General features: G+C 33.6%; 38 protein-coding genes. 35 read left to right on the top strand and 3 right to left on the bottom strand.

The window, feature by feature from the left end; translation table 11 throughout:
• From RYL55_RS03500 to RYL55_RS03455, 10 genes are all read left to right on the top strand, one after another.
• On the top strand, positions 1-739 hold a 739-nt coding region (locus RYL55_RS03500; protein WP_315007329.1), incomplete at its 5' end, for a class I SAM-dependent rRNA methyltransferase.
• Positions 740-1207: 468 nt separating this feature from the next.
• Positions 1208-1729 carry an HXXEE domain-containing protein gene (locus RYL55_RS03495; protein ID WP_314403477.1) on the top strand — a complete coding sequence of 174 codons (522 nt, stop codon included), beginning with the start codon at positions 1208-1210 and terminating at the stop codon, positions 1727-1729.
• A gap of 246 nt (positions 1730-1975) precedes the next feature.
• Positions 1976-3139, top strand: coding sequence for an ABC transporter substrate-binding protein (locus RYL55_RS03490; RefSeq protein ID WP_314403475.1), 1164 nt, complete (start codon positions 1976-1978; stop codon positions 3137-3139).
• Positions 3140-3241: 102 nt separating this feature from the next.
• Entirely contained in the window at positions 3242-4114 is an 873-nt protein-coding gene (locus tag RYL55_RS03485; RefSeq protein ID WP_315007333.1) for a branched-chain amino acid ABC transporter permease, read from the top strand.
• A 9-nt stretch (positions 4115-4123) separates the two neighbouring features.
• Positions 4124-5089, top strand: coding sequence for a branched-chain amino acid ABC transporter permease (locus RYL55_RS03480; RefSeq protein ID WP_315007327.1), 966 nt, complete (start codon positions 4124-4126; stop codon positions 5087-5089).
• Positions 5086-5859: an ABC transporter ATP-binding protein gene (locus tag RYL55_RS03475; protein WP_315007325.1), complete on the top strand. Its 774-nt coding sequence runs from the start codon at positions 5086-5088 to the stop codon at positions 5857-5859. Before RYL55_RS03480 ends, RYL55_RS03475 begins: the two co-directional genes overlap by 4 nt.
• 2 nt (positions 5860-5861) lie before the next feature.
• A complete protein-coding gene (locus RYL55_RS03470; protein WP_315007321.1) occupies positions 5862-6566 on the top strand; it encodes an ABC transporter ATP-binding protein in 705 nt (234 codons plus the stop codon).
• Between the two features lie 2 nt (positions 6567-6568).
• Entirely contained in the window at positions 6569-7210 is a 642-nt protein-coding gene (locus tag RYL55_RS03465) for a CBS and ACT domain-containing protein (RefSeq protein WP_315007319.1), read from the top strand.
• 154 nt (positions 7211-7364) lie between these two features.
• Entirely contained in the window at positions 7365-8576 is a 1212-nt protein-coding gene (locus tag RYL55_RS03460; protein WP_315007317.1) for an aminotransferase class I/II-fold pyridoxal phosphate-dependent enzyme, read from the top strand.
• 11 nt (positions 8577-8587) lie between these two features.
• On the top strand, positions 8588-8968 hold the full coding sequence (locus RYL55_RS03455) for a RidA family protein (RefSeq protein ID WP_315007315.1): 381 nt from the start codon (positions 8588-8590) through the stop codon (positions 8966-8968).
• A gap of 43 nt (positions 8969-9011) precedes the next feature.
• Here the strand turns inward: RYL55_RS03455 and RYL55_RS03450 are convergent, their stop codons facing one another.
• Positions 9012-9830 (bottom strand): undecaprenyl-diphosphate phosphatase, encoded by an 819-nt coding sequence (locus RYL55_RS03450; RefSeq protein ID WP_315007331.1) that lies wholly within the window; start codon positions 9828-9830, stop codon positions 9012-9014.
• Between the two features lie 153 nt (positions 9831-9983).
• On the opposite strand from RYL55_RS03450, the gene RYL55_RS03445 reads away from it, so the two are divergent.
• Positions 9984-10484, top strand: coding sequence for a PTS glucose transporter subunit IIA (locus RYL55_RS03445; RefSeq protein ID WP_315007313.1), 501 nt, complete (start codon positions 9984-9986; stop codon positions 10482-10484).
• Positions 10485-10524: 40 nt separating this feature from the next.
• Here RYL55_RS03445 and RYL55_RS03440 read toward each other — a convergent pair whose 3' ends face one another.
• Positions 10525-11529 (bottom strand): lactonase family protein, encoded by a 1005-nt coding sequence (locus tag RYL55_RS03440; RefSeq protein WP_315007311.1) that lies wholly within the window; start codon positions 11527-11529, stop codon positions 10525-10527.
• 139 nt (positions 11530-11668) lie between these two features.
• On the opposite strand from RYL55_RS03440, the gene RYL55_RS03435 reads away from it, so the two are divergent.
• The 22 genes from RYL55_RS03435 to RYL55_RS03330 all read left to right on the top strand — a co-directional run bounded on the left by RYL55_RS03435 (position 11669) and on the right by RYL55_RS03330 (position 38767).
• On the top strand, positions 11669-12841 hold the full coding sequence (locus RYL55_RS03435; protein ID WP_315007310.1) for an AI-2E family transporter: 1173 nt from the start codon (positions 11669-11671) through the stop codon (positions 12839-12841).
• Positions 12842-12927: 86 nt separating this feature from the next.
• Complete coding sequence (locus tag RYL55_RS03430; protein ID WP_315007308.1) at positions 12928-13665, top strand: prepilin peptidase; 738 nt, start codon at positions 12928-12930, stop codon at positions 13663-13665.
• A gap of 341 nt (positions 13666-14006) precedes the next feature.
• A complete protein-coding gene (locus RYL55_RS03425; RefSeq protein WP_315007306.1) occupies positions 14007-14318 on the top strand; it encodes a hypothetical protein in 312 nt (103 codons plus the stop codon).
• Between the two features lie 546 nt (positions 14319-14864).
• Entirely contained in the window at positions 14865-16082 is a 1218-nt protein-coding gene (gene arcA / locus RYL55_RS03420) for an arginine deiminase (RefSeq protein ID WP_314112757.1), read from the top strand.
• A gap of 51 nt (positions 16083-16133) precedes the next feature.
• On the top strand, positions 16134-17147 hold the full coding sequence (gene argF / locus RYL55_RS03415) for an ornithine carbamoyltransferase (RefSeq protein ID WP_315007303.1): 1014 nt from the start codon (positions 16134-16136) through the stop codon (positions 17145-17147).
• A gap of 89 nt (positions 17148-17236) precedes the next feature.
• Positions 17237-18778, top strand: coding sequence for a YfcC family protein (locus tag RYL55_RS03410; RefSeq protein ID WP_315007300.1), 1542 nt, complete (start codon positions 17237-17239; stop codon positions 18776-18778).
• A gap of 66 nt (positions 18779-18844) precedes the next feature.
• Positions 18845-20185: a dipeptidase gene (locus RYL55_RS03405; RefSeq protein ID WP_315007298.1), complete on the top strand. Its 1341-nt coding sequence runs from the start codon at positions 18845-18847 to the stop codon at positions 20183-20185.
• A gap of 38 nt (positions 20186-20223) precedes the next feature.
• Positions 20224-21171, top strand: a complete 948-nt coding sequence (arcC, locus tag RYL55_RS03400; RefSeq protein WP_315007296.1) for a carbamate kinase — start codon at positions 20224-20226, stop codon at positions 21169-21171.
• A 142-nt stretch (positions 21172-21313) separates the two neighbouring features.
• Positions 21314-22384, top strand: a complete 1071-nt coding sequence (locus tag RYL55_RS03395; RefSeq protein ID WP_315007294.1) for a hypothetical protein — start codon at positions 21314-21316, stop codon at positions 22382-22384.
• A gap of 330 nt (positions 22385-22714) precedes the next feature.
• Positions 22715-24466, top strand: a complete 1752-nt coding sequence (locus RYL55_RS03390) for an ABC transporter ATP-binding protein (protein WP_315007292.1) — start codon at positions 22715-22717, stop codon at positions 24464-24466.
• Positions 24460-26208 carry an ABC transporter ATP-binding protein gene (locus RYL55_RS03385; RefSeq protein ID WP_315007291.1) on the top strand — a complete coding sequence of 583 codons (1749 nt, stop codon included), beginning with the start codon at positions 24460-24462 and terminating at the stop codon, positions 26206-26208. Before RYL55_RS03390 ends, RYL55_RS03385 begins: the two co-directional genes overlap by 7 nt.
• 161 nt (positions 26209-26369) lie before the next feature.
• Entirely contained in the window at positions 26370-27506 is a 1137-nt protein-coding gene (locus RYL55_RS03380) for an amidohydrolase (RefSeq protein ID WP_315007289.1), read from the top strand.
• Positions 27507-27511: 5 nt separating this feature from the next.
• Entirely contained in the window at positions 27512-28192 is a 681-nt protein-coding gene (locus RYL55_RS03375) for an NAD(P)H-dependent oxidoreductase (protein ID WP_315007287.1), read from the top strand.
• Entirely contained in the window at positions 28182-28355 is a 174-nt protein-coding gene (locus RYL55_RS03370) for a hypothetical protein (RefSeq protein WP_315007285.1), read from the top strand. The genes RYL55_RS03375 and RYL55_RS03370 overlap by 11 nt, the downstream gene beginning before the upstream one ends.
• A 294-nt stretch (positions 28356-28649) precedes the next feature.
• Positions 28650-29990: a carbohydrate ABC transporter substrate-binding protein gene (locus RYL55_RS03365; RefSeq protein ID WP_315007283.1), complete on the top strand. Its 1341-nt coding sequence runs from the start codon at positions 28650-28652 to the stop codon at positions 29988-29990.
• Between the two features lie 161 nt (positions 29991-30151).
• Positions 30152-31036, top strand: a complete 885-nt coding sequence (locus RYL55_RS03360) for a sugar ABC transporter permease (protein WP_315007281.1) — start codon at positions 30152-30154, stop codon at positions 31034-31036.
• Positions 31037-31046: 10 nt separating this feature from the next.
• Positions 31047-31928, top strand: a complete 882-nt coding sequence (locus RYL55_RS03355; protein ID WP_315007279.1) for a carbohydrate ABC transporter permease — start codon at positions 31047-31049, stop codon at positions 31926-31928.
• Between the two features lie 14 nt (positions 31929-31942).
• Complete coding sequence (gnpA, locus tag RYL55_RS03350) at positions 31943-34174, top strand: 1,3-beta-galactosyl-N-acetylhexosamine phosphorylase (RefSeq protein WP_315007277.1); 2232 nt, start codon at positions 31943-31945, stop codon at positions 34172-34174.
• On the top strand, positions 34174-34347 hold the full coding sequence (locus RYL55_RS03345; protein ID WP_315007275.1) for a DUF6903 family protein: 174 nt from the start codon (positions 34174-34176) through the stop codon (positions 34345-34347). Before gnpA ends, RYL55_RS03345 begins: the two co-directional genes overlap by 1 nt.
• Before the next feature lie 472 nt (positions 34348-34819).
• Positions 34820-35296, top strand: coding sequence for a winged helix DNA-binding protein (locus RYL55_RS03340; protein ID WP_315007273.1), 477 nt, complete (start codon positions 34820-34822; stop codon positions 35294-35296).
• A complete protein-coding gene (locus RYL55_RS03335) occupies positions 35293-37029 on the top strand; it encodes an ABC transporter ATP-binding protein (protein WP_315007272.1) in 1737 nt (578 codons plus the stop codon). The genes RYL55_RS03340 and RYL55_RS03335 overlap by 4 nt, the downstream gene beginning before the upstream one ends.
• Positions 37022-38767 carry an ABC transporter ATP-binding protein gene (locus RYL55_RS03330; RefSeq protein ID WP_315007270.1) on the top strand — a complete coding sequence of 582 codons (1746 nt, stop codon included), beginning with the start codon at positions 37022-37024 and terminating at the stop codon, positions 38765-38767. The genes RYL55_RS03335 and RYL55_RS03330 overlap by 8 nt, the downstream gene beginning before the upstream one ends.
• A gap of 305 nt (positions 38768-39072) precedes the next feature.
• Here RYL55_RS03330 and RYL55_RS03325 read toward each other — a convergent pair whose 3' ends face one another.
• A complete protein-coding gene (locus RYL55_RS03325; RefSeq protein ID WP_315007268.1) occupies positions 39073-39717 on the bottom strand; it encodes a YigZ family protein in 645 nt (214 codons plus the stop codon).
• Positions 39718-39864: 147 nt separating this feature from the next.
• On the opposite strand from RYL55_RS03325, the gene RYL55_RS03320 reads away from it, so the two are divergent.
• Together RYL55_RS03320 and RYL55_RS03315 are read left to right on the top strand one after the other, a co-directional pair.
• On the top strand, positions 39865-40497 hold the full coding sequence (locus RYL55_RS03320; RefSeq protein WP_315007266.1) for a PepSY domain-containing protein: 633 nt from the start codon (positions 39865-39867) through the stop codon (positions 40495-40497).
• Positions 40498-40575: 78 nt separating this feature from the next.
• The coding region (locus RYL55_RS03315) for a G5 domain-containing protein (RefSeq protein WP_315007265.1) at positions 40576-41914 on the top strand (1339 nt) is incomplete at its 3' end.

Here is a 41914-nt window from a genome sequence, read left to right as displayed (position 1 = left end):
AGGTATTTATGAAAAAATTCGTTATGCTTCAAAAGAAAAATTACCGGAAAGTCAATTCGTAAGAGGAGTTAAAGCGAGTGAACCATTAATTGTTCAAGAAGAAGGAGTTCGTTATGCAACGTATCTTGATGAAGGATTGATGACGGGAATATTTTTAGATCAACGTGAAGTTCGTACGTTATTAAGAGATGACTATAGTGCAGGAAAAACAATTTTGAATTTATTTAGTTATACAGGAGCGTTTTCTGTAGCTGCAGCAATGGGTGGTGCAGTTCAGACAACGAGTGTGGATGTTGCTAATCGAAGTTTAGAGAAGACTCGGGAACAATTCGAGGTAAATGGAATTGATATATCTGAGCAAAAGATTTATGTAATGGATGTGTTTGATTATATTAAATATGCTGCTAAGAAAGCTTTAACGTTTGCTACGATTGTGTTAGATCCTCCTAGTTTTGCTCGTACGAAGAAGAGAACTTTTTCGGTTGCGAAGGATTATGCTGGTTTAGTGGAGCAATTAGTTTCGTTAACGGCTAAAAAAGGGACTTTAATTTTGTCGACAAATGCGGCAAATGTTTCTGAAAAGCAATTTTTAGAGATGATTCATAAGGGACTTCACTCCTCTGGAAGAAGGTATCGTATAGCGCATCAGAAGAAATTGCCAATGGATTTTCCAGTGGCGCCATGTACGCCGTTGAGTGATTATTTGAAGGTGATTTTTATAGAAATGGACTTTTCTTAAGTAGTAAGGGTCGGCAGCAGCCACCGAAGGTGTCTCATGCCTAAAATTCGAGCCTAGGTCTCGAATTTCCCCGAGTAATGGTAGCCACACTGGCTACCATTACTCTTACTACAGCGAAAAGTCCTTTTTATATGGTGTGAGTTTATGATTTGGCGGAGAAAAAGGGGTAGGAATGGACTTCCTAATGTAGTAGTTATGGATGCCAGCAGCTTCGCTATCGCGAATCTCATGGTTAAAAATCGAGCCTAGGTCTCGATTTTCCCAGTAATAGAATCCACAATGCTTGTGGTTTCTATTACTGATACTACTACGTGGAAGTCTATTCCTACTTTTTGGTATGAGGGAGAGTACGTAAAGAAAAGGAACTAACACAGATCAAGAGTAAAGATTTAGGACTGTGAGAAAAGATAAAAATGATATAATATTAATTAAAGTAGACAAACAAATCCGTGTTTTAGGGGGATAAAAATGGAAAGAATATTTTGGTTATTCCCTATTATTTTCATGATTCATGAAATGGAAGAAATAATAGGTTTTAGGCTATGGTTTGAAAAGAATTTTGATGTAGTAGAAAAATATAGTATGCTTCAAAGAATATACAGTAATTTTAGCAGCGAAGGTTTTGCAATAGCTGTACTTGAAGAATATATAATATGTATCATAGTAACAGGTATGAGCCTATTTTGGGAAATTTATATACTTTGGATAGGGATATTTATTGCTTTTGTAATACATTTAGTAATTCATATAATACAAAGTCTTGTGATAAGAAGATATATACCGGCATTGATTTCAAGTATTGCACTTTTACCAATTAGTATTTTTTTGATATCTAAATCTATTCATTATTTTGGGTATCATTTTATAGATATAGTTATGATTTCTATTTTGTCTGTAATTTTAATGGTGCTAAATTTAATTTTAGTTCATTGGATAATGAGAATAGTAACCCAAAGAATCAACAAATCAAACAAGGGCTTGAGAAAATGATCTTTGTAGTAGTAAATGGCACGTCGTCAGTTTCGCTAAAGCGAATCTCATAGTGCAATACTACTTTAAGAAGGTCTATTTTTCATCAAAATTACGAATTTCACAAAATGTAAGCGCTAAGTTGTCATGGATTAAAAAACAATTAAAAAAACTTTAAAAAAATTCAAAAAAACAATTGCATGAATTGTCAGAATATTATATAATCTTCTCATCACTAAAAAACAGATTATGAAATGAGGGATTATGATGAATTTAAAAAAATTTGGATTAGGATTGGTATCAGCAGCAATTTTAGCAGGATGTAGCGCAGGTGGCGCTTCAAATGGTAACACAGTAAAACTTGGAGGTAACTTTGAGTTAACAGGTAACGTTGCCGCTTATGGTTCAGCTATGGATAACGCTGTTAAATTAGCCGTTGAACAAAAAGGAAAGCTATTAGATAAAGAATTAAAATATGTTTCTTATGATAATAAATCAGAAAAAACAGAAGTAGCTTCTGTAGCTAAAAAATTAGCTTCTGAAAAAGTTGTTGGAGTTGTAGGACCTGCAACAACTGGGGATGCTCAAGTTTCAATTCCAATCATGGAACAAGCAAAAATTCCAGCTGTATTCCCAGCAACAACAGGGGACGGCATTACATTAAAAGATGCAAAAAATCCAGAATCAGTATACGACTATATCTTCCGTGTATGTTTCTCTGATAATTATCAAGGGGTTGTAGGTGCAGGATTTGTAAGCCAAAAATTCCCAAATGCTAAAGTGGCAATTTTACAAGACTCAGCTAGTGATTACTCAAAAGGTTTATCAGAAGCATTCGAAAAAACTTATACAGATGCTAAAATCGGTGGACAAATTGTTGCGAAAGAAACTTATCAATCAAAAGATACAGATTTCCAAGCAGTATTAACTTCATTAAAATCAAAAACATTTGATGTATTATACATCCCAGGATATTATGAAGAAGTTGGTTTAATCATCAAACAAGCTCGTGAATTAGGAATCACTCAACCAATCGTTGGTGGAGATGGATTATCAAGTGAAAAATTAGCAGAATTAGCTGGTAACAAAGCAAACTTAACAAATGTCTTCTATACAGCTCACTTCTCAGCTAAAAGTACAGATGCAGATGTTCAAGCATTCATCAAAGCGTATAAAGAAAAATATGGTACAACACCAGATTCATTTGCAGCTCTAGCATATGATGCAGCTGAATTGTTAATGAAAGCTATTGAAACAGCAGGTTCAACTGATGCGCAAGCAATCAAAAAAGCTTTAGCAGAATCTAAAGACTTCGATGGTGTAACTGGTACATTCACAATGGGTAAAGATCATACTCCTGTTAAATCAGCAGTTGTTATCGAATTCCAAAATGGTGAAGAAGTAAGTGCCAAAGAATATGCAGCACAATAATCAATAAAATTTTAGAAAAGAGAGGCAGTCAGCCTCTTTTTTCACATGATAGGCAAATATTAAAAACGTTTTTTTATAAGAAAGGAGCTTAAAATGGAGCTATTGATTCAACAATTAGTCAATGGGATTGCGCTAGGAAGTATTTATGCTTTAGTGGCACTTGGCTATACAATGGTTTATGGAACAATTAAATTAATCAACTTTGCTCATGGTGATGTTTATATGATGGGTGCGTTTGTTGGTTTTTATGCAATGAATGGATTGGGGTTAAATATTTTCTTATCTCTTCTATTAGCAATGGTTACCTGTGCAGTTTTAGGAGTAGTGATTGAAAGAGTAGCGTATAAACCTTTAAGACGTTCGACTCGTGTTGCTGCTTTGATTACAGCAATCGGGGTTTCATTTTTACTTGAAAATGTGATGAGTTATCTTTTCGGAGCAGAAATTCGTCCATTCCCATCTGATTTTGGAACTACAAACTATACTTTATTCGGTAATATTACGATTAATGGGAAGCAAATTTTAATTTTTGCTACAACAGTCATCTTAATGGCACTATTACAATTTATCGTTCATTATACAAAAATGGGGAAAGCGATGCGTGCCGTTGCGGTGGATGAAGATGCAGCTCAATTAATGGGGATTGATGTGGATCAAGTGATTTCATTTACATTCGCATTAGGTTCAAGTCTTGCCGGGATTGCCGGAGTATTAGTTGCTTTATACTATAATACGTATTCTGCAACAATGGGGATTGTACCAGGATTGAAAGCATTCGTAGCTGCGGTATTAGGTGGAATTGGTAGTATTCCAGGTGCCATGGTTGGTGGCTATGTGATTGGTTTATTAGAAACACTCGTTAGCTATTTAGGATTCTCTCCATATAAAGATGGAGTAGTTTACTTCCTATTATTTGTTATTTTATTAGTATTACCAGCAGGCTTGTTTGGTAAAAATGTTAAAGAGAAAGTGTAGGTGAGAAACATGCAACGATTTCATCAGAAAAATCTTATTTGGTTAGCTTCTGCAGTATTAGTCTATTTATTACTTCAAGTGTTAGTTCAAGTAGGAGTGATTAATTTCTATTATGAAAGTACTTTTATTAATATCATGATTAATATTATTTTCGCAGTTGGATTAAATTTAATTTTGGGGGTTGCAGGTCAATTCTCACTTGGTCATGCTGGATTTATTGCGATTGGTGCTTATAGTGCTGCTATTATCGGGAAAGCGGTTAGTGGTTTAGCGGGTTTATTTGCTGGAATGGCAGTGGGTGTGGTCATTTCAATCGTGATTGCTTATTTAGTTGGTTTACCAACGCTACGTTTAAAAGGAGACTACTTAGCTATTGCAACATTAGGGGTTGCTGAAATTATTCGTGTAGCCTTAAATAATATGAAAATTACAAATGGTGCTGCAGGGATTAGTGGTGTTCCATTAACAACAACATGGACCATTGTTTATATTGCTTTAGTTTTAACAACAATTTTAGTATTAAACTATGCCAATAGTAGTGCAGGTCGTGCGACTTATGCAGTATTACAAGATGAAATTGCAGCAGAATCAATGGGGGTAAATGTTACTCGCTATAAAATGTTAGCCTTCATTATTGGAGCAGCTACAGCAAGTATTGGTGGAACATTAACAGCAACGTATCTAGGAACTGTAACACCAAGTGACTTTACATTTATGAAATCAATTGATGTATTAATTATTGTTGTATTTGGAGGAATCGGTAGTTTTACTGGTTCATTTGTAGCAGCGATTTTACTTGGAATTATTAATACATTCTTACAACCATTTGGACAATTACGTATGATTATTTACGCAGTAGCGTTAATCTTAATTATGATCTTCCGTCCAGGTGGATTATTAGGAACTTGGGAATTCCGTTTTGGCACATTCTTAAGTAACAAATTTAAGAAAAAAGAGAAAGGAGAAACAGAATGAGTTTATTAGAAGTAAAAGGTTTAACAAAAAATTTCGGTGGATTATCAGCTGTTTCAAACGTTTCTCTTAAAGCTGAAAAAGGAGAATTAATTGGATTAATTGGACCAAATGGTGCCGGTAAAACAACATTCTTCAACCTTTTAACAGGAGTATATGTTCCAACAGAAGGAACGATTGAATTAGAAACTGAAAATGGTAAAACATTATTAAATGGAATAGCACCGAATAAAATTACAGAATTAGGATTAGCACGTACCTTCCAAAATATTCGTTTATTTAAAGATTTAACAGTATTAGAAAATGTAATGGTAGCGATGCATGCGCATAAAGGGAATTCATTGTTTTCAAGTTTATTCAGAACAAAAGCATATTATGAAATAGAAAAAGTGATGAAAGAAGAAGCGTTAGAATTATTAAAAATCTTCAACTTAGAATCATTTGCTCAAGATAAAGCGAAAAACTTAGCTTATGGGCAACAACGTGAATTAGAAATCGTTCGTGCCCTAGCTACGAAACCAAAAATTTTATTTTTAGATGAACCTGCTGCTGGGATGAACCCACAAGAAACAGCTAATCTAACTAAATTAATTGCGCAAATCCAAGAACAATTTGGATTAACTGTTGTACTAATTGAACATGATATGTCATTAGTAATGGAAATTTGCCAACGTTTATATGTATTAGAATATGGAAGATTATTAGCACATGGAACACCAGAAGAAATTAAGAAAAACCCTGATGTTATTCGTGCTTACTTAGGAGGAGAGTAATCATGTTAGAAGTAAAAGATTTAAGTGTACATTATGGCATGATTCAAGCCGTTAAAGATGTAAGCTTCACAGTTAACGAAGGAGAAATTGTTTCTCTAATTGGTGCCAATGGTGCTGGGAAATCAACCATTTTAAAAACATTATCTGGATTAGTACGTCCAAGTGCTGGAACGATTGAATATTTAGAGCAAGATATTACAAAATTAGCTGCTAAAAAAATTGTTTCATTAGGTTTAGCACAAGTTCCAGAAGGTCGTCACGTATTTAGAGGACTTTCTGTAAAAGAAAATCTTGATTTAGGAGCATTTTTACGAAATGATAAAGAGGAAATTCAAAAAGACATGAAAGCAATCTTTGAGAGATTCCCAATTTTAGAAGAACGTAAAAATCAAGATGCTGCAACATTATCAGGTGGGGAACAACAAATGTTAGCAATGGGACGTGCATTAATGACTCGTCCAAAACTATTACTATTAGATGAACCATCAATGGGATTAGCACCAATTTTCATTAAAGAAATCTTCAATATCATTCAAGAAATTCAAAAACAAGGAACTACTGTATTACTAATTGAGCAAAATGCGAAAATGGCATTATCGATTGCTTCAAGAGGGTATGTATTAGAAACAGGATCTGTGGTATTATCTGGTACAGGTAAGGAATTACTTGAAAGTGAAGATGTTCAAAAAGCATATTTAGGGGGATAATCATGGAAGTAAAAGATTATATGTCAACAAACTTAATAACTGTTGAACCAACAACAACTGTTATGAAAGCATTAGATTTAATGAAAGAACATGATGTGCATCGTCTTCCAGTTGTTGAAGGAGATAAATTAGTAGGGTTATTAACTGCTGAATTAGTCGCTCAAAACTCGCCTTCAATGGCAACAAGTTTAAGTGTGCATGAATTAAACTACTTATTAAATAAAACTACTGCTAAAGATATTATGTTGAAACAAGTCATTACTGTAAAACCAACTGCTGTCTTAGAAGAAGCTGCTTCTATTATGAGACAACAAGGAATTGGCGTTTTACCAGTTCTTGAATCAAGAGGAAACTTAGTAGGAATTATTACAGATAAAGATATTATGGATGCGTTTATTGATATTTCAGGATATAATACTCCTGGTTCTCGTTTATTTATCGAAATTAATGAGGATAAACCTGGTCCATTAGAAGATATTTCAAATGTATTACGTGATCATAATGTCAATGTAGATACCATTTCTGTATATCACCGTGAAGGAAAAGTACAAGTTGTTCTTCACGTGGATTCAGAAAATCCAGATGAAGTAGCAGACTTTATCGCACAAAGAGGATATCGTATTATTTCGTCAATGAAAAAATAGATTATAAATCAGAGACTTTTCTCAAAGTAGCAACAAACAGCTTTGTTACTGGAAAAGTCTTTTTCTTTGTTTGTTAGAAGATGGTAGCTTTTCTTTGTTCGTTGGAAGATTTCTGCTATACTAGTACTACTACATAAGAGAGGAAAGAAGAAAAATGATGAAATATGATTTTACAACAGAAATAAACCGTCATGGAAAAGATGCGATGGCAGTGGATGGCTTAGGTTTAATTCCAGGGAAAGCCCCTAACCGACCTAAGGAAGGATTCGATGTGATTCCGATGTGGATAGCAGATATGAATTTTGCAACAGTTCCAACTGCGATTCAAGCAATGAAAGAACGGTTAGAACATCCAGTTTTTGGTTATTTTATGCAACCAAAAGAATATTATAATGCCATCATTCGTTGGCACCAATTTCACCATCAAGTCGAAGGATTAATTGCAAAACATATTGGGTATCATAATAGTGTGCTAGGAGGAGTGGTTTCAGCATTAACTTCTTTTGCGTCTCCAGGAGACTCTATCTTAGTTCATAGTCCAACTTATGGAGGATTTACAGAAGTTTTAAAAAATAACGGATTTAATATTGTACTAAGTCCACTAGTAAAAGATGAAGAAGGAGTTTACCGTATCGACTATAAAGATATGGAAGCTAAAATTCGTAAACATCATATCCATGTATCCATTTTCTGTTCGCCACATAATCCAACAGGACGTGTTTGGAATCAGAAAGAATTAGAAAAAGTAATGGTGATTTATCAAAAATATGATGTAACGGTTATTTCTGATGAGATTTGGTCGGATTTAGTGATGCCAGGAGTGAAACATATTCCAACACAAAGTGTTTCGGAAGATGCTAAGAATCGTACAATTGCATTTTATGCACCAAGTAAGACATTTAATTTGGCTGGTTTAGTAGCTGCCTATCATATTATTTATAGTGATTTATTAAGAGATAGGGTGAATGCAAAAGGAAGTAAATCTCATTATAATGTGATGAATGTACTATCGATGCATGCTTTAATGGGGGCGTATCAACCAGAAGGGTATGAGTGGTTGGAAGAATTAAGACAAGTATTGTATCAAAATATGACGTATGTTTGTGACTATATTCGTGATCATTTTGAAGGAGTATCTGTGACAAATACAGAAGGTACCTATGTTATTTTTATCGATTGTAAAGAATATCTAGAAAAGAATGTTATTACGATTGATGAATTACAAAAACGAGGAACAGATGTAGGTGTCGCTTGGCTAGATGGAAGAGTCTTTCATGGACCAACTCATATTCGATTAAATGTAGCACTACCATTTACAAGAATTCAAGAAGCTTGTGAGAGAATGAAAAAATATGTATTTATTTAAAGGAGAGAAATATGAAAAAAATTATTCATACAGATAAAGCACCAGCAGCAATTGGACCTTATTCGCAAGGCGTATTATGTTCAGGAAATTTCTTGTACGTTTCAGGACAATTACCAATCGTACCAGAAATAGGAGAATTTGCAGGGGAAGATATTGTTAGCCAAACACATCAATCATTGAAAAATATTCAAGCGATTTTAGATCAAGCTGGAATGACGTTAGAGAATGTAGTAAGTATAACCATTTATTTAAGTGATATTGCTCATTTCCAACAAATGAATGAAGTTTATGCGACTTATTTCAAAGAAAACTGCCCAGCACGTGCCGCTTTCCAAGTAGCAGCATTACCAAAAAATGCACTAGTAGAAATCCAAGCAGTCGCTTGTCAGTAATGGAAAAAACAGCAGATAATTCTGCTGTTTTTTTATATGAATATTATTTCAAAAAGAACGAACTAGCTAATACGATAATCCCTAATACAATACGATACCAACCAAATGCTTGGAAATCGTTTCGTTTTAAATAGCTCAATAAGAATTTGATAACAATTAGTGAAACGAAGAAAGAAACTACTGATCCTACTAATAAAATCATTAATTCTGCGCTTGTGTAGTGGAATCCAAATTTTAATAATTTTAATCCACTAGCTCCAAACATAATTGGAATACTCATAAAGAAAGAAAATTCAGTTGCAACAAAACGATTCGTTCCAACTAATAGTCCCCCTAAAATAGTAGAACCTGAGCGAGATGTTCCTGGAATTAAAGCAAGAGTTTGGAACAAACCAATTTTAATGGCTGTTACATAATCCAATTCTTCAAATGAATGAATACGAGGTTCAACTGTTTTATGACGACGCTCAATCACAATAAATGCAATCCCGTAAATAATTAAAGTTGTTGCAATGACAATTGCTTTATTAAAGTATTCATCCATAAAGTCGTTTAATAATAATCCCCCAGCGATAGCAGGAATACAACCGATAATAACTTTTTTCCATAATTCAATGGTCGCTAAAAACTCTTTGCGATTTTTTTTACCTTCGAATGGATTTAATTTATTAAAGTATAAAATTACAACTGCAAAAATGGCGCCAAGTTGGATGACTACATTAAACATATCTTGAAACTTTGGACTAACGTCTAATTGTAAAATTTCATTCGCTAAAATTAAATGTCCTGTACTACTAATCGGTAACCACTCTGTTACTCCTTCAATAATTCCTAAAATTATTGTTTTAATGATTTCAATCATTGTAATCAAAATATCACTCCTTTATTATGTCTGAATGTAAGTATAAAGCTTTATACGTAAAATTTCTATAAAAATCTTAAAAAATATAAAAGGAATAAAGTTTTTATTAAAAAATATGCTATACTATGGTTAAAGAATTGAAAGGATGATTAGATGTTTGGATTTTTTAAAAAGAAAGTAACAAAAGAAGTTACTCCTGAATTAGAATTATTTGCAGTAGCAGAAGGAGAAGTAGTGGCTATTACAGAAATTAATGACCCAGTATTTTCTCAAAAATTCATGGGAGACGGTTATGCTGTATTACCAACGAATGGTGTGATTACTTCACCAGTAGCAGGGGAAGTGATTAATGTTTTCCCAACAAAACATGCTGTAGGAATTAAAACAGATAATGGAGTAGAAGTGTTATTACATATGGGAATTGATACAGTTGAATTACAAGGGGCTCCTTTTGATACAGTTGTAACTGTGGGACAACGTGTAGATCAAAATACAGTGATTTCTACTGTAGATTTAGAAGCGGTAAAAGCAGCAGGTAAAGATACTCCTATGATTGTAGCTTTAACAAATATGGATAAAATTGCAAACTTATCCATTACAACAGGAAATGCATCAGCATCTTCTAAAATTGGTGAAGCAACAGTTAACTTATAATAAGTAACAAAACCACCCGTCTAACGGGTGGTTTTGTTATTTAAAACGGAATGACGCAAACAACTTCTGGTGCGAAGAAGTCTTTTTGACAAAGGGTTAATGTTCCTGTTTCGATATTACGTTCATAAAGCGTTAAATTGTCGGATCCTTGATGCCCAATTACGATAAAGCGTTCATCCTTACTTAAATGGAAATCACGTGGGACACTTCCGAAAGTATCGTAATCAGCAACAAATGTTAATAATCCTGTGTTTTCTTGAATTTGGAAAACATAAATACGATCATAACCACGATTACTAGCGTATAGGAATTTCCCATTTTTTGTTAAATGAATAGCACCACCCCATGCTTGTTGCTCTTCTGTTGTTAATAAGTGCTGTTCAATAAATGTAAAACTACCTGTTTCAGCGTCGTAGGTTAACACTTCAATACTAGCATTTAATTCGCAAATTAAATACGCAATTGGAAGCGTTGGATGGAATGCTAAATGACGAGGACCTGCTCCTTTTTTACTGTAATAGGTAGAAACTCTTTGAAGTTTTTCACCATCTTGTTGATAAGTAGCTACAATGTCACTTCCTAAATCACAGACTACAATCCATTTTTCATCAGGTGTATAGTCGGTATAATGAACATGAGGTTGTTTATCTTCAAGAGAAGGATGGATGACGCGATCTGTTAATGTCACTGCTGTATCAAATTGGTAAGAAGAAACATGTCCTTCGTGATAATTAGCAGCTAATAAATGATTGGATTCTTTATTAAAGGCAATATAACAAGGGACAGCTGTTGTATCATGGTAGTGAGAAACTTTTGTTAAAGTCTCTGCTTGTTGAGTATTAAATACAGTAATACCACCACTTTCTTCTTTTGAAACTGCTGCGAGTAGTGAACGGTCAGTATTCAATGCTAGATAAGTGGGGTTTTCGATTTCTACTTCTAAAGTCAGATTTGAGAATTGTTTTTTCTCAGTATCTAATTGAACAGAATAAATTCCTTTACTAACACGTTTGGTATAAGTGCCTAAATAGAACTTTTCAGTCATATCAATCAACTCCTTAATGTATCATTGAGAATATAGTAGCACGGTTCTTAAAAAAAATAAAAAATTCCTTCTCAAAAATGTTTATTTAGAGAAAAATATGATACACTAGAATTAAATTTTAGAAAACGAGGTGCCTTTAATGGAAGAAACAGAACAAACAACTTCAACAAAATCATGGTTTTGGAAATGGTTTTTAAATAATAAATTAGTGAGTACATTGTTGGTTATTTTACTTCTTTTAATTAATATTTTTGTTTTTACTAAAATCTCTTACATTTTTTCTCCATTAAAAGGATTTTTCTCCATCATTGGTTTTCCAATGGTAGGTGCCGGAATTTTATTTTATATGGTTAAACCGATTCAAGATTTTCTAGTGAAAAAGGGAGTTCACAAATCGATTGCTATTTTACTGAACTTTATTTTACTGATTATCTTGTTATTGGCAGCAATTTTTAGTTTTATTCCGATTGTAGAAAAACAATTAAGAGAATTGGTAACGCAATTACCAACTTATTACCGAATAATTAGCGAACAAGTGGAACGTGTGGTACAAAGTAATACATTTTCAGCAGTGCAAGAACAGTTGAATGGAATTAATATGGATTTTATACAGTCATTAGGAACAAGAGTGAATGGTTTGTTGAATGTAACGTTTAGCGGAATTGGGAATGTCGTTGGAGCAGTGGGAGAATTTATGATTGGAATTATTACAATGCCAATTCTTCTATTCTATTTATTACAAGATGGGGAGAAAATTTTACCTGCAGTACTACAAGTTTTTCCAATGCGTTCACGTAGACGTATGAGTATCGTGTTAATTGAAATGAATCAACAAATTAGTTCTTATATTCGAGGTCAATTAACGGTAGCGATTGCGGTAGCCATTATGTTCTCGATTGGATATGCGATTATCGGTTTACCGTATGGGGTAACGATTGCGATTTTAGCAGGTGCATTAAATGTGATTCCATATGTGGGTTCATTCTTTGGAATTTTACCCGCACTAATCGTTGGTTTTGTTATCTCACCTTGGATGTTTGTTCAAGTATTTATTGTTTTTGTAATCGAACAAACCTTAGAAGGAAGAATCGTTTCACCATTAATTTTAGGAAATTCATTACAAATTCATCCAGTAACCATTTTAGTAGTATTACTATCAACAGGTAAAATTTTTGGATTAGTGGGACTTTTATTAGGTGTTCCTGGTTATGCAGTCTTGAAAGTCATTATTACTCATATATTTGATTGGTATAAGGAATATTCAGGCTTATATAAAGAAGACATTGTAGAAGAAATTAAAATAGAAAATTAAAAATAAAAAGCATTTTTTTCGAAAAAAAGCATAGTTATAGATAGAAGGAAAATAACGAAAGCTGACATCGAAAGGAGTGCTTTTTTATGTGGATATGGAGTTTTGTAGTTGGGTGTTGTATCGGAAGTTTTTTGAATGTAGTCGCTCTAAGATTACAAAAGGAAGAGAATTTTATTCGAGGGCATTCTCATTGTGTCGAGTGCCTACATGAATTAAGTTGGAAAGATTTGATTCCAGTTCTTTCATGGATGTGGTTAAGAGGAAAATGTCGTTATTGTGGAAGAAAGATTTCATCTCGTTATTGGGTTGTAGAAGTTGTCTCAGGTTGTATGTTTATGCTCATGACAGGAATCTGGAATGGAAGAGAATGGATGGGTTTAGTGGATCTATGGTTATTAGTTAGTTTAGCTATTTTTTGTAGTTTAACGGATTTACAAGAGCAAGTGATTTATCCGAAAGGGTTAGTGATAGTTGGATTGTTTCATATAGTATTTAATTTGAGTAGTTCATTGGAGAATGTATACTTTCTATCAATGTTAGTAGCAGTTGTATTCTATGGAGGAATTTATGCTGTAGGTTATTTACTATGGAAGGAAGAAGTATTTGGACTGGGTGATTGTTATTACTTAGCGACAGTTGGCTTGTGGTATCCTGTAAAAGAAATTGTTCTCATTGCTTTACTATCCTTTGTTGTTGGTGGAGGGATATTAGGGGTGATGTTGATTTTGAAAAAAGAGGGAATAGAAAGAGTAGCATTTGTTCCATTTATTGTGATGGCGCAGTTATTAGTGATGTGTTTAGGTGTAGAATGGTTTGATTGGTGAAGGCGAAAGATATTTTAATAGGGGTGAGATTTATGAAATAGATTAGATTGAAAAATGTTTTTGTGATTATAAGAAAATGCTTGGAAAATAGGAATTTCTAGATGAATTATTACCTTGAATTAAGTAGTATAAATACAATATTTTAAAATCTTAGGAATGTGAGGAGAGTTATGCAAAATAAAAAGAAATGAATCGAATTGAAAAACCATACTAGAATTCAGTTGCTATCTCTTAAATCATTAAAGGATACAAAGCTTAAGAATTTAGAAAATTTATTTACAGATTGTCATAAAATAGATATCTTAACATAAGAAAATAATAAACAACTAGGAGTGAATTACATGAAGAAAATACAAAATTTAGTCCCTTACTTATTTATCATCGGGTTAGCTTTTTATGGATTACCCTTTATGGACCGAGATAGTGGTGTGTTAACATTATTAATATTGATTCCTCTTGTGTGTTTTTTGAGTGCTATTGTATATGGTGTAAAACATTCGTTTTCTTTAGTGTATTCCATTTTAGTAATGGTACTTTTTATACCTACTATTTTTATATTTTACAATGAAACGGCTAGTATATATGTGGGAGTATATGGCATTATTTCAATTGTTGGTAATTTGATAGGACGTTTAGTCAAAAAAATTTTTTAGAATGATGAGAGTAAAGGCGATAGAACATTGGACTATCGTCTTTTTTGCAAATAAATTAGCTAGAGGATCATTACTTTAAAATAGAAAGAAGTAATAAAAATGATAGTTAAGAATAATTAAAAACTTTAAATTGCAAAAAGGTTAGAAAAGTTAAAAATGAATTAAATAAAATAAGAATTTTCAAAAATAAATAAGATGAAAAATAAAATGAAAGAAATATTCACAAAATGAAAGTATTTTCTTGTGAAACTATATCCCTGAAAATTTATAGATTAAAAGAATTGTTAGCTTCATAATAAGGAGCTAGAGAAATCTAAAATGAAAAAAATAAGAAAAAGAAAGTGAAAAATTTCATATAAAATACAAAGTGAAAAATAAAATAGAATCAGAGATTTTAACTAAAAACTAACTTGAAAACGAATTCATTTAGAGGTAAGATAGTCGCGTAAGGAAATTACATCAAAAATAAGTCTGATCAACTTATTGGTTGTTTCCTAAGCTATGAATTCATAACTGTTCAAATTTTTAATTAGGATGGTGGCTATTATGTCAAACCCAATTCACGTATTTTCTGAAATTGGACGCTTAAAGAAAGTTTGTTTGCATCGCCCAGGTAAAGAGTTAGAAAATTTGATGCCAGACTATCTAGAACGTTTATTATTCGATGATATTCCATATTTAGAAGATGCTCAAAAAGAACATGATGCATTTGCAGAAACTCTTCGTAACGCTGGAGTAGAAGTTTTATACTTAGAACAATTAGCAGCTGAAGCAATTGATGCTGCAGGCGTTCGTGAAGAATTCGTAGATGAATGGTTAGCAGAAGCTGGTGTAGCAAGTGTTGCTTCTCAAAAAGCAATTAAAGATCACTTACTATCATTACCAACATTTGACTTGGTATTAAAAACAATGGAAGGTTTCCGTAAAACTGAAGTTCAGGCAGAAGCTACAACTTTAGCAGGTATGTATGAAACAGATTATCCATTTGTAGTAGACCCAATGCCAAACTTATACTTCACTCGTGATCCATTCGCTACAATGGCAAACGGAGTTTCATTAAACCACATGTATGCAGATACACGTAACCGTGAAACAATTTATGGTAAATATATTTTCACATATCACCCAGTATACGGAAATGGAAAAGTTCCATTCTTCTATGATCGTACTGAAGATACTCGTATCGAAGGTGGAGATGAGTTAGTTCTTTCTAAAGAAGTATTAGCTGTAGGTATTTCTCAACGTACAGATGCTCGTTCAATTGAAAAAATTGCTCAAAAATTATTTGCTGAAACTGATTTCAAACAAGTATTAGCATTCGTAATTGGTGAAAACCGTAAATTCATGCATTTAGATACTGTATTTACACATATCGATTATGATAAATTTACTATCCATCCAGAAATTCAAGGCGGATTAAAAGTATTCTCTATTACAAAAGGAGAAAATGGTGCGCTTAATATTGAATTAACTGAAGATAAATTAGAAAACGTATTAGCGAAAGCATTAGGATTACCTTCTGTAACATTAATCCCATGTGGTGGCGGAGACCCAGTAGAAGCTGCTCGTGAGCAATGGAACGATGGTTCTAATACATTAACAATTGCACCAGGGGAAGTAGTTGTATACGACCGTAACGTTGTAACAAATGCAATCCTTGAACAATATGGTATTAAATTACACAAAATTCGTGGAAGTGAATTAGTTCGTGGTCGTGGTGGCCCACGTTGTATGTCAATGCCATTTGAACGTGAAAATTTATAATCTTCAATAAGAAAAAATAGAATTACAATTTTGAAAGGAGTCATTCCACATATGACACAAGTATTCCAAGGCCGTAGCTTTTTAAAAGAAAAAGATTTCACTCGTGGAGAAATCGAATATTTAATCGACTTCTCAGCACACGTTAAAGATTTGAAAAAACGTGGTGTACCACATAAATTCTTAGAAGGCAAAAACATTGCTTTATTATTCGAAAAAACATCTACTCGTACTCGTGCAGCTTTCACTACTGCAGCAATCGACTTAGGTGCTCACCCAGAATATTTAGGTAAAAATGATATTCAATTAGGTAAAAAAGAATCAGTAGAAGATACAGCAAAAGTTTTAGGTCGTATGTTTGACGGTATTGAATTCCGTGGATTCAGCCAAGAAGTGTGTGAAGATTTAGCAAAATATGCTGGTGTTCCTGTATGGAATGGTTTAACAGATGCATGGCATCCAACACAAATGATTGCTGACTACTTAACTGTTAAAGAAAACTTTGGTAAATTAGAAGGATTAACATTAGTTTACTGTGGTGACGGACGTAACAACGTTGCAAACAGTTTATTAGTAACAGGTGCAATCTTAGGTGTAAATGTTCATATCTTCTCACCAAAAGAATTATTCCCTGAACCAGAAATCGTTGCTTTAGCTGAAGGATATGCTAAAGAAAGCGGAGCTCGTGTATTAATTACTGACGAAGCTGAAAAAGCTGTTAAAGGTGCAGACGTATTATACACAGACGTATGGGTATCAATGGGTGAAGAAGACAAATTCACTGAGCGTGTAAACTTATTACAACCTTACCAAATCAACATGGATTTAGTTCGTAAAGCTGAAAACGAAGATTTAATCGTATTACACTGCTTACCAGCATTCCATGATACTGAAACAGAATACGGTAAGAAAATTGCTGAAGAATTCGGTATTAAAGAAATGGAAATTACTGATGAAGTATTCCGTAGCAAATATGCTCGTCAATTCGATCAAGCAGAAAACCGTATGCACTCAATTAAAGCAATTATGGCTTTAACTGCAGGTAACTTATTTGTAAACAAAGTTTAATAACAACTAGTAACATAGAAAGCCATTCTGGTTCTGATGTTGAATCAGAATTGGAATGGCTTTTATTAATTTAAATGGAGGATATAATTATGGCAGAGCAAGTAGCTGAAAAAAAAGGTTTTAAAATGCCTTCTTCATATACAGTTTTATTCATTATTATTGCAATTATGGCTTTATTTACTTGGATTATTCCAGCTGGACAATATGATAAAACAGAAGATGGTAACTTAATTGCTGGTACTTACCAACAAGTTGATTCAAACCCTCAAGGGTTTTATGATGTAGTAATGTCTCCAGTTTATGGTATGTTAGGTCGTGATCATAAAATTAATGAAGGAAAACCTAATGAAATTGCATTAAAAACAGAAGGCGCAATTCAAGTTTCATTCTTTATTTTAATGGTTGGTGGATTTTTAGGAGTTGTTACTGAAACAGGAGCTCTTGACGTGGGAATTGCTTCAATCGTTCGTAAATATAAAGGACGTGAAAAAGCATTGATTCCAGTTCTAATGTTCTTATTTGCATTAGGTGGAACAACTTATGGAATGGGTGAAGAAACAATGGCATTCTACCCATTAATCGTACCAGTTATGTTAGCAGTAGGATTCGATACAATTACTGGGGTAGCCATTGTATTAGTTGGTTCTCAAATTGGATGTTTAGCTTCAACAGTTAACCCATTTGCTACAGGAGTTGCTTCAGATGCAGCTGGTATTAGTGTTGCTGAAGGTATCGGATTACGTTTAATTTTCTTCGTAGTAATGTGGGCAATTTCAGCATTCTATGTATATAACTATGCTAGCAAAATTGAGAAAGATGCTTCTAAATCATATACATTTGCTACACGTGAAGCTGACTTAACATACTTCAATGTTGAACAAACAGAAGCAGAATTAAGTGGTAAACAAAAAGCTGTATTAACAGTATTCGTGTTAACATTTATTATTATGATTTTAAGTTTAATCCCATGGGCTAAATTCAATATTCATGTATTTGAAAAAATTAATGAATTTATTGTAGGTCTTCCATTAGTTGGTCAAGTATTTGGACAATCATTACCTTTAGGTGAGTGGTACTTCCCAGAAATTACAATGTTATTCTTAATGATGGCTGTATTAGTTGGTATCACTTATAGAATGAAAGAAGAAAAATTCATTCAAGTATTTATGACTGGTGCTGCAGATTTATTAGGCGTTGCTTTAATCTGTGCATTAGCTCGTGGTATTCAAGTAATTATGAACGATGGTATGATTACAGCTACAATCTTGAACTTTGGTGAAAATGCATTGTCAGGTTTATCAGCTCAAGTATTTATTGTATTAACATACATCTTCTACTTACCATTATCATTCTTAATTCCATCTTCTTCAGGTTTAGCAGGTGCTACAATTGGTATCTTAGCTCCTTTAGGAGAATTCGTAAATGTATCTCAATCATTAGTTATTACTGCTTTCCAATCAGCAAATGGGGTACTAAACTTACTATCACCAACTTCAGGTATCGTAATGGGTGCATTAGCATTAGGACGTATCGAAATCACAACTTGGTGGAAATTTGTTGCTAAATTAGTTGGTATTGTAATGGGAGTTTCAATCCTATTATTAATCTTAGGAACATTTATTAATATTTAATCAATATAAAACAGGGAACCCCCCTCTTGAATAAAGGGGGGGATTTCTTTTTTCTAGGAGGATACGATGAGCACATTTATTACAGAAAAACATCAAGAAGAATGTATTGAATCAATTAAGCGATTGGTCCGTATCCCTTCTGTCCTAAATGAAGGTGAAGGAGACACTCCTTTTGGAAAAGATATTCAATTCGCATTAGAAGATGCATTGACTCTATGTCGTGAACTTGGCTTTAGTACTTACATTGATCCGAAAGGATATTATGGATATGCTGAAGTAGGAAGTGGAGAAGAATCATTAGCAATTCTATGTCACTTGGATGTTGTTCCGGCAGGAGATTTGAATAATTGGGATACTCCTCCATTTGAAGCTGTTTTAAAAGATGGTTTCTTATATGGAAGAGGCACGCAAGACGATAAAGGCCCTTCTATGGCAGCTTTATATGCAGTAAAAGCATTGATGGATGCAGGAGTTGAATTTAACAAACGAATCCGATTCATTTTTGGGACTGACGAAGAAACATTATGGCGTTGTTTAGCTCGTTATGGTGAGTTAGAAGAAGTGGCAACAATGGGATTTGCTCCTGATGCAGAATTCCCATTAACGTATGCTGAAAAAGGGTTATTGCAAGTAAAATTGCATGGACCAGGAAGCGAAGCTTTAGAGTTTCATTCAGGAGATGCATTTAATGTAGTTCCAGGAAAAGCATCTTATAAAGGAGAGTATTTCTCTCAAGTAGTTGAGAAATTATCTTCATTAAAATTTGAGTATGAAACGCAAGATGATGAAGTAACTGTTCTAGGAGTTTCTAAACATGCAAAAGATGCACCACTTGGAGTGAATGCATTAGTTCGATTAGTAAAAGGACTTCATTCAGTTGTTGATCATTCAGTATTAGCATTTATTTCAGAAGTAGTTGGAGAAGATGCTACAGGTAGTAGCATTTTAGGGAAAATTGAAGATGAGCCATCAGGTGGTTTGACGTTTAATGTCGCAGGTGTGACGATTACACCAGAACAATCAGAAATTCGTATTGATATCCGAATTCCAGTACTAGCGAATAAAGAAGAAATTGTAAGAACTTTATCTGAAAAAGCAAAAGAATATGGATTAGAATACGAAGAGTATGATTATTTAGGACCATTATACGTACCATTAGATAGCGTTCTAGTAGATACGTTAATGACTGTATACCAAGAAAAAACTGGTGATACAACTCATTTACCACAATCTTCAGGTGGAGCAACTTTTGCTCGTACGATGAAAAATTGTGTTGCTTATGGTGCAGTATTCCCAGATTCACCAATTACATTCCATATGGAAAATGAAAAAATGTCGTTAAGAGATATATTTGATTCGATGGATATTTATGCAGAAGCAGTATATCGACTAGCAGGAAAAAAATAGTATAAGATTAAGTTTTAATCATAAAGGAGTTTATAAATATGTCACGTAAAATCGTAGTAGCGTTAGGCGGTAACGCAATTTTATCATCAGATGCTTCAGCAAAAGCACAACAAGAAGCATTAGTTCAAACAGCAAAATATTTAGTACAATTCATTGAAAATGGCGATGAATTAGTTGTTACTCACGGTAATGGACCACAAGTTGGTAACTTATTACTACAACAAGCAGCAGCTGACTCAGAAAAAAATCCAGCAATGCCATTAGATACATGTGTTGCGATGACTGAAGGATCAATTGGATTCTGGTTACAAAATGCATTAGTAAATGAATTACAAGCACGTGGCATTAAAAAAGATGTAGCTGCAGTAGTAACACAAGTAATCGTTTCTAAAGACGACCCAGCATTCTCAAATCCAACTAAACCAATTGGACCATTCTTAACTGAAGAAGAAGCTAAAGAACAAGCAGCAGCTACTGGTGCAACATTTAAAGAAGATGCAGGCCGTGGTTACCGTAAAGTAGTTCCTTCACCAAAACCAGTTGGCATTAAAGAAGTAAATACAGTTAAAAACTTAATTGCTACTGGTACTGTTGTAATTACAGCAGGTGGGGGAGGTATCCCAGTTGTTGAAGACCCAGAAACTAAATTCTTAACAGGTGTTGAAGCAGTTATTGATAAAGACTTTGCAAGTCAAACATTATCTGAATTAGTTGGAGCAGACTTATTCATCGTGTTAACAGGTGTTGATAATGTATATGTAAACTTCAATAAACCAGATCAACAAAAATTAGAAACTGTAACAACAAGCGAATTGAAAAAATACATTGGAGAAAATCAATTTGCACCTGGTTCAATGTTACCAAAAGTTGAAGCAGCAATTGCATTCGTTGAAAACTACCCACAAGGTAAAGCTATCATTACTTCATTAGAAAATATCGCTGAAGTATTAAAAGGTGATGGCGGTACTCAAGTGATTGCTGGTTAATAATATTAGAATTTAAAAATCAAAGGATTGACGGAAATATCTGTTAATCCTTTTTTTATGCAATTAATTTCATAAATACAATGATATTTCAGTTGAATTATGGTAATATGAGTAGGAAATTTATTAAAGAGAGAAGGATTAGATGGCTTCATCAATGTATGAATTGGCCTTGCAATTAGAGCAAGAATTAAATAAGATTTCATCCAAAAAAGGGCATGTTGTTTTTAGAACATTAAAAGGTGAAACAAAGTTCGTATTTCAATTTGAAAAGAATCATGCTAAAGGTTTAGTAATTCAACTATTAAAAAATGAAGAAGAATTAGCGTTTGTAACAACTATTGAAAAGAAATGTCGATTAGAAAGAGCGACTCGTCAATCAGAATTGGATTTACAATGGTTATCAAAAGGCATTCAAATTCGTTTTGATGATCAATCAATTATATATGATACTGAGATTCAAAGAATGGAAAGATTAGGAATTGATGTTGAGAAATTTGAAGTATTACCGAATGTTTTGAATTTTACAGAAGAAAATATTGGAAAAAGTGCAGCCGTAACGAATCAAAATAGAAAGTTTGTAGAGCAAGTACTATCTTTAGTATTACAAGAAGGAAATCTTGAAAAATTAGAATCTGTTTGGAATAAACAACAAAAAAATTATTATCAAACTTATCCAGTATTTACATTTAATCAGAGAACAAAAGAATCAAATTATATTCAGCAAGAAAAAATGTTAGCGTTAAAAGATATTCCAAAATATCATCATTACGTTCCAAATACAGTAGCTGAATTACAAATTTCTGAGTTTGAATTTGCAGAATTTATGAAGAAAATTGAAGTTACAGTGAATGTTTCTATGCAAGTTAGAATTGGAGTTCAAGAATTAGTAAGTTCGGAATTGTCGAAACAAAATATTCCATTTATGATAGAAATGGCGGATAAAGATGCCGTTTCTTATACGAAGTTGATACATATGATTAACCCAAAAACAATTCAAGAAGAATTTTTAGAGATGTTTGCAGAGTTTCAATTTAAACCAACAACAATTTTAGTTTCGGGCTTATTTGGGATTTATCTAAGTAATATCTTATCGCCATTAGCAAAAAGAATGGCTATTAAAATAAAACATGTAGATAATTTGCCAACGTTTAATCGATTAACAGCTGAGGAAAGAATTATATCATTTTTAAACTTATATGGGATTACTGTGTAAAAATTCACTTGCAAAAAATCTCATTTAGGTGTACGATGAGTGTGTTAAGCAAAAGTGTTTAACAAATAATATGAAGGAGGTAGTTGTAATGAACAACTTAAATGGAAAACATCAACAATTGAACAAAACAACTAAAATCTCCTTACAGAATATGACCATGTATTAATATACTCACTTTAATTATTTTTGGTTTTGCGAAATGAGGCTAACTGTCTGTTGTAGTAGGTGGTTAGCTTTTTTTCATAGATAAAAGTGGAGGGACTAGTTGTGTATACATATATACGGAACTAGTCTTTTTTTGTCAATTTTCTGTGGGAGTAAGGAGGATATATGAAAGTCATTATGAAACACCTAGGAGTTTATTTTAAAAAGCACTGGGTGAGATATGTCATTATTGTATGTAGTGCGATTTTAAATAGTTATTTATTAGTCGTTCCTGCAAAAATATTAGGACAAATTGTCAATGCGATTGTGGATCAATCGTTGACGCAAGAACAACTTTTGGGATATATAGGGTTCTTTTTCCTATCATTAGTAGGAGTTTATGTATTAGATTCTGTATTAATGTATTGGATTTGGTTTGCTCGTTTTGACTATATTACCAATTTACGATTAAGAACGATGAAGCAATTACTTTGGAAAAAAGCACCCTTTTATACAAAGTTTAGAGTTGGAGATATTGTAACTCGTTCAAGTGAAGACCTTGAAACAATTGGGAGTTTAGTAGGGTTTGGAGTATATGCGTTTCTAAATGCATTCTTTATTACTTTATCCGTTCTATCGAATATGGTAATGAATGTATGGTGGGAATTGACGCTGATTTCAGTTCTACCCATGCCAGTATTAGCTTATGCCCTTTATCGTTTAACGGATAAAATTGAAATAGTATTTGGGGATGCTCAAAAGGCTATTTCTGATATGAATGCGGAAGTATTAGAAATGATTGATGGAACTTATATCATTCGAGCTTATGGGCAAGAAGATAGGATGAGTCAAATTTTCAAGCAGAAAACAGAAGATTCTTTGCAGAAAAATATTGCAGTAGCTAAATTTGGGATGTTATTTATTCCATTAGCACAAGTAGTTGTAGGAATTTGTATGTTGATTGGGTTGATTTATGGTGGAGGACTTGTTCAAGAAGGGAAAATTTTATTAGGAAGTTTAGTTTCGTTTCCAATCTATATCGGATTATTAGTCTTTCCATTGTATTTAATTGGAGACATTGTCGTAATGGTTCAACAAGGAAAAGTTTCTTTTGAGAGAATTTTTGAACTATTTGAAACAAGTGATGATTTAGAAGAAGATGGACAGGAAGAATTAGGGCAATTCGAAGAAATTCGTTTTGAAAATTTCTCCTTTACTTATCCTGGTGAAGAAAGTCCTACGTTGAAAAATATTACAGTTAGTATAAAAAAAGGACAAACGATTGGAATTGTCGGGAAAACAGGTTCAGGGAAAACGACCTTCCTAAAACAGTTCTTACATCAATATCCTTATTATCATGAAACAGTTTTACTGAATCAAAAGGAATTGGTTCATTGGAAACGTCAATCAGTAGATGCATTAATGGCGTATGTGCCACAAGAACATGTGTTATTTTCAAAAAGCATTTTAGAAAACTTAAAACTTGCTAATAAGGAAATTACAGAAAAAGTTGTGTGGGATGTGCTAGAACAAGCTGCTATAGCGGAAGATATTCGTCGAATGCCAGAACAATTGGAAACAATGATTGGTGAAAAAGGAATTACTTTAAGCGGTGGACAAAAACAACGATTATCCATTGCCCGTGCATTACTAAGAAATTCTGAAATTTTATTACTTGATGATGCTTTATCAGCTGTTGATGCTAAAACAGAAAACCAAATTGTGGATCATCTAAAATCTGAAAGAAATTCTCAAACAAATATTATTACAGCGCATCGATTATCTGCGATTCGACATGCAGACTGTATTTTATTATTTGAAGAGGGTCAGATTGTTGCAAGAGGAACTCATGAAGAGTTGCTTGAACAAAAAGGTTGGTATTATGAACAATACTTGAAACAAGAATTAGAAGAAGGAGAGGTGAGCGAAGAATGCTAAAAACAATTTTTTGGTTATTAAGCTATATTCGTTATGAAAAACGTTCCTTTTTCATTGGATTTATTTTATTATTACTCGCTTCAGCTTCAGGAGTGTATGCTCCAATTGTTGCGAAGCAATTTATTGATTTGGTGATTACCCCATCAGAAAATTCAGGTGTCATTAATTGGGGGCAGATTACTCAATTTGCCGTAGTCTATTTTGGCTTATTGCTCATTTCAGCGTTATCGGCTTATTTTGGACGCTTTATCTTAAGTGTGATGTCGAATCGTTTAACAAAACGTTTAAGAGATGAATTATTTGATAAAATTCAACATTTGCCGATTCGTTATTTTGATTCCTTACCAGCAGGGAAAGTTGTGTCAAAAATTACGAATGATACGGAAGTTGTTCGTCAAAATTTCTTTGTTGCCGCAACTGCTAATGTGCTAAATAGCATTATCATTATTGTTGGCATTTATGTTGTTATTTTTTCTCTTAATATTCGATTAGGAGTTGCTTTATTATTAGTTATTCCAGCCATTCTGTTATGGCAAGTAGTATTTAGTAAAAAGGCAGGAGCATTTACAGGGCCTCTTCGTGAGAGTTTTAGTAATATGAATGGGAAATTAAATGAAATCATTCAAGGAATGTCTATTATTCAAGTGTTTCAACAAGAAAAACTAGTGAATAAAGAGTATGAAGAGATTGTTCAAGAGTGGAAAGGAATTGGTCTTGAAGAATTAAAAGTAGAGTCTTTCTTAGCTTGGAGTGTCGTCGGATTCCTAAGAAATGTTACTTTAATGTTTGCCGTTTTATATTTAAGTGTGAAATATTTAGGAGGAACATTAGGATTAACAGCTGGATTTATTTATGCGATTGTGGACTATATTAATCGTCTCTATGATCCGATTGATAATTTAGTACAAATTTTTGCGGGATTGCAACATGCTTTTGCTGCAGGTGGTCGAGTAATTGAATTAATGGAAACACCAATCGAGAAATCAGGAGATGCTGATTTTGTGATGGAAGATGGAAAAGTCGAATTTAAAAAGGTATCCTTTTCTTATGATGGAAAAACTCCTGTTTTGAAAAATATTTCCTTTACGATTGAAGCGGGTGAAACAGTAGCTTTTGTAGGCCATACTGGTTCTGGGAAGTCTACAATTATGAATTTGTTATTTAGATTTTATGATCCAACGGATGGAGAAATCTGGATTGATCATCAAAATATTGCGTTATCGAATCAGCGAAAAGTGCGTGAGAAGATGGGAATTGTATTGCAAGATCCATATTTATTTGCTGGAACTTTAGGAAGCAATATTGGGTTGGAGAATCCATCTATCACCAATGAAATGATGGAAAATGCGTTAATTCAAGTGGGTGGTCAGCATATTTTAGAGCGTTCAGAAGAAGGGTTAGATAAACTGATTCAAGATAAAGGGGCTGAGTATTCATCTGGGGAACGTCAGTTAATTTCTTTTGCGCGAGCGTTAGCGTTTAATCCAACGATTTTAGTGTTGGATGAAGCGACTTCTCATGTGGATACGCAAACGGAAGGGATGATTCAGCAGGCGATGGAAGTTCTGTCGAAGGATCGTACAACAGTTATGATTGCGCATCGTTTATCTACGATTGTTCATGCAGATAAAATTTTCGTGTTGGATAAGGGTGAGATTATTGAACAGGGGAATCATGCTGAATTAGTCGAACAAGATGGAATGTACGCGCAGATGTACCGCCTACAAGTGGAAAAGAATTAGACTTTGTCTGATGTAGCGTTGGACGCCAGTACATCAGACAAAATCCATTTCTATTCCCGTAGTATTTATTGTAAACATGAGGAAGCTTTAGGCTTTCCCTCATGTTTTTTTACTTTGTTTGTAGTAAAATGAAAATAAGTGATTTTCAAGAGGTGATTGTTATGAAAGAAGAATGGATTCAAGAAGCGGTGAAAATGAGACGAACATTACACCGTTATCCAGAATTATCCGAACAAGAATTTAAAACGACAGCATTTATTCAAGAAAAATTAACAGAATGGGGGATTTCTTATCGTCCTTTAAAAACACCAACAGGTGTTGTTGCGGAGATTGGTACAAAAGAAGGTCCCGTTATTGCGCTTCGTGCAGATATGGATGCATTACCGATTCAAGAACAAACGGATTTAGACTATCGTTCAGAGCATGATGGTGTTATGCATGCTTGTGGGCATGATTTTCATACAGCTAGTTTATTAATGGCTGCGAAAATTTTAAAAGAAAAAGAAGAAAGCTTAAATGGAAAAATTCGATTCATTTTCCAACCAGCAGAAGAAATGAATCGAGGTGCTCGTGCTTTAATTGCTGAAGGTGTATTAGAGGGAATCGATGCAATTATTGGTTTCCATAATAAGCCTGAATTACCAGTTGGAACAATTGGAATTAAATCTGGACCACTAATGGCAGCTGTGGGACAATTTTCTGTGGAATTAAAAGGTGTAGGAACGCATGCGGCAGCTCCGCATAATGGGAATGATCCAATTGTTACAGCCTGTCAAATTATTACGAATTTACAAGCAATTGTGAGTCGTCATGTTTCACCATTGTCACCTGCAGTATTAAGTATTTCTCATATTGAAGGGGGAAATACTTGGAATGTCATTCCAGAGCGTGTTTTCTTTGAAGGAACGATTCGTACTTTTTATAAAAAAGATCAGGAAAAAATTCGCACTTTAATGGATCGCACTATTCATCAAATGGCAGCAATTTATGGACAAGAAGCGCATGTGCATTGGATTATGACACCTCCGGTTGTGGATAATGATGAAGAAGTGACAGAGATTGTAAAAAAAACAACAGAACACTTTGCAACAGTGGTGACTCCTGAATTAACATTAGGTGCAGAAGATTTTGCGAATTATATGGAATATGTTCCTGGGTGTTTTGCGTTTATTGGAACAGGTTGCCCTTATGAATGGCATCATCCGTCTTTTGTAGTGGATGATGCAGCGTTAAAATATGCAATTTCTTACTTTGTAGAAAATAGTCAAGCCTTATTAAATCAATATCAGAAAGGATAAATTCAATGACAAAAACTCTAATTATTATGAGTCATCCTGATGTAGCTCAATCGTCTTCTCAGCAATTTTTATTAGCGGCTATTAATGGGGAAGAACAAGTTTCAATTCGTCATTTAGAATCGATTTTAGCAAAACAAGAAGACAATCATTTTGATAAAACATTAGAACGAGCATTTCTTCAAGAAGCAGACAGAATTATTTTGCAATTTCCATTCTATTGGTATCAATGTCCTAGTGTGATGAAGCAATGGATGGATGAAGTACTGACGTTGAATCTGTCTCAAAAAGATAAGAAGAAAGAATTAGGAATTGTTGTTACAGTGGGTGCTAAAAGAAACCGATATACAGCGGGTGGGTCAGTAGGTTTTGGAATCGAAGAATTATTAAGACCTTATCAAGCACTTGCTAATCAATTAGGCTGGAACTATCAAACGCCTTTTGTCATTTATCAATTTCAATATTTATCGGAGTCTAAAAAGCAACAGTTATTAGTGGACTACTTATATTACTTAGAAAATGGATCCCAGCAGTTTAACGAAAAAGAACAATGGATGTTGGATAGAATGGAGTACTATGAGAATACTCATACGCAACAAGTGAGAGAGTGGATTGTGGAGTTGAAACAAGAAAGAGAAGAATTAGTGATGATGCTTTCAGAAATGGGGAATGAAGCAGATGGATTCTAAATGGATGGAAAAACAAATTGTTACATGGCAAGAAGACTGTCAAGATTATAAAGAACGTGCCTTTTTAGAAGCTTGTAAACAGTTATTATTAGAACAACAGCAGAGAATTGACCATTATAAGGGACAATTAGATGGACAATTGTGGAGTCCAAAAGAGTGGTAAAGTAATGGTGAAGAAGAATATTGCAATAATGATAAGAGTTAAGTCATGTACTTGACTCTTTTTTTATACATAAAAATGTTAGTAGGAGTAAATGGATAAAATAATATATAAAGCGATTTAGGAATATTTAATATAAGAATTCTTCCTGAAAAGAAATTAAAAAAGCAATATTTTTATAAAAGATAGCAATATAATAATTGTGTAAACGTTTTATTAGTAGTATTATGATGTCGAGGTAAAAAAAGAATAACCTTTCGAAAACGATAAGTTTTCGGGAAAACAGGAGGAATATTTATGAAAAAGAAATTAATGTTATCAAGTGCAGCGCTTTTAGCAACTGTTGGATTAGTAGCTTGTAATAATAAAACAACTACTGACAAACCTGCAGAAACTAAATCAGGAGAAAAGAAAACTCTTAAATTAGCAGCTCTTGAATCAGGTTATGGTAAAGAAATGTGGCCTGAGTTAATCAAAGCTTATGAAGAAGCAAATCCAAATGTTAAAGTTGAATTACAATCTAGTAAAGAACTAGAAGACGAACTTTCACCAAAAATGAAAGCTGGAGACTTCCCAGATGTTGTAATGCTTGCATTAGGACGTAAAAAAGCTTTACCAGAAACTTTAATTAAAGAAAAAGGCTTAGCAGATATCTCTGATTTATTCGATATGAAAGTATACGGAGAAGATAAAAAAGTTTCTGAAAAATTATTAAATGGAGTATTAGGTTCTACAGTTACAGATCCTTATCGTGATGGTAAACACTACTTAGCACCAATGTTCTATGCTCCAACAGGTTTATTCTATAACGAAGGATTATTCAAACAAAAAGGTTGGGAAGTTCCAAAAGATATGCCTGCTATGAAAGAATTAGCTGAAAAAGCAAAAGCAGAAGGAATTTCATTATTTACTTATCCAACAACTGGATACTTAGATAGTTTCTTCCCTGCATTATTAGCAAATGCTGGTGGAGTTGATTTATTCAACAAAGCAATGAGCTATGAAAAAGGAATCTTCACTTCTGATGGCGCAACTAAGGCTTTCAATGCATTAGGCGAATTAGTGAAAAATGTTGAACCTTCAACAGTAGCAAACGCTAACCCACAAAGCTTTACTAAGAACCAACAATTATTATTAGACAATAAAGCTTTATTCATGCCAAATGGTACATGGGTAGTTGGAGAAATGAAAGATGCTCCTCGTGCTGATGGATTCAAATGGGCTATGAATGCTGCTCCAGCAATCGAAAAAGGCGGCAAACGTTTCGTTTACTCATTCTTCGAACACATCTGGGTTCCAGAAGCAGCAACTAACAAAAAAGAAGCTAAAGAATTCTTATCATTCTTATATTCTGATAAAGCAGCAGCAATCTTTGCAAAACATAATGCTGCACAACCAATTCAAGGTGTAACAAGCAAATTACCTGCTGAATTACAAAGCTTATACAAAGTTGTAGATGAAGTTGACGGAGTTATCAATGGTAACTTTATCGCTACAAAACCAGTTGAAGGCGTAAATATGAAAGAAACATTATATGGACAAATCGACTCTGTAGCATCTGGTCAAAAATCTGTAGCTGATTGGCAAAAATCAGTTGAAGAAGTTAGCCAAAAATTAAGTGCGGCTGTAGAAAAATAATTCTTCAACTAGTATGAATGGATAAAAAAGGAGCTGGGAAAAGAGGCTCTTTCGGGAAGATAAACTCAGTATTAAGTAGTTTCAAAGTTCCAAGAGTTTTCTTTCAGGAGGTGCCATTCCCAGCTTTATTTTATACTTAAAGAAAAGATAGGAGCATGAAAATGAATAATCGTCGGAAAAAAGAACGTGCTGGTTTTATTCTAGCGTGTATATTACCTGCCATTATATTATTTCTTACTTTCTTAATTTATCCAACGATTGAAGTATTTAGAATGTCTATGTATCGTTGGGGTGGATTTTCTAAGAATAAACAATTTGTTGGGTTTGATAATTTTGTAACTTTATGGAAAGATGAGAATTTTTCAAGAACAATTCAAAATACGATTTTATTAATTGTTGTTGTAACAATTGTAACAGTTGTTTTAGCAGTTTTATTTGCATCAATTTTAACAACAGAAAAGATTCGTGGAAATAATTTATTTAGAATTATTTTCTATATCCCAAATATTTTATCAATCGTAGTTATCGCTGGTTTATTTGCAGCTATTTATGATCCTAAAGGTGGTTTATTAAATGCCATTTTACCAGAAGCATTAGAACGTTTGTGGTTGGGAGATCAATCGGTTGTTATTTATTCCTTAGCATTTGCCTTAATTTGGCAAGCGATTGGATATTATATGGTTATGTACATGGCTGGTATGGCAAATATTCCAGCTAGCTTATATGAAGCAGCTGATTTAGACGGTGCAGGAAAAATTGGTAAATTTTTCAATGTTACATTACCTTTAATTTGGAATAGTATTCGTACAACTTTAACATTCTTTATTATTAGTACGATTAACTTGAGTTTCTTATTAGTACAAATTTTAACAAACGGTGGTCCGGATGGTTCTACAGAAGTATTCTTAAGCTACATGTTTAACCAAGCGTATACTAACTCATCTTATGGGTATGGTATGGCGATTGGGGTAGTAGTATTTATCTTCTCATTTGGATTATCAGGTATTGTAAGTCACATTACAAAACGTGATATCTTAGAATATTAGGAGGCATATTATGAAAATGCAAACTCATTCATTTGAACGTTTATATAAAGCATTTATTTATGTAGCGTTAATTACATTAGCCATTTCCATTATTGTGCCTGTTGGTTGGGTATTTGTCGCATCCATTAAGCAAAATAGTGAATTTTATGGTAGTCCATGGACAGCACCAAAAGGATTTTATTTCCAAAACTTTATTGATGCATGGACTAGCGCAAAAATGGGAGATTATATGTTAAATTCTGTTATCGTAACAGCATTAGCATTAATCATTTTAGTAGGGGTAGCTATTCCAGCTGCTTATGTATTAGCAAGATTTAAATTCCCTGGAAGTAAATTAATTAATACTTTACTAAAAGGTGGATTATTCATTAACGTAAACTATATCGTTGTTCCAATTTTCTTAATGTTATTAGATTGGGATAAAGGATTAAAAACATTTGGTATCACAAATGGATTTTTCTTAAATAACATTTTTGTATTGGCTGTTGTATATGCTGCTACATCATTACCGTTCACGATTTACTTATTATCTAACTTCTTCAAAACATTACCAACAACATTTGAAGAAGCAGCATCTATTGATGGAGCTGGTTATTTTACTACAATGTTTAAAGTAATGACACCAATGGCACGACCAAGTATTATTACGGTAATTTTATTTAACTTCTTATCATTCTGGAATGAATATATCATTGCATTAACATTAATGCCGGGTAAAAGCCAAACGTTGCCAGTTGGGTTAAAAAACTTGTTACAAGCTCAACGTGGAGCGGCACAATATGGTCAAATGTATGCAGGGATGGTATTAGTAATGTTACCAACATTAATTTTATATATTCTTGTTCAAAATAAATTAACACAAGGAATGACCTTGGGTGGTTCTAAAGAGTAGAGAGGAGAAACACCATGAGTAAGACGAAAGGACGTTTAACATTACCAAGTCAAGCTAATTTCCTAAAAGAAACAAAAGAATTAATTGACCGTTGGGGAGCAGATGCCATTCGTGATAGTGATGGAACGAAATTAGACGAAGCAACAAAACAATTAGATGCAAAAATTTATACAACATACTTTGTTGCAAGAAATCATAATGAATTTGCTGAAAAACATATGGAAGAATGTCAACAAATTTATGTAATGTCTAAATTTCATCTAGCAACGTCAAATGAATTAGAAATTCCATTTATGGATGGATATTTTACAGATCAAGTTCAACCAGATTATGTTCATGATGAAAAACTTTATTGGGAAGTCATTGACCGTACAACTGGGAAAGTGGTTAGCGTAGACAATTGGGAATTAGACAAAGAAAGAGATATTATTACAGTTCATGGAGCAGAAGCTTTTCATGAATATACGGTGTCCTTCTTAGTATATGCCATTTGGGATCCTACTCAAATGTATAATCATATTACAAATAACTGGGGTAATGTTCCTCATGATATTCCATTTGATGTCCGTCAGCCGGCGTCTAATGAATATATGCAAACGTATTTAAAAAATTGGTTAAAAGAAAATCCAGACACAGATGTTGTCCGCTTTACAACTTTCTTCTATCATTTCACATTAATTTTTAATCAATTAGGAAAAGAAAAATTTGTAGATTGGTTTGGATATGGTGCTAGCGTTTCTGTAGCAGCTTTAGAAGCTTTTGCAAAAGAAAAAGGCTATCGCTTAAGAGCGGAAGATATTGTAGATGAAGGATATTATAATTCAACATTTAGAACACCAAGTAAAGCTTATTTAGACTATATCGACTTTATTCAAAAATTCGTAGCAACAGAAGCGAAAAAATTAGTAGACCTTGCACATGATGCAGGAAAAGAAGCAATGATGTTCCTAGGAGATAACTGGATTGGTACAGAACCATATGGAAAATATTTCAAAGAAATTGGTTTAGATGCCGTTGTAGGTTCTGTAGGGGGCGGAGCAACTTTACGTATGATTTCTGATATCCCTCATGTTAAATACACAGAAGGAAGATTCTTACCATACTTCTTCCCAGATGTATTTAGAGAAGGAAATGATCCAACGATTGAAGCTAATAAAAATTGGTTATCTGCAAGACGTGCGATTATGAGAAATCCAGTCGACAGAATTGGATATGGTGGTTACTTAAGTTTAGCTTATCAATTCCCTAAATTTGTTGATTACATCGAACAAGTAACAGATGAATTCCGAGAAATTTATGATGTTGTAAAACATACAAAACCATATGTAGGTTTGAAAGTAGCGATTCTAAATGCATGGGGTAAATTACGTACATGGCAATCTCATATGGTGGCACATGAGTTACCTTATAAACAAATTTATTCATACTTAGGAATTATGGAAGCCTTAAGTGGTGCTAGTGTTGATGTCCAATTCATTAGCTTTGAAGATGTCTTAACGACAGATATCTTAAAAGACGTGGATGTAATTATTAATGCTGGTGATGCCGGAACTGCATTTAGTGGTGGGGATGTTTGGAAAAATCCAGAACTACTAACTAAAATTCGTGAATTTGTATATAATGGTGGAGGATTTGTTGGGGTAGGAGAACCAACAGCTGTTCACCATCAAGGTAGATATTTCCAATTAGCAGATGTTCTAGGGGTAGAACGCGAAATGGGATATAGCTTATCTACTGATAAATATTTTACAAAAGAATTAGACACTCACTTCATTACAGAAGATATTAAAGATGTACGCAAAATCGATTTCGGAGAAGGAATGAAGAATGTCTACGGATTAACTGAAAATACAGAAGTGTTAGAATTCAGCAATCCAAAAGTTTCTCAAGAAGTAGAAGGTATTGTAATGCCAGCCAATGCTGAAGGAAAAGAATTTGGTGAAATTCATTTAGCAGCTAATCCATATGGAAAAGGTCGTGGGGTATATCTTGCAGGATTACCTTATAGCCCTGAAAACACAAGATTATTACTTCGTGCTTTATACTATGCAGCTGCTAAAGAACAAGAATTCAAAAAATGGTATTCTTCTAATTTATCTGTTGAAGTACATGCATATCCTGAAAAAGGTTTATATGCAATTGTCAATAATACAAATGAAGCACAAGAAACTGAAGTTTATGATGGTAATGGAAATCATGAATCAGTCATCATGAATCCAAGTGAAATTAGATGGGAGCATATGTGATGAATCCAAAAGTTAGAATATGGATACGAGTAGTCTTGATGGTGATCTTTTTAGTTGTATTAGTAAAAGGACATCAAATGGTTGGAAAACCAGGAGTTGCCACAATGTTAGTAGCTCTAGTAGGCTTGTTAGCTATATTATGGGATTATAACCGTCCATATAGCAACTCGTAAAAAGAAAATAAAGAAGAAAAGGGACAAGGACAACGATTCTTGTCCTTTTTTTGCATGCAAAAAAGAGAGAAAAATACTTTTTGGAAGTAGAGGGGCCTTGCAACTTCGTTGTTAATGATTTTTACTAAATATACATAAAAATTGTATATCGATAAAGAAAGAAAATTTTCACCGTAGCAAAGGAACACAATCCATTGAAAAATGGATTGGTGTTTATTTTCAGTGTATACGTTAAACGGTGCAAAAACAGTGAGGGAAATACTTTTCGGAAGTAGCAAAAATAACATCAGCCATGATGGCTGATGTTATAGGGAAAATTCGAGACCAAGGCTCGAATTTTAGGTATGAGACCGCAAGGGCTGCTACCGTCCTTGCTACTTCAGGAAAGTATTTCCTGAACGATATAAGTAGGTTGACTACCTACCTTTTCTTTGTTACTATCTAATAAAGCAAAATCGAAAGGAGAGACTTTATGACAACCAAACAAATTTTTGATGACATTCTCAAAGTATTTTTAAGAATTGAACATCTAAATGTTTTCAGAAGTATTGCCCCTAACCTTACAATACGCGAAAACAATGTCTTAATTCTCTTGTATTATTACGAATCAGAATTTGGAAAAACACTAACCATCAAAGACATTAGCTGCTTTTATGAAATTAAATCTTCAACAGCCATCCAATTCGTCAATTCATTAGAAAAACATGGGTATATCGTTCGTATGAATGATCCAAAAGATAAACGAGTAACACTAGTAACTTTGACAGATTATGGAAAAGAAGTTGGAAAAATTATTTCTAAAAGAAATCATGAAATGGTTCAAAAAATATTAGCAACTCAAGAAAAAGAAGAATTGGAAAATGCTTTTCAAGTCATCCACAAAATGATTAATACGATTGAAAGTATTCCAATCGAAACACTCTCATATAGAAAGGAAGAAAATGAATGAAACAAATCATGAATCATGTTCGTAGATATCGAGCATTATTAGCAGGAATTGTGATTTTAACGATTTTACAAGTGGGTTCAAGTTTACTATCTCCAACAATTTTAGCTACATTAGTCAGTAATGGGATTTTAAAACAAAACCAAGCGGTAATTTTACAACAGGGGGGATTCATGTTACTGACTTCGACTTTAGATTTAGTGTTATCCATTTTAGTCGTTCGTTTTATCGGGAAATTCTCTGCGGGATTATCAAAAGATTTACGTTTGAGTATGTTTACAAAAATTCAACATTTCTCAACGCAAGATTTCCAAAAGTTTGGAACATCTTCTTATATTAATCGTACAACAAGAGATATTCAAAGTTTAGCGCAAACATTAGGATTTTCAATGAGTATGGTATTGATGGCTCCATTATTGTTAGTGGGTTCTATTATTCTTTCTATTCGTATGAACTTTACATTGTCATTAGTATTATTAGGATCCATTCCATTTTTAGGAATTGCAGTCGCATTATTAGTCAAAACTGTTTCAAAAGACTTTACCATTATGCGTCAAATGACAGATACACTAACACAAATTATTCGTGATTCATTAACGGGGATTCGTGTCATTCGTGCCTTTAATAAGAGTGAGTATGAAGTAGAACGTTTTGATCAAGTGAATGAAAAGTATCGTAAATTAATCTTCGGTATGTATATTAAATTTAGTTTGATTATGCCATTAATGATGATTACGATTAATTTTGCGAATTTAGCGGTTGTTCTTGTGGGAGCTCATTTAATTCAAGCATCTCAATTAGAAGTGGGAGCTTTAATGGCAGTTATTCAATATTCTGTTCTTGTATTAATAGCGTTATTATTACTATCGATTATCTTTATTATGATTCCTCAAGGTCTTGTAGCTGCAAAAAGAATCAATGAAGTATTAGAACAAGAAAATATTCAAACATTTGTGAGCGATGATTATGGGCTAGAAAAAATTGATACAGTAGAATTTAAAGATGTTTCTTTCAAATATGAAGGAGCAGAAAAGGCGATGCTAAATAACGTGAATTTCACTGCAAAAGTTGGAGAGAAAATTGCAATTATCGGTTCAACAGGAGCAGGAAAATCTACACTAGTGAATTTATTAATGCGATTCTTAGATACAAGTTCTGGAGAGTTGTTAATAAATGGAGTAAATATTCGAGAATTTACCGAAAAAGAACTACGCGAGCAAATCGCATTTGTACCTCAAAATCGTATGTTATTTGAAGGAAGTATTCGAGATAATTTAAGATTTGGAAATGAACAAGCAACAGATGAAGAAATGATTCAAGCATTAAAACAAGCGGAAGCGTGGGAGTTTGTTTCTAGTTTAGAAGAAGGACTAGATGCTCACGTAGAGCAAAAAGGAGATAATTTCTCTGGAGGTCAAAAACAAAGATTATCGATTGCTCGTGCATTATTAAAACAAGCTTCGATTTATGTATATGATGATAGCTTCTCAGCTTTAGATGCGAAAACAGAAGCAAAACTTCGTGCAAATTTAGCAGAAATTAATCAACAATCGATTGTTTTTATCGTCGCGCAAAGAATTTCTTCCGTAACAGATGCAACTAAAATTATTGTATTACATGAAGGAAATGTTGTTGGAATTGGAACACATGATGAATTGAAAGAAAGTAACCAAATTTATCAAGAAATTATGAATTCTCAATCAAGCTTAGAAGAAATGGAGGATACGCATGAATAAAACTGTCTTAAAACGATTATTAAGTTATTTAAAGCCTGATCGTGTGATTGTTACGTTTGTATTAGTAGTATCCCTTGTTTCAGTCATTTTAGATGTACAATTGCCTAAAATTTTAGGGGATGCAACGACGTTAATTAGTGAAAGTTATATTGCCTCTAATTATACTTCAGTTGATTTAGCAGGAGTTTTTGCGATTGCGAAGACTTTAGCGGTTTTATACATTTTAGCAGCAGGGTTAAACTTTTTAGGAAAATATTTTATGTCTCGTGTTGCTAGTGATATTATTTATCGATTACAAAAAGAAATTGACGAAAAATTCACACGTTTACCAGTTCGATATTTTGATGAGCAATCAAGAGGGGACTTATTAAGTCGTGCAACAAATGATATTCAAACAATTGATGATTCTTTTTCACAAGTATCGAATCAAATTTTTACAACAGTTCTGACATTCTTTGGAATTATCATTATGATGTTTACGGTCAATATTCCATTGGCGATTATCGGATTTTTAGGGATTCCTCTTTCTCTATTTATTATTGGATTAATTGGGAAGAAGTCTTCTACAGCATTTGCGAATCGTCAAGAAACTACAGGACGTTTAAATGGCTATATTGAAGAATATTATGGCGGACATGAGATTGTAAAAGCGTTCAATTACGAAGAACGTTCGCAAGCAGAATTTCAAGCGTTAAATGATGAGTTGTATGAACATGCTTGGAAAGCACAATTTTTTGCAGGATTGATGTTCCCGATTTCTCGTTTAATTAATAACATTATTTATGTATTTGTAGCGATTGTCGGCGGATTGTTTGCTGCTAGTGGAATGATTACTATTGGTGGTATTCAAGCGATTTTGCAATATATGCGTAATATTAGCCAACCAATGGGAGATGCAGCGAATATGATTGGACTAACTCAATCTATGTTAGCAGCTGCTGAGCGAATTTTTGAATTATTAGATGCAGAGGAAATGGAAGAAGAAGGCGATAAAGAAGAACTTCCAGCTATCGTTGGAGATGTTCAATTTAAGCATGTTTCATTTGGTTATACTCCAGAAGTAACATTAATGGAAGATTTGAATATTGATGTTAAAGCAGGGGAAACTGTAGCGATTGTAGGGCCAACAGGTGCAGGTAAAACAACTGTGATTAATTTATTAATGCGCTTCTATGATATTACAAGTGGAGCGATTGAAATTGATGGGCATAATATTCAAGATTATAAAGTGGATTCTCTCCGTTCAAAAGTTGGAATGGTATTGCAAGATACTTGGTTATTTAAAGGAACGATTCGAGAAAATATTCGTTATAGTCGTCCAGATGCAACGGATGAAGAAGTCGTTCAGGCAGCAAAACAAGCCTTTGCGGATGATTTTATTCGTAAATTACCAGATGGATATGATACGTATATTACGGAAGAAACGGATAATATTTCTGGAGGGCAAAAACAATTATTAACGATTGCTCGTGCGATTTTAGCTTCACCATCTGTTTTCATTTTAGATGAAGCAACTTCGAATGTAGATACGAGAACTGAAATGCAAATTCAAAAAGCGATGGATCATATTATGGAACATAAGACTTCGTTTGTGATTGCGCACCGTTTATCTACGATTCGTAATGCTGATAAGATTTTAGTGATGCAAAAAGGGAATGTGATTGAGCAAGGAACTCATGAAGAATTGTTAGCAAAACAAGGATTTTATGCTGGTTTATACCGCGCGCAATTTGAATAAGAATTGATTTTCCTGAAGTAGCAGAGGACGCCAGTAACCCCCTTCGGGGTCTCTTGGCTAAAAATTGAGCCTAAGGTCTCAATTTTTCCAGTAAAATAATCCACATTCTGTGGTTTATTTTACTTGTGCTACTGCGGGAATTCTTTTTCATTCAAAAATAGAAAGACGAGAGAGCGTATGCGAGAAAAATTTGAGTTTCCTGTAGTAGCAGAAGGACGGCAGCAGCTTCGCTATGCGAATCTCATGCCAAAGCTACTGTAAAAGCAATAAAAAAAATGTGGAGCTGTTTGCTCCACATTTTTTTATTATTCTTCGGATGAAATAAGTCTTTCGATATATTGTTGTCCTAATTCTTCGAATTGAACTTTGTTTTGTAATAATTCAATTACTGATTCTTGGAAAGATTCTACTTCTTCAACAGGTAAGCTACAATGAATCGCTACTACATCTGTAAATTCTTTGTCAACTACAGAAATAGTATTTGTTTCAAGATAGTATTCTAGTTTTCCAACGGTTGAATAATCGATCGTCACTTTTAAAATGGTTTCTAAGCTAGCTTGGACGATACCGATGGCTTTTAGTCCTTCTGCTACAGCACCTGTATAAGCACGAACAAGTCCACCTGCACCTAGTTTTGTTCCACCAAAATAACGTGTGACAACAACCGTAGTATTTTTTAGTGCTTGTTTCTTCAATACTTCTAACATTGGAACACCAGCTGTTCCACTCGGTTCTCCATCGTCCATTGCACGTTGGAATTCATCTCTTTCTCCGATTAAGTAAGCTGAACAATTATGTGTAGCTTTCCAAAGTTCTTTTTTAATAGCTTGGATAAATTCGAGAGCTTCTTCTTCTGTTTCTGTACGTTTGAAATGAGCTATAAAGCGTGAACCTTTAATTTCAATTTCGTGCTGCCCATCTTGACGAATGGTTTTATATTGTTCTAACATAGACTCTCCTTTTAAGAATGTTTTTTAATATTGTACCATAAAACGTGAGTGATAAAAATAATATGAAATAAAACTGTTTTATTTGCAACATAACAAGGTTTTTTATATATTTAAAGTATTATAAAAATCAATTAGAAAGAGGAAAATATGAAAAAAAGTAAATTCATTTTATTAATTGTGTTGGCAAGTGTATTAAGTGCCTGTGTTCAAATTAATACAGCGCCACAACCAACAACGACTACTTCAGTAGCGCAAACGATACAAAGTAATCAAACAACAACAAGTAAAGCGTCAAAACAATCTGCAACGAGTGGAGCGCAAACATCTACACAAAATCCAGTATCTTCTTATAAAGAAGCGATGGAAAAATTATCAGAAGTGTTCTTTAGCCAATATGGTTCTTTAGATATCACTAAAGTTCAATTAAAGTCAGCGCAACAACCAACTGTATATGAAGTTTCTGCAATGGATAATACTACAGAATATGAATATATTTATCAAGCAGATTCACAAACTTTTGTACAAACTGAAATGGATCGAAAAAAAGGAAATATTGCGTATAAACGTGAATATGAAAAAGTGGATGCTTCTAAATTATCTGATGTAGATGAAATTATTTCGATTGCTATGGGGCAATTTTCTGGAGGTCAATTAAAAGATTGGCAAATAGAACGAGATAACGGACAATTAATTTGGAAAGTAGAAATTCATCATAATGGACATTCAATGGAAGTCATTATTGATGCGAATACTAAGGGGATCTTGAAAATAGATGATTAGCTTATTTATCTATAGAAGTCATTTTTTATATATGTTATACTATATTGCACTCAAATTTAATAATAGAAAGGAAAAGATATGAGAAAAGAAATTTTTTCTATAAGAAAAATTAAAAAAATTGCTGGATCAGTCGTGATTGGGTCTGCATTATTTGGAATGGGCACTCCAGTAAGTGCCGCAAGTCCATCAACTTATCATTATGTTGACGAAGCAAATTTAACAGAACAAGAAAAAGCTCTTCTTCATACGGAAGTTCCACCTCAGGATGAAGAAGTGTATTATTTAATTTACCGTAAAATTGAACAAGTACTTCCACAAACGGGAGTAAGAGAAAATATGGCATTTACTGCTGCAGGATTATTAGCTGCAAGTAGTATTGTTTTAGTCGTTTCTAAGAAAAAACGTCATAAAATTTTAGGAGCATTATTAATCACTGCTTCAGGAGCAGCAACATTTATTCCTTCTCAAGCAGTAGCAGTGGAATTAAATCAAGTGATTCGTGCTACTTCAAATGAAGGAGTAGTACAAATTGATGGCTATCGTTATGTTGGATATTTAAGTGAGAAAGAATTAAAACAAATTTCTCATCCAGAACAAGCGAAAACTACTGTAGAAGATCCAGCTGAAGAAGTTACTCCAGAAGTTCCTGCAACTGTAGTAGAGAAAAAAGAAGAGACAAGAATTGAAACAACAACTGAAGAAATTCCGTTTGAGACAATTACACAGGTAGATACAACATTAGAAAAAGGTAAGAGTCGTGTTCTTTACGCTGGACAACCAGGAGTTCGTACAATTCAAACTCAAGTAACAGTTGTGAATGGAGTAGAAACAAGAAAAGTTTTAAGTTCTGAAGTAACAAAACAACCAATTTCACAAATTATTGGGGTAGGAGCAAAAGAAGAAGCTCCAGTGAAACCAACTTCAGTAGTTGAGAAGGAAACACCAAAATCAACTCCAGAAGTGAAACCTGAAATACCAAAAGTAGAAGTGACAAAAGGCACACAGGAACTAGGAAAAGAAGGCCAAGCCTTAACGCAACCAACTTTACCAGAACATACTGAAAAAATTGAAGTAAAAGGTACTCAAGAAGTAAAAGAAGGTGAGAAGCAAGGTGAAGCATTAGTACAACCAGTTCTCCCAGAATACCAAGAGGCAAAAGGGACACAAGAGGAAGATAAAAAGGGTCAAGCCTTAACTCAAACGGAACTTCCAGAGTATCATGAAGCTAAAGGCGTTCAAGAAGTGCAAGAAGGTGAGAAGCAAGGTGAAGCTCTTGTACAAACATTGCCAGAATACAGAATTACTGAGGAAACGACTGAAAATGACGTTGCATTCAATACAGAAGAAGTATTAGATTCTACAAAATATGTAGGTGATGATACTGTAACTCGTGAAGGTGTTAAAGGTGTTCAAAAGA

It is taken from the genome of uncultured Granulicatella sp., from assembly GCF_963515615.1.
GTDB lineage: Bacteria > Bacillota > Bacilli > Lactobacillales > Aerococcaceae > Granulicatella.
Note: the sequence above shows the minus strand (reverse complement) of the source record. Positions and strands in the feature narration are given on the sequence as shown.

What these genes read in the sequence shown, in the direction of transcription:
- RYL55_RS03495 (WP_314403477.1), top strand. Translation starts at nt 1,208, where the DNA reads ATGGAAAGAATATTTTGGTTATTCCCTATTATTTTCATGATTCATGAA.
- RYL55_RS03490 (WP_314403475.1), top strand. Translation starts at nt 1,976, where the DNA reads ATGAATTTAAAAAAATTTGGATTAGGATTGGTATCAGCAGCAATTTTA.
- RYL55_RS03480 (WP_315007327.1), top strand. Translation starts at nt 4,124, where the DNA reads ATGCAACGATTTCATCAGAAAAATCTTATTTGGTTAGCTTCTGCAGTA.
- RYL55_RS03475 (WP_315007325.1), top strand. Translation starts at nt 5,086, where the DNA reads ATGAGTTTATTAGAAGTAAAAGGTTTAACAAAAAATTTCGGTGGATTA.
- RYL55_RS03470 (WP_315007321.1), top strand. Translation starts at nt 5,862, where the DNA reads ATGTTAGAAGTAAAAGATTTAAGTGTACATTATGGCATGATTCAAGCC.
- RYL55_RS03465 (WP_315007319.1), top strand. Translation starts at nt 6,569, where the DNA reads ATGGAAGTAAAAGATTATATGTCAACAAACTTAATAACTGTTGAACCA.
- RYL55_RS03460 (WP_315007317.1), top strand. Translation starts at nt 7,365, where the DNA reads ATGATGAAATATGATTTTACAACAGAAATAAACCGTCATGGAAAAGAT.
- RYL55_RS03455 (WP_315007315.1), top strand. Translation starts at nt 8,588, where the DNA reads ATGAAAAAAATTATTCATACAGATAAAGCACCAGCAGCAATTGGACCT.
- RYL55_RS03450 (WP_315007331.1), bottom strand. Translation starts at nt 9,830, where the DNA reads ATGATTGAAATCATTAAAACAATAATTTTAGGAATTATTGAAGGAGTA.
- RYL55_RS03445 (WP_315007313.1), top strand. Translation starts at nt 9,984, where the DNA reads ATGTTTGGATTTTTTAAAAAGAAAGTAACAAAAGAAGTTACTCCTGAA.
- RYL55_RS03440 (WP_315007311.1), bottom strand. Translation starts at nt 11,529, where the DNA reads ATGACTGAAAAGTTCTATTTAGGCACTTATACCAAACGTGTTAGTAAA.
- RYL55_RS03435 (WP_315007310.1), top strand. Translation starts at nt 11,669, where the DNA reads ATGGAAGAAACAGAACAAACAACTTCAACAAAATCATGGTTTTGGAAA.
- RYL55_RS03430 (WP_315007308.1), top strand. Translation starts at nt 12,928, where the DNA reads ATGTGGATATGGAGTTTTGTAGTTGGGTGTTGTATCGGAAGTTTTTTG.
- RYL55_RS03425 (WP_315007306.1), top strand. Translation starts at nt 14,007, where the DNA reads ATGAAGAAAATACAAAATTTAGTCCCTTACTTATTTATCATCGGGTTA.
- arcA (WP_314112757.1), top strand. Translation starts at nt 14,865, where the DNA reads ATGTCAAACCCAATTCACGTATTTTCTGAAATTGGACGCTTAAAGAAA.
- argF (WP_315007303.1), top strand. Translation starts at nt 16,134, where the DNA reads ATGACACAAGTATTCCAAGGCCGTAGCTTTTTAAAAGAAAAAGATTTC.
- RYL55_RS03410 (WP_315007300.1), top strand. Translation starts at nt 17,237, where the DNA reads ATGGCAGAGCAAGTAGCTGAAAAAAAAGGTTTTAAAATGCCTTCTTCA.
- RYL55_RS03405 (WP_315007298.1), top strand. Translation starts at nt 18,845, where the DNA reads ATGAGCACATTTATTACAGAAAAACATCAAGAAGAATGTATTGAATCA.
- arcC (WP_315007296.1), top strand. Translation starts at nt 20,224, where the DNA reads ATGTCACGTAAAATCGTAGTAGCGTTAGGCGGTAACGCAATTTTATCA.
- RYL55_RS03395 (WP_315007294.1), top strand. Translation starts at nt 21,314, where the DNA reads ATGGCTTCATCAATGTATGAATTGGCCTTGCAATTAGAGCAAGAATTA.
- RYL55_RS03390 (WP_315007292.1), top strand. Translation starts at nt 22,715, where the DNA reads ATGAAAGTCATTATGAAACACCTAGGAGTTTATTTTAAAAAGCACTGG.
- RYL55_RS03385 (WP_315007291.1), top strand. Translation starts at nt 24,460, where the DNA reads ATGCTAAAAACAATTTTTTGGTTATTAAGCTATATTCGTTATGAAAAA.
- RYL55_RS03380 (WP_315007289.1), top strand. Translation starts at nt 26,370, where the DNA reads ATGAAAGAAGAATGGATTCAAGAAGCGGTGAAAATGAGACGAACATTA.
- RYL55_RS03375 (WP_315007287.1), top strand. Translation starts at nt 27,512, where the DNA reads ATGACAAAAACTCTAATTATTATGAGTCATCCTGATGTAGCTCAATCG.
- RYL55_RS03370 (WP_315007285.1), top strand. Translation starts at nt 28,182, where the DNA reads ATGGATTCTAAATGGATGGAAAAACAAATTGTTACATGGCAAGAAGAC.
- RYL55_RS03365 (WP_315007283.1), top strand. Translation starts at nt 28,650, where the DNA reads ATGAAAAAGAAATTAATGTTATCAAGTGCAGCGCTTTTAGCAACTGTT.
- RYL55_RS03360 (WP_315007281.1), top strand. Translation starts at nt 30,152, where the DNA reads ATGAATAATCGTCGGAAAAAAGAACGTGCTGGTTTTATTCTAGCGTGT.
- RYL55_RS03355 (WP_315007279.1), top strand. Translation starts at nt 31,047, where the DNA reads ATGAAAATGCAAACTCATTCATTTGAACGTTTATATAAAGCATTTATT.
- gnpA (WP_315007277.1), top strand. Translation starts at nt 31,943, where the DNA reads ATGAGTAAGACGAAAGGACGTTTAACATTACCAAGTCAAGCTAATTTC.
- RYL55_RS03345 (WP_315007275.1), top strand. Translation starts at nt 34,174, where the DNA reads ATGAATCCAAAAGTTAGAATATGGATACGAGTAGTCTTGATGGTGATC.
- RYL55_RS03340 (WP_315007273.1), top strand. Translation starts at nt 34,820, where the DNA reads ATGACAACCAAACAAATTTTTGATGACATTCTCAAAGTATTTTTAAGA.
- RYL55_RS03335 (WP_315007272.1), top strand. Translation starts at nt 35,293, where the DNA reads ATGAAACAAATCATGAATCATGTTCGTAGATATCGAGCATTATTAGCA.
- RYL55_RS03330 (WP_315007270.1), top strand. Translation starts at nt 37,022, where the DNA reads ATGAATAAAACTGTCTTAAAACGATTATTAAGTTATTTAAAGCCTGAT.
- RYL55_RS03325 (WP_315007268.1), bottom strand. Translation starts at nt 39,717, where the DNA reads ATGTTAGAACAATATAAAACCATTCGTCAAGATGGGCAGCACGAAATT.
- RYL55_RS03320 (WP_315007266.1), top strand. Translation starts at nt 39,865, where the DNA reads ATGAAAAAAAGTAAATTCATTTTATTAATTGTGTTGGCAAGTGTATTA.